This window comes from Microbacterium sp. NPDC057658 (genome assembly GCF_042799975.1).
Taxonomy (GTDB): domain Bacteria; phylum Actinomycetota; class Actinomycetes; order Actinomycetales; family Microbacteriaceae; genus Microbacterium.
Map to the genome: position 1 here is coordinate 424,740 of NZ_JBHVHT010000001.1, position 52,839 is coordinate 477,578.

Annotated in this window: 62 protein-coding genes (2 of these 62 running past the window's edge); 29 read left to right on the plus strand and 33 right to left on the minus strand. The window is 71.0% G+C overall.

What is annotated here, in order from left to right; all coding sequences use genetic code 11:
* Positions 1 to 205, plus strand: the final stretch of a protein-coding gene (locus ACFU8V_RS01970; RefSeq protein ID WP_378868608.1) for a hypothetical protein. 569 nt of this gene lie to the left of the window's left edge; 205 of the gene's 774 nt are visible here — the last part of the coding sequence; its start codon lies off the left edge, out of view; its stop codon occupies positions 203 to 205.
* On the opposite strand, the gene ACFU8V_RS01975 is transcribed toward ACFU8V_RS01970, so the two are convergent.
* The 5 genes from ACFU8V_RS01975 to ACFU8V_RS01995 form a co-directional block, all read right to left on the minus strand.
* Complete coding sequence (locus tag ACFU8V_RS01975) at positions 193 to 462, minus strand: hypothetical protein (protein ID WP_378868611.1); 270 nt, start codon at positions 460 to 462, stop codon at positions 193 to 195. The two genes, ACFU8V_RS01970 and ACFU8V_RS01975, sit on opposite strands and share 13 nt — an antisense overlap.
* Before the next feature lie 121 nt (positions 463 to 583).
* Entirely contained in the window at positions 584 to 1,948 is a 1,365-nt protein-coding gene (locus ACFU8V_RS01980) for a dihydrolipoamide acetyltransferase family protein (protein WP_025102745.1), read from the minus strand.
* A gap of 28 nt (positions 1,949 to 1,976) precedes the next feature.
* Entirely contained in the window at positions 1,977 to 2,942 is a 966-nt protein-coding gene (locus ACFU8V_RS01985; RefSeq protein WP_029989147.1) for an alpha-ketoacid dehydrogenase subunit beta, read from the minus strand.
* A gap of 11 nt (positions 2,943 to 2,953) precedes the next feature.
* Positions 2,954 to 4,081, minus strand: coding sequence for a thiamine pyrophosphate-dependent dehydrogenase E1 component subunit alpha (locus ACFU8V_RS01990; protein ID WP_025102747.1), 1,128 nt, complete (start codon positions 4,079 to 4,081; stop codon positions 2,954 to 2,956).
* A 105-nt stretch (positions 4,082 to 4,186) separates the two neighbouring features.
* Positions 4,187 to 5,254, minus strand: a complete 1,068-nt coding sequence (locus ACFU8V_RS01995) for a histidinol-phosphate transaminase (RefSeq protein ID WP_062765724.1) — start codon at positions 5,252 to 5,254, stop codon at positions 4,187 to 4,189.
* 67 nt (positions 5,255 to 5,321) lie between these two features.
* On the opposite strand from ACFU8V_RS01995, the gene ACFU8V_RS02000 reads away from it, so the two are divergent.
* From ACFU8V_RS02000 to ACFU8V_RS02010, 3 genes are read left to right on the plus strand one after another with little or no spacing between them, the layout of a single operon-like run.
* Positions 5,322 to 5,528, plus strand: a complete 207-nt coding sequence (locus ACFU8V_RS02000; RefSeq protein WP_029989149.1) for a ribbon-helix-helix protein, CopG family — start codon at positions 5,322 to 5,324, stop codon at positions 5,526 to 5,528.
* 3 nt (positions 5,529 to 5,531) lie between these two features.
* On the plus strand, positions 5,532 to 5,915 hold the full coding sequence (locus ACFU8V_RS02005; RefSeq protein ID WP_025102750.1) for a type II toxin-antitoxin system death-on-curing family toxin: 384 nt from the start codon (positions 5,532 to 5,534) through the stop codon (positions 5,913 to 5,915).
* Positions 5,916 to 5,949: 34 nt separating this feature from the next.
* Complete coding sequence (locus ACFU8V_RS02010; protein ID WP_025102751.1) at positions 5,950 to 6,354, plus strand: phage holin family protein; 405 nt, start codon at positions 5,950 to 5,952, stop codon at positions 6,352 to 6,354.
* A 25-nt stretch (positions 6,355 to 6,379) separates the two neighbouring features.
* Here the strand turns inward: ACFU8V_RS02010 and ACFU8V_RS02015 are convergent, their stop codons facing one another.
* Together ACFU8V_RS02015 and ACFU8V_RS02020 are read right to left on the minus strand one after the other, a co-directional pair.
* On the minus strand, positions 6,380 to 7,675 hold the full coding sequence (locus ACFU8V_RS02015) for a hypothetical protein (RefSeq protein ID WP_025102752.1): 1,296 nt from the start codon (positions 7,673 to 7,675) through the stop codon (positions 6,380 to 6,382).
* Positions 7,672 to 7,926, minus strand: a complete 255-nt coding sequence (locus ACFU8V_RS02020; protein ID WP_025102753.1) for a hypothetical protein — start codon at positions 7,924 to 7,926, stop codon at positions 7,672 to 7,674. The genes ACFU8V_RS02015 and ACFU8V_RS02020 overlap by 4 nt, the downstream gene beginning before the upstream one ends.
* Positions 7,927 to 8,090: 164 nt before the next feature.
* Here ACFU8V_RS02020 and ACFU8V_RS02025 point away from each other — a divergent pair, with 164 nt between their 5' ends.
* Positions 8,091 to 8,630 (plus strand): low molecular weight protein-tyrosine-phosphatase, encoded by a 540-nt coding sequence (locus ACFU8V_RS02025; protein WP_025102754.1) that lies wholly within the window; start codon positions 8,091 to 8,093, stop codon positions 8,628 to 8,630.
* Positions 8,627 to 10,009, plus strand: a complete 1,383-nt coding sequence (gene purB / locus ACFU8V_RS02030; RefSeq protein WP_051582177.1) for an adenylosuccinate lyase — start codon at positions 8,627 to 8,629, stop codon at positions 10,007 to 10,009. The genes ACFU8V_RS02025 and purB overlap by 4 nt, the downstream gene beginning before the upstream one ends.
* Before the next feature lie 4 nt (positions 10,010 to 10,013).
* Here the strand turns inward: purB and ACFU8V_RS02035 are convergent, their stop codons facing one another.
* The 3 genes from ACFU8V_RS02035 to ACFU8V_RS02045 are packed head-to-tail and all read right to left on the minus strand — an operon-like array spanning position 10,014 to position 12,503.
* Positions 10,014 to 11,447 (minus strand): MFS transporter, encoded by a 1,434-nt coding sequence (locus tag ACFU8V_RS02035; RefSeq protein WP_025102756.1) that lies wholly within the window; start codon positions 11,445 to 11,447, stop codon positions 10,014 to 10,016.
* A 49-nt stretch (positions 11,448 to 11,496) separates the two neighbouring features.
* Positions 11,497 to 11,856: a hypothetical protein gene (locus tag ACFU8V_RS02040; protein WP_025102757.1), complete on the minus strand. Its 360-nt coding sequence runs from the start codon at positions 11,854 to 11,856 to the stop codon at positions 11,497 to 11,499.
* A complete protein-coding gene (locus tag ACFU8V_RS02045; protein ID WP_025102758.1) occupies positions 11,853 to 12,503 on the minus strand; it encodes a hypothetical protein in 651 nt (216 codons plus the stop codon). The genes ACFU8V_RS02040 and ACFU8V_RS02045 overlap by 4 nt, the downstream gene beginning before the upstream one ends.
* Positions 12,504 to 12,793: 290 nt before the next feature.
* Here ACFU8V_RS02045 and ACFU8V_RS02050 point away from each other — a divergent pair, with 290 nt between their 5' ends.
* Positions 12,794 to 13,720: a hypothetical protein gene (locus tag ACFU8V_RS02050; RefSeq protein ID WP_025102759.1), complete on the plus strand. Its 927-nt coding sequence runs from the start codon at positions 12,794 to 12,796 to the stop codon at positions 13,718 to 13,720.
* On the opposite strand, the gene ACFU8V_RS02055 is transcribed toward ACFU8V_RS02050, so the two are convergent.
* The gene (locus ACFU8V_RS02055) at positions 13,708 to 14,547 is read right to left on the minus strand and encodes a sulfurtransferase (RefSeq protein ID WP_062765736.1); all 840 of its coding nucleotides are present in this window, start codon (positions 14,545 to 14,547) and stop codon (positions 13,708 to 13,710) included. The genes ACFU8V_RS02050 and ACFU8V_RS02055 overlap by 13 nt on opposite strands.
* A gap of 106 nt (positions 14,548 to 14,653) precedes the next feature.
* On the opposite strand from ACFU8V_RS02055, the gene ribA reads away from it, so the two are divergent.
* The 3 genes from ribA (at position 14,654) to ACFU8V_RS02070 (ending at position 16,205) form a co-directional block, all read left to right on the plus strand.
* The gene (gene ribA, locus ACFU8V_RS02060) at positions 14,654 to 15,304 is read left to right on the plus strand and encodes a GTP cyclohydrolase II (RefSeq protein ID WP_062765739.1); all 651 of its coding nucleotides are present in this window, start codon (positions 14,654 to 14,656) and stop codon (positions 15,302 to 15,304) included.
* Positions 15,305 to 15,321: 17 nt separating this feature from the next.
* A complete protein-coding gene (locus tag ACFU8V_RS02065) occupies positions 15,322 to 15,792 on the plus strand; it encodes a MarR family winged helix-turn-helix transcriptional regulator (RefSeq protein ID WP_126894421.1) in 471 nt (156 codons plus the stop codon).
* Positions 15,793 to 15,854: 62 nt separating this feature from the next.
* Positions 15,855 to 16,205 carry a helix-turn-helix domain-containing protein gene (locus ACFU8V_RS02070; RefSeq protein ID WP_303709276.1) on the plus strand — a complete coding sequence of 117 codons (351 nt, stop codon included), beginning with the start codon at positions 15,855 to 15,857 and terminating at the stop codon, positions 16,203 to 16,205.
* 70 nt (positions 16,206 to 16,275) lie between these two features.
* Here the strand turns inward: ACFU8V_RS02070 and ACFU8V_RS02075 are convergent, their stop codons facing one another.
* Positions 16,276 to 16,878 carry a ClpP family protease gene (locus ACFU8V_RS02075; protein ID WP_025102764.1) on the minus strand — a complete coding sequence of 201 codons (603 nt, stop codon included), beginning with the start codon at positions 16,876 to 16,878 and terminating at the stop codon, positions 16,276 to 16,278.
* Positions 16,875 to 17,489, minus strand: coding sequence for a ClpP family protease (locus tag ACFU8V_RS02080; protein WP_378868624.1), 615 nt, complete (start codon positions 17,487 to 17,489; stop codon positions 16,875 to 16,877). Before ACFU8V_RS02080 ends, ACFU8V_RS02075 begins: the two co-directional genes overlap by 4 nt.
* A gap of 136 nt (positions 17,490 to 17,625) precedes the next feature.
* Between ACFU8V_RS02080 and ACFU8V_RS02085 the strand changes: the two genes are divergently transcribed.
* Entirely contained in the window at positions 17,626 to 18,096 is a 471-nt protein-coding gene (locus ACFU8V_RS02085) for an acyl-CoA thioesterase (protein ID WP_081811533.1), read from the plus strand.
* A 94-nt stretch (positions 18,097 to 18,190) separates the two neighbouring features.
* Here ACFU8V_RS02085 and ACFU8V_RS02090 read toward each other — a convergent pair whose 3' ends face one another.
* Positions 18,191 to 19,597, minus strand: a complete 1,407-nt coding sequence (locus tag ACFU8V_RS02090) for a hypothetical protein (RefSeq protein WP_378868629.1) — start codon at positions 19,595 to 19,597, stop codon at positions 18,191 to 18,193.
* Positions 19,598 to 19,747: 150 nt separating this feature from the next.
* Positions 19,748 to 20,986: a trans-sulfuration enzyme family protein gene (locus ACFU8V_RS02095; protein WP_378868632.1), complete on the minus strand. Its 1,239-nt coding sequence runs from the start codon at positions 20,984 to 20,986 to the stop codon at positions 19,748 to 19,750.
* Between the two features lie 112 nt (positions 20,987 to 21,098).
* Here ACFU8V_RS02095 and ACFU8V_RS02100 point away from each other — a divergent pair, with 112 nt between their 5' ends.
* Both ACFU8V_RS02100 and ACFU8V_RS02105 read left to right on the plus strand, forming a co-directional pair.
* Complete coding sequence (locus tag ACFU8V_RS02100; protein WP_025102769.1) at positions 21,099 to 21,566, plus strand: Lrp/AsnC family transcriptional regulator; 468 nt, start codon at positions 21,099 to 21,101, stop codon at positions 21,564 to 21,566.
* 42 nt (positions 21,567 to 21,608) lie between these two features.
* Positions 21,609 to 23,318: an AMP-binding protein gene (locus ACFU8V_RS02105; RefSeq protein WP_378868635.1), complete on the plus strand. Its 1,710-nt coding sequence runs from the start codon at positions 21,609 to 21,611 to the stop codon at positions 23,316 to 23,318.
* A 3-nt stretch (positions 23,319 to 23,321) separates the two neighbouring features.
* Here ACFU8V_RS02105 and ACFU8V_RS02110 read toward each other — a convergent pair whose 3' ends face one another.
* Positions 23,322 to 23,723, minus strand: a complete 402-nt coding sequence (locus ACFU8V_RS02110) for a hypothetical protein (RefSeq protein ID WP_144881698.1) — start codon at positions 23,721 to 23,723, stop codon at positions 23,322 to 23,324.
* A gap of 113 nt (positions 23,724 to 23,836) precedes the next feature.
* On the minus strand, positions 23,837 to 25,309 hold the full coding sequence (locus tag ACFU8V_RS02115) for an MATE family efflux transporter (RefSeq protein WP_378868639.1): 1,473 nt from the start codon (positions 25,307 to 25,309) through the stop codon (positions 23,837 to 23,839).
* Between the two features lie 170 nt (positions 25,310 to 25,479).
* Between ACFU8V_RS02115 and cycA the strand changes: the two genes are divergently transcribed.
* Positions 25,480 to 26,949, plus strand: coding sequence for a D-serine/D-alanine/glycine transporter (gene cycA, locus ACFU8V_RS02120; protein WP_051582169.1), 1,470 nt, complete (start codon positions 25,480 to 25,482; stop codon positions 26,947 to 26,949).
* 3 nt (positions 26,950 to 26,952) lie between these two features.
* Here cycA and ACFU8V_RS02125 read toward each other — a convergent pair whose 3' ends face one another.
* The 3 genes from ACFU8V_RS02125 to ACFU8V_RS02135 form a co-directional block, all read right to left on the minus strand.
* Complete coding sequence (locus ACFU8V_RS02125; protein ID WP_378868643.1) at positions 26,953 to 27,405, minus strand: DUF2871 domain-containing protein; 453 nt, start codon at positions 27,403 to 27,405, stop codon at positions 26,953 to 26,955.
* A 78-nt stretch (positions 27,406 to 27,483) separates the two neighbouring features.
* On the minus strand, positions 27,484 to 28,107 hold the full coding sequence (locus tag ACFU8V_RS02130) for a response regulator (RefSeq protein WP_378868646.1): 624 nt from the start codon (positions 28,105 to 28,107) through the stop codon (positions 27,484 to 27,486).
* Positions 28,104 to 29,345, minus strand: a complete 1,242-nt coding sequence (locus ACFU8V_RS02135) for a sensor histidine kinase (protein WP_036292299.1) — start codon at positions 29,343 to 29,345, stop codon at positions 28,104 to 28,106. The genes ACFU8V_RS02130 and ACFU8V_RS02135 overlap by 4 nt, the downstream gene beginning before the upstream one ends.
* A 133-nt stretch (positions 29,346 to 29,478) precedes the next feature.
* Here ACFU8V_RS02135 and ACFU8V_RS02140 point away from each other — a divergent pair, with 133 nt between their 5' ends.
* The 5 genes from ACFU8V_RS02140 to ACFU8V_RS02160 all read left to right on the plus strand — a co-directional run bounded on the left by ACFU8V_RS02140 (position 29,479) and on the right by ACFU8V_RS02160 (position 34,056).
* On the plus strand, positions 29,479 to 30,132 hold the full coding sequence (locus ACFU8V_RS02140; protein ID WP_085605220.1) for a YigZ family protein: 654 nt from the start codon (positions 29,479 to 29,481) through the stop codon (positions 30,130 to 30,132).
* 65 nt (positions 30,133 to 30,197) lie between these two features.
* Complete coding sequence (locus ACFU8V_RS02145) at positions 30,198 to 31,115, plus strand: DnaJ domain-containing protein (RefSeq protein WP_025102778.1); 918 nt, start codon at positions 30,198 to 30,200, stop codon at positions 31,113 to 31,115.
* A 69-nt stretch (positions 31,116 to 31,184) separates the two neighbouring features.
* Positions 31,185 to 31,604: a Fur family transcriptional regulator gene (locus ACFU8V_RS02150; RefSeq protein WP_025102779.1), complete on the plus strand. Its 420-nt coding sequence runs from the start codon at positions 31,185 to 31,187 to the stop codon at positions 31,602 to 31,604.
* 64 nt (positions 31,605 to 31,668) lie between these two features.
* Positions 31,669 to 33,138, plus strand: coding sequence for a catalase (locus ACFU8V_RS02155; RefSeq protein ID WP_025102780.1), 1,470 nt, complete (start codon positions 31,669 to 31,671; stop codon positions 33,136 to 33,138).
* 117 nt (positions 33,139 to 33,255) lie between these two features.
* Positions 33,256 to 34,056 (plus strand): alpha/beta fold hydrolase, encoded by an 801-nt coding sequence (locus ACFU8V_RS02160; protein WP_378868653.1) that lies wholly within the window; start codon positions 33,256 to 33,258, stop codon positions 34,054 to 34,056.
* An 88-nt stretch (positions 34,057 to 34,144) separates the two neighbouring features.
* On the opposite strand, the gene msrA is transcribed toward ACFU8V_RS02160, so the two are convergent.
* The 10 genes from msrA to ACFU8V_RS02210 form a co-directional block, all read right to left on the minus strand.
* Positions 34,145 to 34,687 carry a peptide-methionine (S)-S-oxide reductase MsrA gene (gene msrA, locus ACFU8V_RS02165; RefSeq protein ID WP_025102782.1) on the minus strand — a complete coding sequence of 181 codons (543 nt, stop codon included), beginning with the start codon at positions 34,685 to 34,687 and terminating at the stop codon, positions 34,145 to 34,147.
* Positions 34,684 to 35,151, minus strand: coding sequence for a peptide-methionine (R)-S-oxide reductase MsrB (gene msrB, locus ACFU8V_RS02170; protein WP_126894629.1), 468 nt, complete (start codon positions 35,149 to 35,151; stop codon positions 34,684 to 34,686). Before msrB ends, msrA begins: the two co-directional genes overlap by 4 nt.
* A 107-nt stretch (positions 35,152 to 35,258) precedes the next feature.
* The gene (locus ACFU8V_RS02175; RefSeq protein ID WP_161973081.1) at positions 35,259 to 36,176 is read right to left on the minus strand and encodes a DUF4862 family protein; all 918 of its coding nucleotides are present in this window, start codon (positions 36,174 to 36,176) and stop codon (positions 35,259 to 35,261) included.
* Positions 36,173 to 36,859, minus strand: coding sequence for an N-acetylmannosamine-6-phosphate 2-epimerase (locus tag ACFU8V_RS02180; RefSeq protein ID WP_378868658.1), 687 nt, complete (start codon positions 36,857 to 36,859; stop codon positions 36,173 to 36,175). The genes ACFU8V_RS02175 and ACFU8V_RS02180 overlap by 4 nt, the downstream gene beginning before the upstream one ends.
* Positions 36,856 to 37,788 (minus strand): ROK family protein, encoded by a 933-nt coding sequence (locus ACFU8V_RS02185; RefSeq protein WP_378868661.1) that lies wholly within the window; start codon positions 37,786 to 37,788, stop codon positions 36,856 to 36,858. Before ACFU8V_RS02185 ends, ACFU8V_RS02180 begins: the two co-directional genes overlap by 4 nt.
* Entirely contained in the window at positions 37,788 to 38,732 is a 945-nt protein-coding gene (locus tag ACFU8V_RS02190) for a dihydrodipicolinate synthase family protein (RefSeq protein ID WP_025102787.1), read from the minus strand. The genes ACFU8V_RS02185 and ACFU8V_RS02190 overlap by 1 nt, the downstream gene beginning before the upstream one ends.
* 15 nt (positions 38,733 to 38,747) lie before the next feature.
* Complete coding sequence (locus ACFU8V_RS02195; RefSeq protein WP_062637826.1) at positions 38,748 to 39,548, minus strand: ABC transporter ATP-binding protein; 801 nt, start codon at positions 39,546 to 39,548, stop codon at positions 38,748 to 38,750.
* Positions 39,545 to 41,596 (minus strand): dipeptide/oligopeptide/nickel ABC transporter permease/ATP-binding protein, encoded by a 2,052-nt coding sequence (locus ACFU8V_RS02200; RefSeq protein WP_378868665.1) that lies wholly within the window; start codon positions 41,594 to 41,596, stop codon positions 39,545 to 39,547. Before ACFU8V_RS02200 ends, ACFU8V_RS02195 begins: the two co-directional genes overlap by 4 nt.
* 1 nt (position 41,597) lies before the next feature.
* Positions 41,598 to 42,554, minus strand: coding sequence for an ABC transporter permease (locus tag ACFU8V_RS02205; RefSeq protein ID WP_062765778.1), 957 nt, complete (start codon positions 42,552 to 42,554; stop codon positions 41,598 to 41,600).
* 76 nt (positions 42,555 to 42,630) lie between these two features.
* Positions 42,631 to 44,226 carry an ABC transporter substrate-binding protein gene (locus ACFU8V_RS02210; protein WP_062765784.1) on the minus strand — a complete coding sequence of 532 codons (1,596 nt, stop codon included), beginning with the start codon at positions 44,224 to 44,226 and terminating at the stop codon, positions 42,631 to 42,633.
* A 128-nt stretch (positions 44,227 to 44,354) separates the two neighbouring features.
* Between ACFU8V_RS02210 and ACFU8V_RS02215 the strand changes: the two genes are divergently transcribed.
* The 5 genes from ACFU8V_RS02215 to ACFU8V_RS02235 all read left to right on the plus strand — a co-directional run bounded on the left by ACFU8V_RS02215 (position 44,355) and on the right by ACFU8V_RS02235 (position 48,722).
* A complete protein-coding gene (locus ACFU8V_RS02215) occupies positions 44,355 to 45,077 on the plus strand; it encodes a FadR/GntR family transcriptional regulator (RefSeq protein ID WP_060923475.1) in 723 nt (240 codons plus the stop codon).
* 48 nt (positions 45,078 to 45,125) lie between these two features.
* Complete coding sequence (locus ACFU8V_RS02220; RefSeq protein WP_062765786.1) at positions 45,126 to 46,043, plus strand: DUF808 domain-containing protein; 918 nt, start codon at positions 45,126 to 45,128, stop codon at positions 46,041 to 46,043.
* Positions 46,044 to 46,045: 2 nt separating this feature from the next.
* A complete protein-coding gene (locus ACFU8V_RS02225) occupies positions 46,046 to 46,573 on the plus strand; it encodes a GNAT family N-acetyltransferase (RefSeq protein WP_126894527.1) in 528 nt (175 codons plus the stop codon).
* 2 nt (positions 46,574 to 46,575) lie between these two features.
* A complete protein-coding gene (gene pnuC / locus ACFU8V_RS02230; protein ID WP_249521173.1) occupies positions 46,576 to 47,283 on the plus strand; it encodes a nicotinamide riboside transporter PnuC in 708 nt (235 codons plus the stop codon).
* Positions 47,284 to 47,357: 74 nt separating this feature from the next.
* A complete protein-coding gene (locus ACFU8V_RS02235) occupies positions 47,358 to 48,722 on the plus strand; it encodes an LLM class flavin-dependent oxidoreductase (protein ID WP_378868672.1) in 1,365 nt (454 codons plus the stop codon).
* A 70-nt stretch (positions 48,723 to 48,792) separates the two neighbouring features.
* Here the strand turns inward: ACFU8V_RS02235 and ACFU8V_RS02240 are convergent, their stop codons facing one another.
* Positions 48,793 to 48,969, minus strand: coding sequence for a hypothetical protein (locus ACFU8V_RS02240; RefSeq protein ID WP_172400073.1), 177 nt, complete (start codon positions 48,967 to 48,969; stop codon positions 48,793 to 48,795).
* 9 nt (positions 48,970 to 48,978) lie between these two features.
* Positions 48,979 to 49,344: a DUF4406 domain-containing protein gene (locus tag ACFU8V_RS02245; protein ID WP_378868675.1), complete on the minus strand. Its 366-nt coding sequence runs from the start codon at positions 49,342 to 49,344 to the stop codon at positions 48,979 to 48,981.
* 54 nt (positions 49,345 to 49,398) lie between these two features.
* Here ACFU8V_RS02245 and ACFU8V_RS02250 point away from each other — a divergent pair, with 54 nt between their 5' ends.
* Positions 49,399 to 50,148, plus strand: coding sequence for a DeoR/GlpR family DNA-binding transcription regulator (locus tag ACFU8V_RS02250; protein WP_378868677.1), 750 nt, complete (start codon positions 49,399 to 49,401; stop codon positions 50,146 to 50,148).
* Here ACFU8V_RS02250 and ACFU8V_RS02255 read toward each other — a convergent pair.
* On the minus strand, positions 50,081 to 50,857 hold the full coding sequence (locus ACFU8V_RS02255) for a MerR family transcriptional regulator (protein ID WP_378868680.1): 777 nt from the start codon (positions 50,855 to 50,857) through the stop codon (positions 50,081 to 50,083). The genes ACFU8V_RS02250 and ACFU8V_RS02255 overlap by 68 nt on opposite strands.
* Positions 50,858 to 50,942: 85 nt before the next feature.
* Here ACFU8V_RS02255 and ACFU8V_RS02260 point away from each other — a divergent pair, with 85 nt between their 5' ends.
* From ACFU8V_RS02260 to ACFU8V_RS02275, 4 genes are all read left to right on the plus strand, one after another.
* Positions 50,943 to 51,401 (plus strand): DUF6194 family protein, encoded by a 459-nt coding sequence (locus ACFU8V_RS02260; protein WP_378868683.1) that lies wholly within the window; start codon positions 50,943 to 50,945, stop codon positions 51,399 to 51,401.
* Between the two features lie 4 nt (positions 51,402 to 51,405).
* Positions 51,406 to 51,939, plus strand: a complete 534-nt coding sequence (locus tag ACFU8V_RS02265; RefSeq protein ID WP_249521169.1) for a putative immunity protein — start codon at positions 51,406 to 51,408, stop codon at positions 51,937 to 51,939.
* Positions 51,940 to 52,057: 118 nt separating this feature from the next.
* Entirely contained in the window at positions 52,058 to 52,735 is a 678-nt protein-coding gene (locus tag ACFU8V_RS02270; RefSeq protein ID WP_025102802.1) for a response regulator transcription factor, read from the plus strand.
* On the plus strand, positions 52,728 to 52,839 hold the start of the coding sequence (locus tag ACFU8V_RS02275) for a sensor histidine kinase (RefSeq protein ID WP_378868687.1). It continues 1,214 nt past the right edge of the window; only the first 112 of its 1,326 coding nucleotides appear in the window; its start codon is at positions 52,728 to 52,730; the stop codon falls past the right edge of the window. The genes ACFU8V_RS02270 and ACFU8V_RS02275 overlap by 8 nt, the downstream gene beginning before the upstream one ends.

The window sequence follows — 52,839 nt, forward strand, 5'->3', positions numbered from 1 at the left end:
GTCCATCGCCGAAGCCGACCCGCTCATCCAGGCTGGCAAGTACATCGAGTCGGTCGCCTACGAGATTCGAGACGTCAAGCGAGCAATGGGCGGAAGGCAGACGAACGTCACAGTTCAGCCCCGCATCTCCACGCACCGCGGCACCGGACAGCAGCACCGCCGCCGCCGTGTCGAGCGGTTGAGCGAGAAAACTCAGCGGAAGTAGAGCTGAGCGTCGAGCGAAGATTCCAGCTTCCATATGGTGCGAAGGTCGGGCCACGACTGACCGAGCAGGATCTTGCGAATGGTGCCCTCGTCGAGATCTGCGGCACGAGAGACCTCTCGCACCGCGCGGTCACCGATGGCTGCCTTCAGGTTCAACGCAAACCGGCGTGCGGCCTCGCCGGCCGGATCAGTCGAGGGATCGTCGGGCCACTCTGGAGAGAGCATGGCGGGTGTCGATCTAGGTGACTTACGTGCCATCTCACAGCCTCCCAACCCGCGATCCCAGTGTTCACCGGGATCAAGTACGTCCTTCTGGATCACATTCGTTTGAGTGGTTCAACTTCGATTGAAGAAAACGCACTTTCAGGGACGTCTCATATCAGTCCACCAGGAGCGCGGGCTCCTCGAGGATGGAGGCGACGTCGGCGATGAAGCGGCTCATGCCGTCGCCGTCGATCACGCGGTGGTCGAACGAGCCGGCGACCGTGGTCACCCAGCGCGGGCGCACCTCGCCGTCGACGACCCAGGGCTTCTGGCTGATCGTGCCCATGGCGACGATGCCGGCCTCGCCCGGGTTGATGATCGGAGTGCCCGCGTCCATCCCGAACACGCCGATGTTCGTGATGGTGATCGTGCCGTTCTGCTGGTCCGCCGGCGGCGTCTTGCCCTCGCGTGCCGTGAGCGTGAGCCGGTTCAAGGCGCGGGCGAGGTCCTTCATGCTGAGGTCCTGCGCGTCCTTGATGTTCGGCACGAGCAGACCCCGGGGCGTGGCGGCGGCGATGCCGAGGTTCACATAGTGACGCACGGCGATCTCGGCCCCGGCCTCCGTGTCGATCCAGGCCGCGTTAACCATCGGCGTCCGGCGGACCGCCCAGATCACCGCGCGGGCCATGATGAGCAGCGGCGAGACCTTGATGTCGGCGTAGTCGGGCGAGGCCTTGAGGCGCTTGACGAGCTCCATCGTGCGGGTGGCGTCGATCTCCTTCCACACCGTCACGTGCGGGGCGGAGTACGCGCTCTGCACCATCGCCGACGACGTCGCCTTGCGCACGCCCTTGACGGGGATGGACTCGGTGCGGTCGTCGCCGGCCGCCGACGGGCGCACCGGCGCGAGGCCGCGCGCCAGGCCGGACGGGGCCTGCGGTGCCGGGACGGTCTCCTCGCGCACGCTCCCCCACTCCGGGGTCTCGATGTTGCGGAAAACGCTGGCCTGGGAGGCGTGCTTCATCACGTCGTCGCGGGTGACCTCGCCGTCGGCACCCGTGGGCGTCACGCTCGTGAGGTCGACGCCGAGGTCGCGGGCGAGCTTGCGGATCGGCGGCTTCGCGATCACGCCGACCGACGACCGGACGGGGCGCTCGGCCGGGCGCTTCCGCCGCGAGGTCGCACCGCTTCCGGAGCCGTAGCCGACGAGGACCGACCCGCCGCCCTCCTCGGGTGCGGGCGCCTCCGCCGTGGCGACGGTCCCGGGTGCGACCGAACCGGTCCCCGAGCCGGCCGCGGGGTCGGTCACGAAGGTGATGATCGGGGTGCCGACCTCGACCGTCGCCCCCTCGTCGACGAGCAGCTCACCGACCACGCCCGCGTGCGGGGAGGGCAGCTCGACCAGGGACTTCGCGGTCTCGATCTCGCAGATGACGTCGTTGATGGCCACCCGGTCACCCGGGGCCACCTTCCACGCGACGATCTCGGCCTCGGTCAGCCCTTCGCCGACGTCCGGAAGGGGGAAGTTCTGCGTGCTCATGACGGGTCCTTTCGGCGGATGCCGGGTGTCAGTAGGCCAGGGAGCGGTCGACGGCTTCGAGGATGCGGTCGGCATCCGGCAGGTAGGCGCCCTCGAGCTTCGCGGGCGGGAACGGGGTGTCGTACCCCGATACCCGCAACACGGGAGCCTCGAGGGCGTAGAACGCGCGCTCCATCACGGTCGCGGCGATCTCGCTGCCGAGGCTCGTGAATCCCGGAGCCTCCTGCGCGTAGACCATGCGACCGGTCTTGCGCACCGACCCGAGGATCGGCTCGTAGTCCACCGGCGACAGCGAGCGCACGTCGACGACCTCGCAGCTCGTGCCCTCGGCCTCGGCGAGCGCGGCGGCCTGGAGCAGCGTAGTGACCATGGCGCCGTGTCCGACGAGCGTCACGTCGGTCCCGGTCCGCACCACCCGCGAGGAGTGCAGCGGGACGGCGGGGGCGTCGAGCTCGACCTCGCCCTTCGGCCAGTACCGGCTCTTCGGCTCCAGGAAGATCACCGGATCGTCCGACGCGATGGCCTCCTGGATCATCCAGTAGGCATCGTTCGCGGTCGACGGCGACACCACCCGCAGACCGGGGGTGTGCGTGAAGTAGGCCTCCGGGCTCTCCTGGTGGTGCTCGACCGCCCCGATGTGCCCGCCGTACGGGATGCGGATCACGACGGGCAGCCGCAGCGACCCCTCGTGCCGGTTGGTGAGCTTGGCGAGCTGGGTGGTGATCTGGTCGAACGCGGGGAAGACGAAGCCGTCGAACTGGATCTCGACGACAGGACGGAACCCGGCCATCGCGAGGCCGATCGCGGTGCCCACCAGGGCCGACTCCGCGAGCGGAGTGTCCAGCACGCGCTGCTCCCCGAAGTCGCGCTGCAGGTGCTCGGTGATGCGGAACACGCCGCCGAGCTTGCCGATGTCCTCGCCCATGAGGAGGACCTTGGGGTCGTCCTCCATCGCCTTGCGCATTCCGGCGTTCAGCGCCTTGCCCAGCGGCATGGTCTCCCGGGTCACTGGCCCTCTCCTTCGAACGACGCCTCGTAGCGGGCGCGCCACGCTTTCTGCTCCTCGATCAGCGGATGCGGCTCGCTGTACACGTGGTCGAACATGAGGTCGGCGCGGGGCGGGCCGAGCTGCACGGTGCGGGCGCGGAGGTCTTCCGCGGCATCGGCGGCCTCGGCGTCGACCTCGGCGAAGAAGCTCTCCTCGGCGCCGCGGTTCTCCAGGAAGGCGCGCATACGGACGATCGGGTCACGCCCGGCCCACGCGAGCTCCTCGTCGTCGCCGCGATACTTCGTGGGATCGTCGCTGGTCGTGTGCGCGCCGAGCCGGTACGTCACGGCCTCGATGGCACGGGGTCCGCCGCCGGCGCGCGCCTCGTCGAGGGCCACGCGGGACACCGCGTAGCTGGCGAGTACGTCGTTGCCGTCCACGCGGACGCTCGGGATGCCGTACCCGGCGCTGCGCTGCACGAGCGGCACCCGGGACTGCGTGGTGACGGGGACCGAGATGGCCCAGTGGTTGTTCTGCAGGAAGAAGAGCGTCGGGGCCTGGTAGCTGGCCGCGAACACCATGGCCTCGTGCACGTCGCCCTGGCTGGAGGCGCCGTCGCCGTAGTAGACGACGACCGCCTCGTCGCGCTCGGGGTCGCCGGTGCCGGTGCGGCCGTCGAACGTGAGGCCCATCGCATAGCCGGCGGCGTGCAGCACCTGGGAGCCGAGCACGAGCGTGTAGAGCCGGGTGTTGCCGTTCTTCGGGTCGGTCGGATCCCAGCCGCCGTGGGAGACGCCGCGCATGAGCTTGATGATGTCCAACGGATCCACGCCGCGGATCCGGGTGACCGCGTGCTCGCGGTACGAGGGGAAGATCGTGTCCTGCGCGCGGGCGGCCCGACCGGAGCCGACCTGCGCCGCCTCCTGTCCGCGGCTCGGCGGCCACAGGGCGAGCTGGCCCTGGCGCTGCAGGTTGGTGGCCTGGGTGTCGATCGCGCGGATGCCCACCATGTCGCGGTAGAACTGCGCGAGCTCGTCGTCGGGGATGGCCTCGATGAGCGGCAGGTACTGCTCCGCAGCCGGCGTCGGGGCGACCTTTCCGGTCTCGTCCAGAACGCGCACGAGGGGGGTCTCAGAGGTGCTCACGGCCCCCACGCTACCCGCGTCGGCATGCCGGGTCACGCATACCTAGGACGCCCTCGTATCTCCCCGGAACCCCGAGATTCCGCGGTTCGCAGGGCGGTGCCGCGCTCAGCGGAGGGTCGCCGCGACCTCGAGCACGCGGGCGACGGCCGCCTCCTCGCCGACGGAGATCCGGATGCCGTCGCCGGAGAACGGACGCACGATCAGGTCGGCGTCGATGAACGCCGCTGCGACCTCGTCGGTGCGCGCGCCGGTCGGCAGCCAGACGAAGTTGCCCTGGGCGTCCGGCACCTCCCAGCCCTGCGCGCGGAGCCCCTCGACGAGACGAGCGCGGCGTTCGACGATCACGGCGACGCGCTCCAGGAGCTCGGCTTCGGCGTCGAGGCTCGCGATGGCGGCGTTCTCGGCCGCGGACGTGACAGACAGCGGGATGCCGGTCGTCCGTGCCGCGTCGAGCACCTTCTCGTGGCCGACCGCATAGCCGACCCGGAGCCCGGCCAGACCGTAGGCCTTGGAGAACGTGCGGAGGACGACCACGTTCGGGTGCGCCTCGAAGACGCGCTCGGCCAGGCCGTCGACGGCATCGGGGGCGGTGACGAACTCGGCGTAGGCCTCGTCGAGGATGATGAGCACGTCGGACGGCACGCGGTCCACGAACGCCGCGAACTCGGCAGACGTGACGATGGGACCGGTCGGGTTGTTCGGCGTGCAGACGATGATCGCGCGTGTGCGGTCGGTCACGGCGTCGGCCATCGCGTCGAGGTCGTGGCGGGAGTCGGCCGTCAGCGGCACCTGCACCCCGGTCGCGCCCGCGACCAGCGGCAGGCTCGGGTACGCCTCGAACGACCGCCAGGCGTAGACGACCTCGTCGCCGACCGAGGCAGTGGCGAGGACGAGCTGATGCAGGATCGCGACACTGCCGGAGGCGACATGGACCTGCTCGGGCTCGACCCCGTAGCGGGCCCCGAGCCGCGCACGCAGGCGGCCGGCGGTGGCATCGGGATACCGGTTCATCGGCGTCGTGTGCTGCAGCGCGTCGAGGACCGAGGGCAGCGGATCGAACGGGTTCTCGTTGCTGGAGAGCTTGAAGGCCTCGGGACCGGCCTGCTTGCCCTGTCGATACGGCGCGAGGGAGGCGATGGCGGGACGGATGCGGGGCAGGGTCGGCTCGGTCACGCGTCGAGTCTAGGACGTGCGGCCCGCCACCCTTTCGAGGCCGAGGGTGCGGTGATACCATTCTGGTATGGCTATGACGGTGCGACTCCCTGAGGAACTCGATGCCCGGCTCGAAGACATCGCACGAGCCCGGCACGTCTCCAAGCACGCCGTGATCATCGAGGCGGCCACCCGGTTCGCGAACAGCGAGTCCAAGACGGATCGAGTTCTGGCGCTCGCGGACGAGGTGACCGAACGCTACGGCGACGCCATCACGCGCCTCGAAGACGCCTGATCGATGGCCACCGAGTACGTCGAGCCCGAGCAGGCCCTCGCGCTGATCGCGAAGCTCGGCCTGCATGTGCGCGACGAGGGGCTGCTCTTCTCCGCCCTGGCGCGACCCGCCGCCGGCATGTTCGGCGTCGATGCGTATCCGACGTTCGCGGAGAAGGCGGCGGCCCTGATGAGCTCCGTCGCCCAGAATCACGCACTGTTCGACGGGAACAAGCGCACAGCGCTCTATCTCACCTTCATCTTCATCCGGCTGAACGGCTACGACATCACCTTCACGAACGACGAAGCCTTCGAGTTCGTCATCGATGTCGCGCAGAGCCGGATGGATCTCGGGGAGATCGCCCAGGTTCTCGCCGCCCACATCCGTCCCGTGGACGACCGCGGCTGACACCGCGGGCCCCGCGTGGGAGACTGAACGCATCATGCGCTTCATCATCCGGGTCGTCGTCAACGCGTTCGCCATCTGGGTCGTCACGCTCATCCCCGTGCTCCAGGTCACGGTGCGCGCCTTCCCGCCGGGCGAGACGCTGCAGCTCGTCCTGACGCTCCTCGCGGTCGGCGCCCTCTTCGCGCTGGTGAACACCATCATCGGCACGATCGTGAAGATCGTCGCCTTCCCGCTGTACATCCTCACGTTCGGCCTCATCGGCTTCCTCATCAACGGCTTCCTGCTCTGGCTGACCGCGTGGATCACCAGCAGCTTCGGGTGGGGCCTGTCGGTCGAGTCGTTCTGGTGGGGAGTGCTCGCCGCGCTGATCATCTCGATCATCAACGGCATCTTCGGCTTCATCCTGCGTCCGCAGAACAAGCGCTCCCGCCGCGACTGACCCGTCTGCGGAGGGCGCGTACGGCTCACGGATCGGGGAGCACCCGCTCCGCGCGGTACTCGGTGCGTTCGACGGTGACGGCGCGGTCGAGGTCGGCCCAGTAGGCGTCGAGAGCCACCGCCCGCGGGTCGGCGGAGGCGTCGACCATCGCCGCGGTATCGATGTAGTTCTCCAGGGAGTGGGTCTCGAGCGCGAGGTCCTGGCGACCGGCATCCGTGTCGCCCACCCGGCTCGCGGTGAAGCTGTCGGCGGACCCCGTGCCCTCCCTCGCCCCTCCTGCGGCGAGCGCGGACACCGCGTCGTCGGTGTGCCGGAGCTGCACGAGCGTCTGGTCGGCGGGCAGCGTCGGCTCGACCGGGCTCCCGGCGGTGATCTGGGTCGTCACCGTGAACGCGCTCTCCATCGACAGGTGCGCCGCGATCATGCCACCCTGCGAGTGGGCGACGACGTCCACCCGATCCCCGGGTCTCGCGCCCGCCGCGGCCAGCGCGTCGAGGGTCGCCTGATACGACGCGGACCGGCCCCCGGTGTAGAGCTCGATGTTCGACTTCATGTCCCAGGCCTCGACACCCCCGCCCTCCCGGAGGGACATCGAGCGGCTGCCCGAGACGTAGGCGACGTAGCGCGGAGACTCGCCCGGAACCGTGTACTTCTCGATCGCCACCTGCGCCCCGGAAGCGGAGGGCAGGCGCCCGAAGGCGCTGGCCAGTCCGTTCGGAGCCCCGGCCGGGCGGGAACGCGAGGTGACCGATACCCGCACCGGATCCGCCGTCGCGCCGAGTGCCATCCCCGGTCGCACCCGCCCCAGCCCCGACGTCACGCCGACGACAGCGCCGCCCAGGAACACCGGTGGAAGCAGTCCCCCGGCGTCGAACTGGTCGCCCAAGCCACGGAAGCGTCGGTCGTCCGCCATCCGCTCCCGCGCGTCGGCCAGCGCGGCCAGACGCTCGTCGCCGGCGAGGAGCAGCCGCAGGCGCCCCTCCACCGCAGCGGCCGCAACCGTATCCGTCCGCGCCAGCGCCTCCGCCTGCGCCCGCAGCTCGACCACCTCGTAGACCTCGGCCATGAGGTCGAGATCGGCGGCCGTCTCCTGGACACGCGCCGCGAGCGCCTCCAGCGCCGTCACTGCGGACCGCAGGGACCACGCCGCCGAGGCGAGCGCGGTCCATGCGGCGGAGCCGAGCAGCGCCTCGGCACGCCCCACCGCGTCCTGCACCTCCGCGCACACCGGCTCGGCGGCCCGCACGCGCACCGCGAGCTCGCGGAGCTGCGCCGTGTCCACCGCGATCGCGCCGCCGTGGTCGATGTCGAGCCCGCTCATGCACCCTCGACCTCCCCGCGGCACGCCTGCAGCGTCCGGCGCACCGTCGCCGTGTCGTCCGACAGCCGCCAGAGGGCCCATCGCAGCGCCTCGACGCCGTCGGACTCCCAGGCGCACGCGTCACGCAGCGCCGTCAGCGTGGAAGCGAGATCGTCGAGCCCCGCGATGGCGGCGTCCAGCTCGGACAGCACTCCGGCCCGCAGCGCAGGATCGACGTCGGCAGAGGGCGCGGTGAGGACGAAGGACGACATGGACCCAGCCTTCCGCCGGACCGCGTCCGTTACGGCCAGGGCCCCGTCAGACGGCCACGACCAGTGGAGAGCCCGTTCTCCCCCAGCACCGTGCAGGAGGCTCGAGCCACCCCGCGATCCGATGCCCGCTGTGCAGGAACGGCATCGACCGGCAGAATGGATCCGTGACAGCCCGAGATCCCTTCCGCGTGATCTTCGTCTGCACCGGCAACATCTGCCGCTCCCCCATGGCGGAGGTCGTGTTCCGGGACCTCGCGGAGCGGCAGGGTCTCGGCTCCCAGATCGTCTCGCGCAGCGCGGGCACCGGGGACTGGCACCTCGGAGAGCGCGCCGACCACCGCACCATCGACGCCCTCGCCCGCCGTGGCTATGACGGCTCGCTGCACCGCGCCCGCCAGTTCACCGCCGCCTCCTTCGCCGAGAACGACCTCGTGGTGGCCCTGGACCGCACGCACGAGCGCATCCTCCGCGAATGGGCCGGGGACGAAGACGAGGACGGCAAGGTGACCCTCCTCCTCGCCTTCGATCCCGATGCCTCGACGCACGACGTCCCCGACCCGTACTACGCCGGCCCGGAGATGTTCGATTCGGTGCTCGGTATGATCGAGACGGCGACTCGCGGCTTGTTCCGCCAGCTCGAACCCGCCCTGCGCCTGCCCCGCACGCCCCGAACCTTCGGGGCCTCATCAGGAGGACTCCCCTGACTTTCCAGCCTTCACTCCCGCCGCAGCCCCTCAGCCCCCTCGACGGCCGCTATCGCGGTGCCGTCACCGGGCTCGCCGACTTCCTCTCCGAGGCCGGACTCAACCGCGCCAGGGTCGAGGTGGAGGTGGAATGGCTGATCGCCCTCACCGACCGTTCGCTGTTCGAGACGACCCCGCTGTCGGACGACGACAAGGAGCGCCTGCGCGCCCTGTACCGCGACTTCGGGCAGGCCGAGATCGACTGGCTCGCCGAGAAGGAGGCCGTCACGCAGCACGATGTGAAGGCCATCGAGTACCTCGTCCGCGACCGGCTCTCCACGCTCGGCCTCGACCGCATCGCCGAGCTGACGCACTTCGCCTGCACGAGCGAGGACATCAACTCCGCGTCCTACGCCCTCACCGTCAAGCGCGCGGTCGAGGAGGTCTGGCTCCCGGCCCTCGACACCGTGATCGCGAAGCTGCGCGAGCTCGCGGTCGAGCACGCCGACGCCGCCATGCTGTCCCGCACGCACGGGCAGCCCGCCACCCCCTCGACGATGGGCAAGGAGCTCGCGGTCTTCGCCTGGCGTCTCGAGCGCGTGCGCAGCCAGATCGCCGGCTCCGAGTACCTCGCGAAGTTCTCCGGGGCGACCGGCACCTGGTCCGCTCACCTCGCAGCCGACCCGGACGCCGACTGGCCGACCATCGCCCGCGAGTACATCGAGGGACTGGGCCTGGGCTTCAACCCGCTCACGACGCAGATCGAGTCGCACGACTGGCAGGTCGAGCTCTACGACCGCGTGCGTCACGCCGGCGGGATCCTGCACAACCTCGCGACGGACATCTGGACCTACATCTCGCTCGGCTACTTCGCGCAGATCCCGGTCGCCGGCGCCACCGGCTCCTCGACCATGCCGCACAAGATCAACCCGATCCGCTTCGAGAACGCCGAGGCCAACCTCGAGATCTCGGGAGCCCTGCTCGCGTCGCTGGGCCAGACGCTGGTCACGAGCCGGCTGCAGCGCGACCTCACCGACTCCACGACTCAGCGCAACATCGGCGTCGCGTTCGGGCACTCGCTGCTCGCTCTCGACAACCTGCGCCGCGGCCTGAACGCGATCTCGCTCTCGCGTGATGTGCTGCTCGCCGACCTCGACGTGAACTGGGAGGTGCTCGCCGAGGCGATCCAGACGGTGATCCGCGCCGAGGTCGTCGCCGGCCGGTCGAGCATCCAGGACCCGTATGCGCTGCTCAAGGAGCTCACCCGTGGGCACCGCGTCGGCGCCGCCGACCTCGCGTCGTTCGTGGAGGGTCTGGAGATCGGGGACGCGGCCAAGCAGCGGCTCCTCGCGCTGACCCCCGCGACCTACACCGGCATCGCGGAGCGCCTCGCCCGCTGAGGAGCTAGGAGCCCGACTCCCCGGAGTGCTCCTCGACCCTGTCCTTCGGCATGAACGACGCCGCCAGGAGGGTGAGAACCGCGGTCACGGCGACCGCGACGAACACCCACACCGACGCGCGGACGATCGTGTCGGGGTCATCGGGTCCCGCACCCTGCGCGATGACCGCGTTCGAGATCGCCCCGAACACCGCCACGCCCACGGCGCTTCCCGCTGACCGTGCGAACGCGTTCATCCCGGTCACCGCGCCCCGCTCCCCCCAGCCGACCGAGGCCTGTGCGGCGATGAGGGTCGGGGCCGCGCTCCACCCGAGCCCGAAGCCGAGGAGGAACGCGATGCCGGCGACGATGAACGGGTTCGGCCAGGAGGCGACGGCGGCGAGCGCGACGGCTGCGACGGTCGTGATGCTCATGCCGATGAGCGTGGTGCGACGGAAGCCGATGCGCAGGTACAGCCGTCCGGCGTTCGCGGCGGCGAGCGGCCAGCCGAGGGTCAGAGCGGCCACCGCCAGACCCGACAGCAGCGGAGCGATGCCGATGGACCCCTCGAGGTAGGCCGGGGCGAAGCTGGTCACGCCGAGCATGAGCGCCCCGATGCCGAGCGAGACCACCGTGGTCGTGAGGATGAGCCGACGGGTCACGAGGCGCAGATCGACGATCGGCTCCGCCACCCGGCGCTCGACGAACCCGAAGGCCCCGAGCGCGACCGCCCCGATCCCGAAGCAGAGGGCACTCGGCACGGACAGCCACGCCCAGGCGTTCCCGCCCTCCAGCATGCCGAGGATGAGCGCGGTCAACCCGATCGTGAGCAGCACCGCGCCCCCGTAGTCGATGCTGTGCCGCTGGGTCTGCTTCTGCTCCTTGTACGTGCGCAGCAGCATCCATCCGGCGATCAGGCACAGGGGCACGTTGATCCAGAAGATCCATCGCCAGGCGTCGAGCTGGGCGAAGATGCCGCCGAGTGCGGGGCCCACCACCGAGGAGATGGCCCAGACGCTGGCGACGTATCCCTGCACCTTCGCGCGCTCGGCGACCGTGTAGATGTCGCCGACGATGGTCATCGACATCGGCGCGACGGCACCGGCACCGATGCCCTGGATGATGCGGAAGACGATCAGCGCCGGCATGCTCCAGGCGAACCCGCAGAGGACGGATCCGAGCAGGAAGAGGGCGATGCCGAGCAGGATGATCGGCTTGCGACCCACGGTGTCCGCGAAGCGGGAGTAGATGGGCACGCTCACGGCCTGCGCCAGGAGGTACACCGAGAACAGCCAGGGGAACTGCTGGTAGCTGCCGAGGTCGCGCACGATGCTCGGCACCGCGGTGGCGAGGATCGTCGCGTCGATCGCGATGAGGCCGGTGGCGAGCATGAGCGCGCCGAGGATGGGTCCCCGCTCCGACCGGAGTCCGATGGAGGCGCGGTCGACGGAGGCAGTCACTCCAGAGACAAGCGGAACGACCTCACCGATATTCCGCCCGATCTCCGCGTCACGAGGAGGCGGGGCGTCCCGGCTCGTCGGTGGGGCCGTCGCTCGCGCCCTCGTCCTCCGCGTCGTACAGCACGGGGCGGTCGACGGTCTTCGTGACGTCGGCGGGATCGACCGCGAGCATGAGCATCGCGAGGATCAGGAGGGTCGCGATGAAGGCGCCGCCGCCCACGACGAGGCTCAGCGCCACCGGGGTGAGACCCTCATAGGTGCCGTTCGCGATGGCGGTGTTCACGCGGAGGGTGAAGGCGCCGGTGGAGACGAGGGTGACCACCATGGCGAACACGCCGCAGCCCAGGGCGATGCCGAGCAGGTGGAGGGGCCGGAGGATGTCCCGTCGGGTGGGCTTGTCGTCGCTCATCGCTCTCCTCCGTGCTCCACAGGAGCCGCATCGTTCTCGGGGGCGGCAGCGACGTCATCGGCGTCCGCGCGCTTCGGGGTGAGGCCGGCGATGCCGAGGAAGACGGCGACGATGGCCGCATACCCGCCGAACATCCCCACGCCGAGGATGATGCCGGACAGCTCGAACGTGCCCGCCTTCTCGATCGTGTACTCCTGGACGAAGCCCGACGGGATCAGCAGCAGGACGACCGCGAGGAGCACGCCCAGCGCCCCGACCGTGATCGCGTCGGTGGCGAGCGCTCCCCCGACGCGGCGGGCGCGGAAGCCGGCGAGCAGCTCGAGGCCGCCGCTGAGCACGCCCCAGGTGATGAGCACGATGAAGAACATGTCGTCCGTGCGCCAGGCCGGCACGCCCCCGGCCATTCCGGCGATCGCGCTCACGACCGCCAGGAGGATCGCCGACCAGCGCGACCCCGACGGGAGGACGAGCCAGGCCGCGAGGATGTGCACCAGGGCGGTGACCAGCGCGAAGCCGCTGAAGACGGCGAGACCGACCGCGGCGGAGTGATCCGAGGAGAAGGTGATCATCAGGGCGGCGACGGCCGCGAACAGCGCGCGCAGCAATTGCACGTGGCGCATGGTGAACGCGCGAGCAGGGGCAGACATAACGGCCAGATCCTCCGGGGTTTCCCCACCAGTCTACGCGGGGCCGCGAGCCGCACGCGCCGGGGGATGCTCGTGAAGCCCGGCGGATCTCCCCAGATCGATTGCCGGGCTTCACGACATACGCAGCAAGGGGGGCATCACTGCGTCGGGCCGCTGCCGCAGGGTCGGGCACCCTCCCCGCGACATCACAGCCCCGTGACCCACTTGCCCACCTGGTCCCCTGAGGTGTGCGCGTGCGGTCGTATGCTCACTCTAGAGGTGTGTTCTTCACATACCGGGTGGGGGCTGTGATGGGTTTTGGGGACGACGAGAAGAGGGCCGCGACGCCGGACGCGTTCGCGGCGGCGCTGCGGGATGCGATCAACGCGAGACCGGTGACGCTGTCGTGGTTGCAGCGACAGCTCCGCGACCGGGGCAACCGCGTCTCGATGGCCACGCTGAGCTACTGGCGGTCGGGAGCCCGCCGCCCGGAAGGACCGCAGTCGCTCGCCGCCCTCGCCGACATCGAGGACCTGCTGTGCCTCGAGTCCGGTGCGTTGAGCAGGCTCCTGCGTCCGCACCGCACCGGGCCCCTGGGGCCGCAGGGGTTCCCGCTGGAGCAGGTCGACATGGAGCGGGCGGTCCGCGAGGTCTACGCGGCCCTCGGCGCCACGTACCCGGACCCGTCGCGGGAGCTCACCGTCCACTCCGTCACGGAGGTGGACGCCGACGGCGAGGTGTCCTCCTGCCTCACCCGCAGCATCGTGCAGTCGACGAGCGGCGTGATCACCGCCATCCCCGTCCTCGACCTCACCCCCGGCGTCCCCGGGCCTCCACCGCTCCTCACGGCCGTGGCCGGCGGACGGATCGCCGCGCGCTACTCCCACCCGAACGGCGAGGCGCACGGCGCGCTGATCGAGCTCGATGTCCCGCTCGAGGCTCCGGACACCGCGGTCGTCGAGTGGTCGGTGCAGTACGAGCCCGGTCGCCCCTCGGATCGGGAGACCGGGCATGCTCTGTCCCGCCAGGCTCGCGAGCTCCTGGTGTGGACGCGCTTCCACCCCGATGCCGTGCCGGACTGGTGCGACGAGCTCGTCGAGACCGCCGGAGGCACCGTCGTCACCGCGCTCCCGCGACCTCGCGGCACGTCGGTGCACCAGGTCCGCCGGGCGTTCGGTCCCGGCGCCCTCGGTCTGCGCTGGGGGTACGGCCCTCGCGGCGGCGATCAGCCCGGCTGATCACCCGTCGCGACCGGTCGTCCCGGCGTGTTCGACCACTGGCTCCAGGAGCCGGGGAAGACCTTCGCCGGGATGCCGACCTCCTGCAGCACGAGAGCCGTATGCGCCGCCGTGATGCCGGAGCCGCAGTAGGCCGCGACCGGCGTCTCGGCCGTGACGCCGACCTCCGCGAGCGTCGCCAGGACCGTGTCGCGGTCACGGATGCGCCCGCTCTCGTCGAGGTGTCGCGTGGTGGGGAGGTTCCGGGCACCGGGGATGTGTCCGGCGATCGGGTCGAGGGGCTCGGTCTCGCCCCGGTAGCGCTCCGGGGCGCGCACGTCGAGCAGGACCCCGGTCTCCGGGAACGCCGCCGCCTCGTCGATCGAGAGGGCGTCCTGGCCGGGATCCGCGAGGACGACGTCACCGGTCTCCGGCACGACGTCGTCGGTCGCCAGGTCGTATCCGGCCGCGGTCCAGGCCCGCAGCCCGCCGTCGAGCACCCGGACCTCGACGCCGGCCTGCCGCAGCAGCCACCACGCCCGAGCCGCCGCGAGTCCCTTGGTGTCGTCGTAGGCCACGACCGTGTCGCCCTGCCGCACGCCCCAGCGCCGTGCCGCCGCCTGCAGGGTCTCCGTCGAGGGGAGCGGATGCCGGCCCTCGGTGGGCGCTCCGGGCGTGGAGAGCTCCTGATCCAACGACGCGAACACGGCGCCGGGGATGTGGCCAGAGCGGTAGTCGCCCGGGCCCGCCTCGGGACGGTCCAGGCGCCAGCGCACGTCGACGACCCGGATCGGGGCGCCGTTCTCGAGGAGGTCGTGGAGTTCTGCCGCGGAGACGAAGTGACTCATGGTGCGAGGCTACCGAGTCCGCGGCGCCACGCGTCGATCGCCGTCACGGACCGACACGGTCCTCGCGGCCCGGGAATAGCCACGCGCCCACGGCGTTTCCCCTCACATGATTGAAACTTCAACGGTCGCCGCGGAGCGCACCCGCGTGCGGGTGCCCCTGCGCTTCGCGGACGGCTTCGCGACGACGGCCGACGTCGTGACCTTCGATGGACTCGTGGACGGGCGCGAGCACCTGCTGCTCGGACTCGGTGACTGGCAGGCGGCGCTCGCCCGCTCTGCCGCCGGCGGCGAAGCTCCCCTCGTCCGCCCGCACAGCGAGTGCCTCACGGGAGACGTGTTCGGCTCCGAGCGCTGCGACTGCGGGCCGCAGCTGCGGGAGGCCGTCGAGCGGATCGCCGCCGAGGGCGGCTTCCTCCTCTACCTCCGGCAGGAAGGCCGCGGCATCGGGCTCTACGCCAAGCTCGACGCGTACGCGCTGCAGGACGCCGGCCTCGACACCTATGAGGCGAACGTGGCCCTCGGACGCGGCGAGGATGAGCGGGACTACACCGTCGCGGCGCAGATGCTGCGTGCGCTGGGCGTGGACCGCATCCGCCTGCTGAGCAACAATCCCGACAAGGCCGCGCAGCTCGACGGGCTCGGCGTCCGCGTCACCGAGCGGGTGCGCACCGAGGTGCACCTGTCCGAGGCGAACTCGCGCTACCTCCAGGCGAAGCGCGACCACACGGCGCACACGATCGACCTGACCGCGGCGTGACCTCCGAGGAGCACGACATGAGCGAGACGCGGCACCCGCGGCGGCTCGACGACGACGAGCTCGCGACGTGGCTCCCGATCATCCGGTTCGTCCAGCTGCTGCCCCAGGTCCTCGACCGGGCGCTGAAGGACGAGGTGGGCCTGAACCACGCCCGCTACGCGATCCTGGTGACCCTCGCCGGGCAGGGCGACGAGGCCGTCACCATGACCGAGCTCGCGCGCATCGCCGGACTCAGCCGGTCGCGTCTGAGCCACGCCCTGGACTCCCTGGAGGAGCGCGGGTGGGTGGAGCGGACGTCGTGCTCCACGGACAAGCGCACGCTCTCCGCGACGCTGACCCCGGCGGGGCGGGAGATGCTCCGGGCGGCCGCGCCCGTCCACGTGGCCCAGATCCGCGAGCTCATCCTCGACCCGCTGTCCGCGGAGGATCGGCAGCGGCTGCAGGACATCCTGGGCGCGCTGCTTCCCGGCGTCACGGCGGCGCTGTGAGAGGCGTTCTGCTCTGAGCAGAACGTCTCGATCGCCGCACAGACGGCGGCTTATCGTGAGGCATGGCCGACATCGTCCCGTTCCCCCGCGCCCCGCATCCCGTCCGTTCGCCGTCGAACGGCCCCGAACCTCTATGGCGCGACCTGCTCGGGGATCAGCTCCGGCGGCGGCGCCATGACCGCGGCGAGACGCTCAGCGAGACCGCGGAGAAGGCCGGGGTCTCGCCGCAGTACCTCTCCGAGGTCGAGCGCGGCCGGAAGGAACCGTCCAGCGAGATGATCGCCGCGATCGCCGGGGCCCTGGACGCCACTCTCGTGGAGCTCACGAGCGCGGTCGCCGAGGAGCTTCGTCAGGCCACCCCCGCCGCGGCTGCGGTGTCGGCCTCCCGCGGCGCCTTCGCCCTGGCCGCCTGACCCGTTCCACCTGCACGACCGGAGTCCGGGTGCACGACGGATCCTGGAGATCCGTCGTGCACCCGTCACTTCATCGTGCCTCCGGATCACGGGGACCGAGCACAGTGTCGATGAGGCCGTAGTCGAGGGCGGCGGCGGCGGTGAAGACCCGGTCCCGGTCGGTGTCGGCGCGGAGCTCCGCGAGAGAGCGGCCGGTGTGCCGACCCAGGATCGTCTCCATGTCCGCGCGCACCCGCACGACCTCGTCGGCCGCGAGGATGAGGTCCGGGATGGCTCCGCGCGACTGACCGGCCGGCTGGTGCAGCACGATGCGCGCGTGGGCGAGGGCCGCCCGCTCCCCCGGCGCTCCCGCCGCGACGAGCAGGGCCGCAGGACCGATGGCCTGCCCGACGCACGTCGTCGCGATCCGCGGACGGATGTGCTGCATGGTGTCGTAGATCGCCAGCGCGGCACCGGGATCCCCGCCCTCGCTGTTGATGTAGAACTGGACGCCGGTCTCCGGGCTGTCCGCGTCGAGGTGCAGGAGCTGCGCGATGAGGGCGTTCGCCACCCCCGCGTCGATGCCGGTGCCGAGGTAGATGACCCGCTCGGCGAGCAGATGCGAGTACACGTCCATGACCCGCTCGCCCCGCGGATGCTGGGCGATGACGTTCGGGATCGTGTAGCTGCTCATGCGTCCGCCCCCAGTCCCACCCGCGCACGACGACGCGGCAGGATCTCCGCCGTCGACTGCACGATCTCGTCGATGAATCCGTAATCCTGAGCCTCGCCGGCGGTGTACCAGCGGTCGTGGAGGGAGTCCTCGAAGATCCGCGCGAGGGGCTGACCGGTGTCGTCCGCGATGAGGCCGAGGACGGTGTCGCGCATGTGCCGGAGGTCGTCGGCCTGCGCCTCGATCTCCACCGCCGAGCCGCCGATCCCCGCCGATCCTTGGTGCATGAGGATCCGCGCATGCGGGAGAGCGCGCCGCTTGCCCTTCGTCCCCGCGGAGAGCAGGAACTGCCCGGCGCTGCAGGCGAGACCGAGGGCGAGGGTGGAGACGTCGTTCGGGATGAGGTGCATGAGGTCGCGGATCGCCAGCATCGATGGCACGGACCCGCCGGGCGAGTGGATCCAGAGGGCGATGTCGGCCGCCGGATCCTCGGCGGAGAGACCGAGGAGCTGCGTCATCAGGAGGGTGCCGTTGTCGTCGTCGAGGGCGCCGTCGAGGACGAGCACCCGCTCGTGGAACAGGGCGCGCCGGGCCTCGGGGCCGAACTGCGGGAGAGGTTTGTCTTCGCTCATGACCCCAGCCTCCGGCTCCCCCGGCGCCGGCGGGAGCGAATCCGCCCGGAGCAGATCCGCTGTGAGCGGCGGCGGGTGCACCCGCCGGAAAACGCGACGTAACACCGCCGACGCACGACCCGCCTAGCCTCGGGGCATGGCGAAACAGAAAGCACCCGCATGGCAGTCCGAGGACGGCCTGAACTTTCGTACCCGCAAGTGGGTGCGCCCGGAAGACCTCAACGCGAACGGCACGCTGTTCGGCGGAAGCCTGCTGAAGTGGATCGACGAGGAGGCCGCGATCTACGCGATCGTGCAGCTCGGCAACTACCGCGTCGTCACCCGGCACATCTCCGCCATCACGTTCGAGGCGTCGGCGGTGCAGGGCGACCTCATCGAGATCGGACTGCAGGCCACCCGTTTCGGCACCACGTCGCTCACCATGCGGGCCGTCGCGCGCAACATGATCACGCGCAAGCGCATCCTCACCATCGACGAGATCGTGTTCGTCAGCATCGGCGAGGACGGCCTGCCCACCCCGCACGGCTACGACGAGATCACCTACGATCGCGACCGCATGCCCACCGAGCGCATCGCCACCGGCACGATCCCCCTCCCGAAGCGCTGACCCGCTCTCGCCGACCCACCCCCTTGCGGTCGACCCACCCCCGAAAGTGCGTCACTTAGGGGGGTGGGTCGCACGGAAGGGGGTGGGTCGACGGTCAGCGGTGGGTGACGCGGTGGCCGATCCAGAAGCCGATCGCGATCAGGCCGACCAGGCCGATACCGAGGATCCACGGGAGCAGGGACGGTGCGGCGCCGGCCGTGGCCGTCGCGAGGGTGCCGGAGCCGTCGGCGATGCGTCCGTTGCCCGCCGCAAGATCGGCGGCACCCGCGTCGAGCTTCGCGCTTCCGGCCGCGAGGGTGCCGGACCCCTCGGCGACCGCGTCGGCGCCGGTACGGAGTTCGGTCATCCCGGACCGGAGGTCACCGGCACCCGACTGCAGCGCGCCGACGCCCGTAGCCAGAGTCCCGGCACCCGCGTCGAGCCGCGCCGCGCCGGCGCTGAGCTCCGCGGTGCCGGAGTACAGCGACGATGCTCCGGTCGAGAGGGTCTGGAGCCCAGACGAGAGATCCGCCGCGCCCGCCGCGAGCCGGGAGGTGCCGTCCTGCAGCGTCTGCGCTCCGGCGACGAGGGCGGGAGCGCCCTTCGGGGAGACCAGCGCCACGGTTCCCGGCCAGCCCTTCGAGGTGTCGCCGTTGATGAGCGCACCGACGCCGGCCGTGACACGAGCGGAGCCGTCGGCGGCGCCGATGAGTCCCTGTGCGAGGCCCGGAGCAGCCGCGGCGGGGGCGGCCAGCGCGCCGACCTGCTTCTCGACGCCGGCGGCGAGCGCCGCGAGCTGCTGGAGCTGCACGTCATCAGGGTGTGCAGCGAGGAGACCCTGCAGACCCGCGGCGAGCGTCCGCGCATTGCCGGGAGCGCTCGTGGCGACGCCCGTCAGCAGGGCCTTCGTCTCCGGATGGGCGAGTTTCTGCACATCGGCACTCACTCCGGCGCGCAGGGTGGTGCTGAGGGTCGTCGCCCCCTCGAGCACACCGTTCGCGTACCGGTGCGCGCCGTCGACACCGGCGGCGAGAGTGGTCGCGCCGTCGACGAGCTGCCGGGCCCCGGCGTCCGCCGCCGCCATCTTCGCCGCGAGCTCCTGCGATCCGGCGAGCGCCGTCTGGGCTCCGCCGCTCACCCGTCCCGCACCGTCGAGGGCCGTGGCGGCTCCCGCGGCGAGGGTGCCCGCACCCTCCGCGAGCGTGGTGGCGCCCGCGGCGGCGGTCGTCGCGCCGTCACTGAGTTTCGCCGATCCCTGCTGCGCCGTCGCGGTGCCTGTCGCGAGATCCTGCGTGCCCGCGGCCAGCTCGTCGGCCCCCGCGGCGAGGTCGGCGGCTCCGGCGGCGAGGTCCGCGGATCCCCCCTGCGCGGTGGTGGTGCCGTCCGCGAGTTCCGAGGCGCCCGCGGACACCTTGCTCATCGTGGCGAAGAACAACAGCACCATCGCCGCCAGCAGAAGGCTGAGGACGATCACGGCGATGCGCATGCCGAGGCCGTGCGCGTGGGTCTTTTCACTCGTCATTGAGGACTCCCGGGGTCAGTGGCGTCGTTGCCACCCGCGACTGTAGGGCCGCACTCTCCACCACCCCCCGGTTTTGCCGCTAGGAACCAAGTCCCACCTCAGGCGATACTCAGTTTCTTGTCGTCCTCACACAATCGCCGATCCGGCCCCTTATGTGCGAGCCACCCCCATATGTGACGCACTTTCGGGGGTGGGTCGCACGGAAAGGGGTGGGTCGGCGAGAGTGGCGAAGGCGTTCGCGAGGTCGGCGAGGAGATCGTCGACGTCCTCGAGGCCGATGGACAGACGCAGGACGTCGGCGGCGGGACGCGCCTCCGCGGGGACCGGGCGGTGCGTGAGCGCGGCGGGGTGCTGGATGAGGGAGTCCACGCCCCCGAGCGACACGGCGTGCGTGAAGAGGCGGGTCGCTCCGGCCACCGCTGCGGCCGCTGCATAGCCGCCGCGCAGCCGCAACGCGATCATCGCCCCCGGCCCGCGGAGCTGCCGTTCCAGGATGCCGCGCGGATCCCCGTCGAGCCCGGGATAGAAGACCTCGGCGACCTCGGGCCGATCGACCAGCCACTGCACGATGCGACGAGCGCTCTCCTGCTGGTGCCGCACGCGGACCGGCAGGGTCGTGAGACCGCGGTGCAGCAGGTACGCGCCGAGCGGGTGCAGGAGCCCCCCGGTCACCGCACGCACGCGACGCAGCGCCTCCCCGGTCGTCTCGTCACAGGCGACGACGCCGGCGATGACATCACCGTGGCCGCCGAGGTATTTGGTGGCGCTGTGCAGCGACATCGCCGCGCCGTGATCGATCGGGTTCTGCAGCACGGGGGTCGCGAACGTGTTGTCGACCACGACCGGCACGCTCCCCGCCTGCCGCACGACCTCGGCGATGTCCGCGACCTCGAGGGTCGGGTTCGCCGGCGTCTCCACGACGACGAGTCCGGTGTCGGCGCGCAGCGCGGCGGCGACCTCGTCGGGACGGCAGTACGTCGTCTCCACGCCGAGCAGACCGGACCCGAGCAGGTGGTCGGTCCCTCCGTAGAGCGGACGCACCCCGACGACGTGCCGCGCTCCCGTGGCACCCGTGTGCGCGAGGATCACGGCGGTCATGGCCGCCATCCCGGAGCCGAAGGCGACGGCGGCCTCGGCGTGCTCCAGCTCGGCGAGCGCATCCTCGAAGCGCGCGACCGTCGGATTCCAGAGGCGGGCGTAGACCATGCTGCCGTCCTGCGGCGGGCGGCCCCCGGTGGCCATCGCCTCGTACGAGTCACCGCCGCGCTCGACGTCGGGCAGCGGATTGGTCGTGGAGAGGTCGATCGGCAGGGCGTGGACCCCGAGCGCCTCGAGGTCGGCACGGCCGCTGTGGACGGCCACGGTGTCGGGATGCAGCGGTGCGGTCATCCCTCCACGCTGGCCGAATCGCGGGCTTCTCGCTGGTCTTCGACAGAACAACTCATCGAATCCGGGATCCTCGCTATTCTGTGCAACATCCGGCCGCACCGAGGAGGGCACGTTGGCGAAAGCGCAACTCGACGAGATCGACCTGGAGCTGCTCGCCGCCCTGAGCCGCGATGCGGCCGTCACCAACAAGGCTCTGGCCCACCGCCTCGGACTCGCGGAATCCACCTGCGCCCACCGGATCCGCGGCCTGCGTGAGCGCGGAGTCATCCGCGACACGCGCGTCCGCCTCGACGGCTCCGCTCTCGGCTACCCCCTGCAGGCGATCATCAAGGTGCGCCTCGCGCATCACACTGGGCCCAAGGTCACGGCGCTCTTCGACGCGCTCGTCGCGATCCCCCGCGTGCTCCAGGTGTTCCACGTCGCCGGGGTGGACGACTTCCTCGTGCACGTCGCCGTCCAGGACGCGACCGCTCTGCGCGACATCGTGCTCGAGCACATCACCGTCCACCCCGTCGTCCGCGGCACCGAGACCCAGCTCGTGTTCGAGCTCCGCGACGGCACGGGTTTCCTCCCCCGCTGAACGAGGGGGCAGGATGGAGGGACGCCGTTGCAAAGGAGCACCATGAGCCGTCGTGCCACCCCCGCCACCGAAGCGATCCGCGGGATGAGGGACCTCCTCTTCACGCACGCCACGGACTACGACGCCGCGCGCCGCGAGTTCGCCTGGCCCGACCTGACCGCCTTCAACTTCGCGCTCGAGTGGTTCGACGTCGTCGCCGGGGAGAACCCCGGCCGTCCGGCCGTGCAGATCGTCGAGGCCGACCTCAGCCTCCGCTCCTGGACGTACGGCGAGCTCTCCGCCCGGTCCGACCAGGTCGCCGCCTGGTTGCGCGGCCTCGGCATCGGCCGCGGCGACCACGTGATCGTCATGCTCAACAACACGATCGAGCTGTGGGAGGTGATGCTCGCGATCACGAAGCTGGGCGCGGTGTCGATCCCGACCTCGACGCTGCTGTCGGCCTCCGACCTCGCGTACCGGATCGAGCACGGCCGCGCCGGCGCCGTCGTCACCCTCGGCAGCCTGGCCGACCGCCTCGAGGGGATCGACCCCGCGGTGCTGCGCATCGGGGTCGGCGCGTCGCTGCCTGCGGACTGGAAGCGGTTCGCGGACGCCGCCGCCACCACCGAGGAGTTCGTTCCGGACGGCCCGACGCCCGCCGGCGACACGGCCCTGCTGTACTTCACGTCCGGCACGACGAACCGCCCGAAGCTCGTGCAGCACACCCACGTCTCCTACCCCGTCGGCCACCTCTCCACGATGTGGTGGCTCGGCGTGCGCCCGGACGACGTGCACCTCAACATCTCCTCCCCCGGGTGGGCCAAGCACGCCTGGTCGAGCTTCTACTCGCCGTTCCTGGCCGAGGCGACGGTGTTCGTCTACAACTACGACCGCTTCGACGCGAACACGCTCATGGAGGTCATGGACACCCACCACGTCTCGACGTTCTGCGCCCCGCCCACGGTCTGGCGCATGCTCATCCAGGCCGACCTCTCCCGGCTCGCGCACCCTCCGCGCGAGCTCGTGGGCGCCGGCGAACCGCTGAACCCCGAGGTCATCGACCGGGTGCGCGAGGCGTGGGGCGGCACGATCCGCGACGGCTTCGGGCAGACGGAGATGACCGCCTGCATCGGCAACTCCCCGGGGCAGACGGTCAAGGTGGGATCGATGGGCCGTCCGCTGCCCGGGTACCCGGTCGTGCTGCTCGATCCGTCGACGGGCGAGGTCGTGGAGGACGAGGGCGAGATCGCGCTCGACCTCGCGAAGCCGCCGCTCGGCCTCATGGCGGGGTACTACGACGATCCGGAGAAGACCGCGGAGTCGCGGGCCGGGGGCTTCCATCACACCGGAGACATCGCCGTGCGCGACGCCGACGGCTACCTGACCTACATCGGACGCTCCGACGACGTGTTCAAGGCCTCCGACTACAAGATCTCGCCGTTCGAGCTCGAGTCCGTGCTGCTGGAGCACGACCTCGTCGTCGAAGCGGCCGTCATCCCCAGCCCCGACCCCACGCGCCTGGCGGTCCCGAAGGCGTACGTGTGCCTGACGCCGGACGCGGGCGCGGACGAGGCCGCCGCCGCGCGCGCCGTGTTCGGCTACGCGCACGAACGGCTGTCCTCGCACCTGTGGGTGCAGATCATCGAGTTCGTGCCCGAGCTGCCGAAGACGATCTCCGGGAAGATCCGCCGCGTCGAGCTGCGGGCACGCGAGAGCGCCCGCGTGGCCGCGGGCGACGAGGCGCGGCAGCACCGCGACCGCGACTACCGCTGAGCGCTAGGAGACGACGGCGACCGGCGCCGTGGGCGTCGCGGTCGAGCCGGTCTTGAGCGTGGCCGTCGTCGTGGTCGCCGGCGCCGGCTTCACGCGCGCGGCCCGGCGTCGCGACTCGAAGCCGCCGGCCGTGAGCATCGCGCGCACGATCCCGCCGATCACGAGCATGCCCACGAGCGACGCGCCCGCCGCGATCAGCGGAAGCCACTGATTCGCGAAGCTCGCGGTGAAGCTCATCAGCGCGCACACGATCCACAGTCCGACCGCGCCGCCCGCGAGCCCCCCGGCTCCGCGGATGATCGCGATCGCTGCCACGATCGCGCAGACCGCGGCGAGCGCCGCACCCACGTATCCGATCGGTACCAGAATGGCGGCCAGGTCTCTGGCCACTCCCAATGTCGTCATGACGACCCCCCGTCCGGCGGAACCCCTCCGCACCTTCGACATTAGAAGTGTCTCTCCGGAAGGCCATCCGTCTCAAGTCCGATCCGGGTCATCCTTCCGGTGGATATCGCGGATCAGCGCCGGACCGGCCACCGCAGCCGGCGCGGGCGCACGACGCGGACGGGGCGGGTGACGACCGCGTCGACCACCATCGAGCCGTCGGTGGGGCCGACGATCGCGATCGCGGAGGTCTCGGTGGCCTCGGCCGGGGCCACGGGCTGCCTCGCGAGCGCGCGATGCGCCTTGACGTAGGCCGGCACGAGGAGCACGATCGCGCCCACCCAGGCGAGCGGGTTGCTGAGGGCCACGCCGTCGAACCCGATCATCGCCCCGAGGACGACCGCGGCGACGACGCGCATCACGAGCTCGATCACGCCGGTGACCGTCGGCACCAGCGTGTGGCCGAGCCCCTGGAGCGCGCCGCGGAGCACGAAGAGCATGCCGAGCGCCCAGTAGCCGCAGCCGTTGATGATGAGCATGCGGTGCGCCATGGCGACGACGTCGTCCGACCCGTCGCCGACGAACAGCCGGACCATCGGCGCGCCGAACGCGATGAGCAGCCCGCCGAGGACGATCGCCGCGGCGACCGCCATCCAGGTGGCCTCGACCACACCGCGCCGGATGCGGTCGGGGCGGCGTCCACCGTGGTTCTGCGCCGCGTACATCGACACGGCGAGCCCGAGCGAGGAGAGCAGGGCGACCGCCAGGCTGTCCACGCGGGACGCCGTCGTGTAGGCCGCGACCGCGTCGGCGCCGAGCGTGTTGAGCGCGACCTGCACCGTGAGGGTCCCGATCGCGATGATCGAGGCCTGGAAGCCCATGGGGAGGCCGAGGCGCAGGTGGTCGGCGATGTCCGTGCGGGAGATGCGCCAGTCCGAACGACGCAGGTGCAGCATGGGCAGCCGCCGGCGCACGAACTCCAGGCAGAGGATCACCGAGACGGCCTGTGCGACCACGGTGGCGAGCGCGGCACCCGCGACGCCCCACTCCAGCGGACCGACCATGAGCACGACGAGGCCGACGTTGAGTGCACAGGAGACCGTGAGGAACACCAGCGGGGTCTTCGAGTCGCCGATGGCGCGGATGATGGCGGAGAGGTAGTTGAAGAACATCGTCGCGCCCGCGCCGAGGAAGCTGATCTGCGTGAACACCGTCGCCTCGGCCATGAGCTCGGGCGGCGTCTGCAGCAGCGCGAGGATCGGCCCGGCGATGAGCGGCGCGACCACCGTGAGGACCACGCTCGTGATGCCGCTGAGGAGCACGCCCGTGGCGACCGAGCGGCGCACGGCGGCGTCGTCGCGCGCACCGAAGGCCTGGGCGATGGGGATCGCGAAGCCGCTCGTGAGACCCCAGGCGAAGCCGAGGAGGAGGAAGAGCAGGCTGCCCGTCGCGCCGACGGCGGCGAGGGACTGGACGCCGAGATGGCGTCCGACGACGATCGCGTCGGCGAACTGGTAGAGCTGCTGCACGACGTTGCCGAGCAGCAGCGGGATCGAGAAGGCGAGGATGACGCGCCACGGACGGCCCGTGGTGAGGGTGGTGGCCATGAAGGAAGGGGCTCGCAGGGAAAGAGGGGATGGATCGGGGGTGCGCCCAGTTTATCGAATCGTTTCGGGCGAACGGAACACCCCGGGCCGGATTGCCGTCGCCGGGGGGTCGATTTCGGACGAGCGGGCCCCGGTGGTTACTCTGCATCAGTCGAGGACGACCGGAGGAGATGAGCGTGACGAAGGAAGACACGGGGGCCATCCGCCAGGGGCAGACCGCAGCCGGAGGCGAGGAGCACCTGCGGCGCGCGCTCAGCAACCGGCACATCCAGCTCCTCGCGATCGGCGGGGCGATCGGCACCGGCCTGTTCATGGGCAGCGGCAAGACGATCTCCGTCGCCGGCCCCTCGGTGATCTTCGTCTACATGATCATCGGGTTCATGCTGTTCTTCGTCATGCGGGCGATGGGCGAGCTGCTGCTGTCGAACCTCAAGTACAAGTCGTTCAGCGACTTCGCGAGCGACCTGCTCGGCCCGTGGGCGGGCTTCTTCACCGGCTGGACGTACTGGTTCTGCTGGGTGGTCACGGGCGTGGCCGACGTGATCGCGATCGCGGGGTACACCGATGCGCTCATCCCCGGCATCCCGCTGTGGATCCCCGGCCTCCTCGTGGTCGTGATCCTCCTGGCGCTCAACCTGCCCACCGTCGCGGCGTTCGGCGAGATGGAGTTCTGGTTCGCGCTCATCAAGATCGTCGCGATCGTCGCCCTCATCGTGACCGGTCTCGTCATGATCCTCACCGGCTTCTCGCACGACGCCGGCACCGCGAGCTTCGCCAACCTGTGGGAGCACGGCGGCATGTTCCCGCACGGCTTCCTCGGCTTCGTCGCCGGCTTCCAGATCGCGGTGTTCGCGTTCGTCGGGATTGAGCTCGTCGGCACGGCCGCCGCGGAGACGAAGGACCCGAAGCGCAACCTTCCGAAGGCCATCAACGCCATCCCGATCCGGGTCCTGCTGTTCTACGTGGGCGCGCTCATCATCCTCATGTCCGTCACGCCGTGGACCGAGTACGTCGCCGGCGAGAGCCCCTTCATCGCGATGTTCGCCCTCGCCGGACTGGGCATCGCCGCCACCGTCGTCAACCTCGTGGTGCTGACCTCCGCGATGTCCAGCGCGAACTCCGGCATCTACTCCACGTCGCGCATGGTCTTCGGCCTGGCACAGGACGGCGACGCCCCCCGGTTCTTCGGCCGGCTCTCGAAGCGCCGCGTGCCGCAGAACGCGCTGTTCCTGTCCTGCATCCTGCTGCTGTCCGGCGTCGTGCTGCTCTACGCGGGCAAGGACATCGGCACGGCGTTCGAGATGGTCACCACGGTGTCGGCCGTGTGCTTCATGTTCGTGTGGACGATCTTCCTCTGCAGCTACCTCGTGTACCGGCGCCGGCGTCCGGAGAAGGCGGCGACCTCGGCGTTCAAGATGCCGGGCGGCGTGTTCATGGTGTTCGTGGTGCTCGCGTTCTTCCTTTTCATCCTCTGGGCGCTGACCACCCAGCCCGACACCCTGATCGCCCTGCTCGTGACGCCGATCTGGTTCGCGATCCTCATCGTCGCCTGGCTGTTCGTGCGGAAGTCGCCGCACCACCTGGAGCGCCACGCCGCGCACATCGCGTACCTGCGCGACGACACGATCCCGGCCGACTGAGCGTCAGGCGACCGACTCGAGGGTCGCGGGCTGTGCGGCCGCGACCTTCGGGGCGAAGACGCGGGGGCGGAGCGCGAGGAACAGCAGCACCATGCCGGCGGCGAGCAGCATGTGCCCCACGCCCGCGATGCCGGCGATCATCTTCGTCGACTCCTCGCCGAGCACCGTGAGGCAGCCGTGCCAGAGGAGCATCGCCGAGGTCAGCACGAGCCCGGCGGTGTAGGTCCAGAAGAACCAGCCGAACAGGCGGCTCTCGGAGAGCGCAAAAGCCTTCTCCAGGAGCATCACCACGAGGAAGACGACGAAGCCCAGCACGAGCAGATGCGTGTGCACGAGTCCGAGCTGCGTCGGCGCCCCCTCCGGGAAGCCGTTGATCTTGGTGAACTCACGGTAGAAGAGTCCGGAGGCGACGCCCACCAGCATGGAGGCGAACGCGGCGGTGAAGAGCCTGCGCATGGGAGTCCTTTCTGTCTGCCTCCAGCCTCGCCGTGGGGCCGTCGCCGCGGATCCATCGAACGGTTGAGACCGCGGGCGTCAGAGCAGACCGGACTCCCTGGCGATCGCGACCGCCTTCGTGCGGCTGTCGGCCCCGAGCTTCTCGAAGACGTGCACGAGGTGGGTCTTCACCGTCGCTTCCGTGACGAACAGCGCCTTCGCGATCTCCCGGTTCGAGGCCCCGGTGTCGAGCAGCCGCAGCACGTCGAGCTCGCGCCCCGTGAGCTGCACCCGCGGGGCGCGGAGGGCGCGGCCGACGCGCGCCGTGAGCTCCGGCGTCAGCGCCTGCCCGCCCGACGCGGCCTGTCGCACGGCCCGGATGATGTCCTCCGGGTCGATGTCCTTGAGCAGGTACCCCGCCGCCCCCGCCTCGATCGCGCCGAGGATCTGGGCGTCGCGGTCGAACGTCGTGAGGATGAGCACCGCCGGGGCCGGGTCGAGCGCCCGGAGCGCCGCCGTCGTCTGCACGCCGTCCATGCCCGCCCCCAGCCGCAGATCGCAGAGGACGACGTCGGGACGGAGGTGCCGGGCGAGGACGACCGCCTCCTCCCCCGACGCGGCCTCGCCCACGACCTCGGCGTCGTCGCGGCGGTCGAACAACGAGCGCACGCCGGCGCGCACGATGGGGTGGTCGTCGACGAGCAGGATCCGTACAGGGGTCACGACCGGCCTCCGAGGGGCAGGTGGGCCGACAGCGCGGTGCCGTCGCCGGGGGCGCTCTCCACGTCGAGACCGCCGCCGAGCTCGCGCAGTCGGGCGCGCATCGACCGCAGGCCGTAGCCGCCGCCGGGCCCCGCCGAGTCCAGCCGCGACGGGTCGAAGCCGCGACCGTCGTCGACCACGTCCAGCCGCACCGCGTCGCCGGCGTCCGCGAGGGTCACCACCACCCGAGTGGCCCCGGCGTGGCTGCGCACGTTGGCGAGCGCGGACTGCGCCGTCCGCAGCAGGGCGACCTCGGCATCGAGGCCGAGTGCGGGCAGATCGTCGGCATGGAAGGTGGCCGCGATCCCGGTCTCGGCGGTCAGGCGCTCGAGCATCCGGGCAAGGGCGTCGCTCAGCGCGGAGCCGTCCAGCTCGGCGGGCATGAGGTCGTCGACGATGCGTCGGGCGTCGGCGAGCCCTTCCGCGGCGAGCGCCCCGATCTGCCCGAGCGCCCGCTCCCGGCCGTCCTCGTGCTCGGCCGCCGACCGCGCCAGCAGGACGATGGAGGACAGGCTCTGGGCGACCGTGTCGTGGATGTCGCGCGACACCCTGGTGCGCTCGGCGGCGGCGCCGGACTCCCGCTGGGTCCGGGCGAGCTCGTCCTGGAGGGCCGCCATCTCCTGCTGCGTCGCGACGAGGGACGCGATGAGTCGCCGCCGCTCCCGCCCGTCGCGGACGAGCTCCAGGTAGCCGCGGGAGATCCCGAGGGCGAAGATGCCGCCCACCAGCGGCCCGATCACGTTCGCGTAGGTGGTCGTCCCGGTGTGCAGCAGCGGCGCGACGATCACGACGGCGAGGATGAGGACGCTGAGCAGCACAGCCCATCGCAGTCGCAGCAGGAAGCCGGCGAGCAGCCACAGCGAGAACGCCAGCCAGACGAACTCCGGCGACAGCGCCACCGCCCCCAGCCAGATGGCCGTGAGCCCCAGCAGCCAGCCGGCGGCGAGCGCCCGGTCGTCCGTGCGGGAGGAGAGCAGGAGTCCGCCGCCGTACCAGCCGAGGAAGGCGAGGGCGGTCGCGAGCAGCCACGGCACCGGGACCCCGTCGGCGAGGGAGCGGACGACGCCGACGACGGTGAGCACGACCGTGATGACGGCCTGGCCGATGCGGAGCGACGTGACCAGGCGCCCCCAGGAGCGCGTGCGTGCTCCCGACCGCCCACCGGGGTGGTCGGTCGCGGCGGTGTCTCCGGTCGGCATGCTGACATTCTCGTCCGCCGGGCCGGTGTGCGCCTCCATCGTTCGGTCGACCCCGTTCGAATCGCCCGATTGGCGGCATCCGGCCCGGATTTGGGACCAATCAGGCGATTCGAACGGAGGTATCGTGGGGCCGATGTCGACACCGCACCCGTTCCCGGCGACGATCGCGGCAGCCGTCGACCACGAGCTCGTCATCCGCAAGTCGCGCTTCCTCACGCACGTCGCACCGGTGTCGACGGTGGCCGAGGCCGAAGCCGTCATCGCGACGATCCGGAAGCGCGCCTGGGACGCGAACCACAACTGCACCGCGATGGTGACCGGTCTGCACGGGGATCAGGCGCGCTCCTCGGACGACGGCGAGCCCTCCGGAACGGCCGGCGTCCCGATGCTCGAGGTCCTCCGGCGCCGCGGCCTCACGGACGTCGTCGCGGTGGTCACCCGCTACTTCGGCGGGGTGAAGCTCGGGGCGGGCGGCCTCATCCGCGCCTACTCCACCGCGGTGTCCGAGACGCTCGACCATGCCGCACTCGTCCGTCGCGCGGCGCTCACCCAGGCGACCGTCGAGGTCCCGCACGCCGAGGCCGGCCGCTACGACAACCTGCTCCGCGACTGGGCGACGTCGCACGGGGCCACGCTCGGCACGCCGACCTACGGGGCCTCCGCCCAGCTCGAGCTGTGGGTGCCCGCCGCCGCGCTTCCGCGCCTGACCGCCGACCTCGCCGCCGCGTCCGGCGGCGCCGTGGCCCCGGTGGCCGGGATCGAGCGGATCGTCGACGTCGCGGACTGAGGCCTCCCGGCGGCCGCACACCGTCCGACGGATATCCTGGACGCCGCGGTCGCGGAAGGAGAGCGATGTTCGACAGTCCGCTCTCGGCCTCGCCGTACGAGATCCTCGGCGTGGATCCGGCCGTCGACGACGCCGAGCTCCGGCGGGCGTATCGGCTGCGACTGCGGCAGACCCACCCCGACACCGGCGGCGACGCGGCCGTGTTCATCCAGGTCCAGCGCGCGTGGGAGCTCATCGGCACCGCGGAGGACCGCGCCGCGTACGACCGCCGCGCGGGCCTGACCGACGACGGCGGCGAATGGAGCGGCTGGCGTCCCCCGACGGTGCGCACCGACACCCGGCCGCGCGCCCGCTCCTACGGACACCCCGGGGGCTGGCGCCGCGAACGCTACCTCTCCCTGATCCGCGAGTGGGCGGGTCACGGGGTCGAGGTCCCCGACCCGTACGCCCCGGCCCTCGTGCGCGCCGCCCCACGGGAGCTCCGGCGGCTGCTCGCCGACGCGCTCGCGGAGGAGGCCACGGCCCGCACGGTCTCCGACCTCGGCATGGGCTTCACGGTCTGGCACGACGTCGCCGCAGGACAGACCCCCGAGGACAAGCTCGACCACGTGGTGCTCAGCCCGTCCGGCCTCTACGGCGTCATGTCCGAGGACTTCGGCGGGGTCGTGGGGTTCCGCCGCGGGGAGATCACCGGCCCGAGCCTCGGCACGCGGGCCCCGGTCACGGCGGCTCTCGCCCGGATGCGCGCGGTGGCGAAGGCCGCGAAGGTGAAGTTCGGCGGGGCGATCGTGGTGCTCCCCGACGACGACCTCGCCCAGGCGGTCACCCCGCTCGGCAGCAACCGCGGGGTCCCGGTCGTGGTGGTGCGGCGCAGCGCGCTGGCGATGGTCCTGCGGCAGGGCGTCCCCGGGGCGCGGGCCATCGGCGGCAACGAGCTGTTCGATGTCCGCACCCGTCTGCAGCAGACGGTCCGCTTCGTCTGACGGCGGCGACGCGCCCGGCATCGCGGCATGCTCTTTTGAATCACTCAAAACACGTGTAGAGTCGAGGGCATGGAGACGGAACTCGACTCGGCGTTGCGCGACGCCGGGCTGCGTGCGACTGCGGGCCGCGTCGCCGTTCTCGAGGCTCTCGGCTCCATGGCCCACACGGATGCGGAGCGGGTCTACCGCGCCGTGTCCGACGTGCTTCCGACCACGTCGATCCAGTCGGTGCACAACATCCTCGCGGACCTGACGACGGCGGGCCTCATCCGCCGGATCGAACCGGCAGGCTCCGCGGCGCTGTACGAGCGGCGCATCGACGACAACCACCACCATGTCGTCTGCACCTCCTGCGGTGCGGTCGGCGATGTGGACTGCGTCGTCGGCGAGGCGCCGTGTCTCACCCCGTCCTCGACGGGGGGCTTCACCGTGCAGACAGCTGAAGTCACCTTCTGGGGCCTCTGCCCCAGCTGCCAGAACGCCGCGTAGGCGCATCCACCGATCCCCTCCCCGAGGGTCCGTTCGGCATGTCCGCGCGGAGAAGGAGAAGACCATGACCAACCCCACCGACGCGGGCCGTCCGGCCACGACGACGCAGGCCGGAGCGCCGATCGCGAGCGACACCCACTCGCTGACCGTGGGCCCCGACGGCCCCACCGCGCTGCACGACCACTACCTGGTCGAGAAGCTCGCCTCCTTCAACCGCGAGCGGGTGCCGGAGCGCAACCCGCACGCCAAGGGCGGCGGCGCGTTCGGCGAGTTCGTCGTCACCGAGGACGTCTCGAAGTACACCCGTGCGGCCGTGTTCCAGCCGGGCGCCACCTCGGAGACCCTCCTCCGCTTCTCCTCCGTCGCCGGTGAGCAGGGCTCGCCCGACACCTGGCGCGACGTGCGCGGGTTCTCGCTGCGCTTCTACACGACCGAGGGCAACCTCGACATCGTCGGCAACAACACCCCGACGTTCTTCCTCCGCGACGCCATCAAGTTCCCCGACTTCATCCACTCGCAGAAGCGCCTCGGCGACTCCGGCCTGCGCGACGCGGACATGCAGTGGGACTTCTGGACCCTCTCGCCCGAGAGCGCCCACCAGGTCACCTACCTCATGGGCGAGCGCGGCCTGCCCCGCAGCTGGCGTCACATGAACGGCTACGGCTCCCACACCTACTCGTGGATCAACGCCGAGGGCGAGGTGTTCTGGGTCAAGTACCACTTCATCTCCCACCAGGGCGTCGAGGCGATGAGCCCGGAGGAGGCCGAGCAGCTGGCCGGTTCCGACGCGGACCACTACCGTCGCGACCTGTTCCAGTCGATCGCCGAGGGCGACTTCCCGAAGTGGGACCTGTACGTGCAGATCATGCCGTACGACGAGGCCAAGGACTACCGCTTCAACCCCTTCGACCTCACCAAGACGATCTCGAAGAAGGACTACCCGCGCATCAAGGTCGGCACGCTGACCCTGAACCGCAACCCGGAGAACTTCTTCGCGCAGATCGAGCAGGCCGGCTTCGCGCCGGGGAACCAGGTGCCCGGTACCGGCATCTCCCCCGACAAGATGCTCATGGGCCGGATGTTCGCCTACCCGGACGCCCAGCGTCACCGCATCGGCGCGAACTACAACCAGCTGCCGGTCAACCAGCCGCACGCCGCCGAGACCCGCAACTACCAGCACGAGGGCTCGATGCGGTATCAGTACAACGACGCCGCGCACCGCACCTACCAGCCGAACTCCTTCGGGACCCCCGGTGGCCCCGCGGCCGACCCGGCGAAGGGCATCGAGGTGAACTGGTCGGCGGACGGCGAGCTCACCCGCTCCGCCGCGACGCTGCACGCCGAGGACGACGACTTCGGTCAGGCCGGCACGCTGTACCGCGAGGTCTTCGACGGCCCGCAGCGCGCCCGCTTCCTGGAGGTCCTGACCGGTCAGGGCCGCTCGATCACGGTCGACGCCATCCGCGAGCGCTTCTTCCAGTACTGGACGAACGTGGACGCCGAGCTCGGCGCCGCTCTGCGCGACCGCGTCTGACCCGAGACCCCGGGTTCTCCTCGAAACCCCCTCCCCGCGACACCGCGGGGAGGGGGTTTCGGCGTGTAACCGGGGTCTCGGCGCCAGGGAAGGGAGGAGTGGGGGGAGGATGGTGGGGTGGCTGTTCCCCTCTCCGACCTCACCGAGATGCCCGACCCGCAGCACGTCTACGCGGCGGACGGCACACGACTGGCGACGTACACATGGGGAGAGCTCGACGCCCCCATCGTGGTGACCGTGCACGGCTTCGCCTCGGGCGCGCGCGACAACTGGGTGCTCACCGGCTGGGTGCGCGAGCTGACCAGGGCCGGGTACCGCGTGCTCGCACTCGACCAGCGGGGCCACGGGCAGAGCGACAAGCCGCACGAGTCCGACGCCTACGCCATCCGCAACCTCGTGACCGACGTCGAGACCGTCATGGACACGTACCTCGTCGACGACGCGTTCTACCTCGGCTACTCGCTCGGCGCCCGGGTGGGGTGGGAGGTGGCCCGCGAGCTCCCGCATCGGATCGGCCGGGCGGTCCTGGGCGGGGTCCCCGACGGCATCCCCCTCGCGCGTCTGGACCTCGACCAGGTGCGCGCGTACATCGCGGACGGCACCCCGGTGGAGGAACGCACGACGCAGAACTACATCGCGCTGACCGAGCGGGTGCCCGGGAACGATCTGCGCGCGCTCGTCGCCCTGGCGGAGGGACTTCGGGGCTCCGGCACGATCGATCCCGATCCCGCGGACGCCCCGGTCGTGCCGCTGCTGTTCGCGACGGGATCGAAGGACGCGATCATCGAGGGCTCCCGGGCGCTGGCGGCCGCGGCTCCCGATGCCCGTTTCGTCGAGCTCCCGAACCGCCACCACTTCAACGCCCCCGGCTCCCGCGACTTCAAGGAGGCCGCGCTCGGTTTCTTCGCCGAGTCCTGACCCCGCCGAGACCCCGTCTACGCGCCGAGACCCCCTCCTGCACTCGCGTGCAGGAGGGGGTCTCGGCGGGAAAGCGGGGTCTCGGGGATCAGGCGGTGGCGTCCTCGCGCTTCGGGAGGACCCAGCCGGCGCGGGGGAAGTGGCACGTGTAGCCGTTCGGGTACTTGATCAGGTAATCCTGGTGCTCGGGCTCGGCCTCCCAGAACGGACCGGCGGGCTCGATCGTCGTGACGGCCTTACCCGGCCACAGCCCGGAGGCGTCGACGTCGGCGATCGTGTCGCGCGCGACCTGCTCCTGCTCGGGGGTGAGCGGGAAGATCGCCGACCGGTAGCTCGACCCGATGTCGTTGCCCTGACGGTTCAGGGTCGACGGGTCGTGGATCTGGAAGAAGAACGCCAGGATGTCGCGATAGGTCGTCGCGCTCGGGTCGAAGACGATCTCCACGGCCTCCGCGTGACCGGGGTGGTTGCGGTAGGTCGCGTGGTCGTTCTCCCCGCCGGTGTAGCCCACGCGGGTGTCGATCACCCCGGGCTGGCGGCGGATGAGGTCTTCCATGCCCCAGAAGCAGCCGCCCGCGAGGACGGCCGTCTCGGTCCCGGGGGTGCGGGTGATGGTTCCGGTGTCGGTCATGACTGCTCCTCAGAGATGTGGGTGGTGAAGAGGGGGCTGTAGCGACCGTACCCCTCCTTCTCGAGATCCTCCGCCGGGATGAAGCGGAGGGCCGCCGAGTTCATGCAGTAGCGCAGGCCGCCCTCGGCGCGGGGTCCGTCGTCGAAGACGTGACCCAGGTGGCTGTCGGCGCCGGACGACCGCGCCTCGGTGCGGGTCATCCACAGCGTGCGGTCGGTCTTCGTGGTCACGGCGTCGGCGTCGATCGGGCGCGTGAAGCTCGGCCAGCCGGTGCCGCTGTCGTACTTGTCCCGGGAGGAGAACAGCGGCTGCCCGGAGACGACGTCGACGTAGATGCCGTCGTCGTGATTGTTCCAGTAGGCGTTGCGGAAGGGCGGCTCGGTGGCGTCCTGCTGCGTGACCTCGTACTGCAGGTTCGTGAGACCGCTGACGGCCTCGGGGGTCCTGCCGTAGTCGTTCGACATGAGTGGCTCCTTGTCCGACGCCGCTGGCTGCGGCGTCACTGAGGAGAACCAGGGACGAGCCCGTTTTGGTCCCGCGGGGCTGGGAGCGGGCTGAGAGTTTCTCGCGCTCAGCCCGCGTCTCGGACGACGGCGAGGTTCCGTTCCGCGGTGCGGACGATCTCCGCGACCGTGCGATCCTCCGGCCGTCGCGCGACCTTGAGGCCGAGCCAGGGCACGTCGCCCGCGATGCGGAGCCCCGCGCGGACGTGTGCCGCGTCGAGCAGCGAGGCGGACGCGGGATGGGTCTCCGCGATGGGCAGGTGCGCGTCCACCCAGGCGGGGCCGTACGGGCTCTCGACCGGCGCGGCCCCGGAGAACGCGAGCCCGGTCAGCAGCCCCGAGGCCGCGGCGTCGGCGATCTGCGCGGTCACCGCGTCCGCGTCTCGCAGCTCGATCGCCGACCGCCCCCAGTTGAGCCAGAGGCCGACCGGGGCGTCGGCGGACCGGATGGCCGCGATCTCGGCAGCGAGCGGGAGGAACCCCTTCTCCGGCGTCTGACCGGGAACGGCGGCGTCGCAGTGCTCGATGACGAGCCGGGCTCCGCTCCAGTCGAACGCCGCGACCTCCTCCAGCGACCGGGCGAGCGCGTCCCCGTCTCCCCTCCCGCGGGGCGCGGTGTGCAGCATCACCACCGCGACCGATGGGGCGCTCTCGGCGGTGAGCCGCGCGACGTCGTCCGCCACGCGCCGCAGATCCGCCACCGCCGCGGCTCTCCCCTCCTCCTGCGGCGAGGCGAGTCCGTACGACGGGTCCTCCGCGAGCCGCCGCATCACGAACGGCACCGGGGTGACCGCGAGGGGCACGCCCGGCACATGGCCGAGGAACCAGGACGGGTCGTGCGGATGGACCGCCCCCATCCACGGCACCTCGAGCCCGGCCACCCCGGGGAGCGCGCAGAGCTGCGGCAGCAGCGCGGCCTCCAGCGCCGGATCCCACCGGGCGTGCGCGGGCGACAGCGGATAGGCGCTGAGGAGCACGGGGGTCACGGACGGGCCTCGGCGAGACTCCGCGCGAACCACGACGTGATGGTGGCCGGATGGGTGATGGCCGTGCCGACGCAGACCGCGTAGGCTCCCGCGGCGATCGCGGCGGCGGCGTGCGCCGGGGTGTGGATGCGCCCTTCCGCGACGATCGGGCGGGTGCAGCGTGCCGCGATGAGGCCGATGAGCTCGAGGTCGGGGCCGTCGCCCTTCGGCCGCTCCCCGGTGTAGCCGGACAGGGTCGTGCCGAGGATGTCGGCGCCCGCGGCTTCGGCGGCGATCGCGTCGTCGAGGGAACCGCAGTCGGCCATGATGAGCGCGTCGGAGTGCGCGCGCAGCCCGACGATGGTCTCCGCAAGGGTCCGGCCGTCGGGCCGCGAGCGTCGGGTGCCGTCGATCGCCACGATGTCGGCGCCCGCGTCGGCGACGGCCACGGCATGCTCCAGCGTCGGCGTGATGAAGACGTCGGCATCGCCGTCCTTCCACAGTCCGATGATCGGCACCGGGAGGTCCGCGACCGCCCGGATGTCGTCGATCCCCTGCACGCGGATCCCGGCGGCACCGCCGACGAGGGCGGCGTCGGCGACCTGCGCCATGGTCCGCGGGTCGCGCATCGCCTCCCCGGGGTAGGCCTGACAGGAGACGATCAGGCCGCCGCGCAGGCGTTCGAGGATGGGGGTCGGTGTCATGGTCGCCTCCAGGCGGATGCCGCGGCTCCTCGCAGCGGCGCGTCGTCGCCGAGGGTTCCCGGCAGGATGGGGGTGTCGTGCAGGGCGTCGATGGCGTCCGCGTGGAAGGCCGCCCGCAGGGAGTCCCACCACAGCTCGCCGATGCGCGGCACGCCGCCGGTGACGACGATCCGCTCCGGGTCGAGGAGGGTCGCGGCTCCGGCGAGCGCGCGGCCGACGGCGGCGGCGGAGTCCTGGATGGCGCGGGCGGCGAGCGGGTCCCCCGCGCCGGCCGCGACGGCGACCCCGCGCGCATCGCGCAGCGCCGGGTCGCCGCCGAGCGAGAGGTAGTGCCGGTGCAGGCCGACGCCGGAGCCGAGGGCTTCGAGGTGTCCGTTCCGCCCGCAGGGACAGCGGAGGTGCGCGGCACCCGGGATCGGGAGATGCGCGAGCTCGCCCGCCACGTGATGGGCACCGCGCACCGGACGGCCGTCGAGGATGACGCCCGCGCCGACCCCGGTGCCGACGGCGACCACGAGGGCGCTCGCGGCTCCGGCGGCGGCTCCGTGCCGGTGCTCCCCCGCGGCGTGCGCGTCGACGTCGTTCTGCACGGCGACCGGGGCGTCGGCGGGGAGGCGGTCTGCGAGGGCTTCCCGGATCAGGGCGGCCAGCGGGGTGCCCGGCCAGTCGGCGAAGGTGTCGGTGGCCGACACGATCGTCCCCGTCCGCGCGTCGACCACGCCCGCGGTGCCGATGCCGACGCCGGCGAGCGCTGTCCCGTCGTCGAGCAGTTCCTCCGCGAGCGCGGCGACGGTCGCCACGACGGCGGCGGGTCCCGCGCTCGCGGGAGTCGGCGCCGCGGCGGTGCGCAGCAGCGCGTCCGCCCGATCGGCGAGCGCCGCGGCCGTCTTGGTGCCGCCGATGTCGACGGCGAGGACGACCTCGCGCATCAGACGGCGACCGGAAGCAGACCGAGCTCGTCGAGGATCGTGCGGATGCCGGCGACGGCCTCCGGGGAGAGCGACTCCACCGTGTCGGCCATCGCCGCGTGGTCGATGATGCCGCGCGCGTGCATCGCCGCCTTGAACGCGCCGACGCCGGTGGCGTCGCCGGACAGCCCCTGCGGCTGGAACACGATGTCGAAGAGCCGGTTGATGCGCTCCTGCTCGGCCCGGGCGGTCGCCCAGTCACCGCGCTGCGCGGCCTCCCAGAGGCGCACGTAGCCCGCGGCCTCCACGTTCGCCAGGCCCGGGACGACCCCGGCGGCACCGACGAGGGCCATCGCGTCGACCACGACCTCGTGCCCGGTGAGCAGCTGCAGCGGGCGACCGGCGGCCTCGTTCGCCGCGATCAGTCGGCGGAATCCGACGTCGTCGCCGGAGGAATCCTTCACCCCCTGGATGACGCCCTCCCGGCCGAGCTGCACGAGCAGGTCGATGCCGAGCTTGGAGTGCACCCGCACCGGCACGTCGTAGGCCCAGAGCGGCACGTCGATCGCGGCGGCGATCGTCCGGAAGTGCGCGGCGACCTCGGCCGGGGAGTTCAGCGTGTACAGCGGCGCGGTGGTCACGATCGCCTGCGCGCCCGCGGCGACGAGCCGGCGGGCGGTCTCGATGATGCGCGGGGCCGTGAGCTCGATCGCGCCGGCGATGACGGGCACGCGTCCGGCGTTCGCGGCGACGATGGTCTGCAGCAACTCGACGCGCTGGTCGTCCGTGAAGTACGCCGTCTCCCCGGTGGAGCCGAGCGCGAACAGTCCGGAGACGCCCTCCCCGATCAGGCGCTCGACCAGGCGGGTGAGCGACGCGTGGTCGATCGTCCCGTCGGGGAGCAGCGGGGTGGCGACCGGCGGGACGACGCCGGAGAACGACAGGGCGGGAGCGGGGGAAGGCATAGGTGTTCCGTCTTTTCAGTGGTGGGGTTCGAGCAGCGAGGGCGCGGCGCCCAGCAGCGTGCGGGTGTAGGGGTCGGCGGGGTCGTCGAAGACCCGGGCGGCGTCGCCGTGCTCGACGACGCGGCCCTTGTTCATCACCGCGATCTCGTCGGAGAGGTAGCGGACCGTCTGGATGTCGTGGGAGATGAAGACCATGCCGAGCCCGAGCTGCTGCTTCAGGTCGGTCAGCAGGTTCAGGATCTGCGCGCGCACGGAGACGTCGAGGGCCGAGGTCGGCTCGTCCGCCACGATGACCTGGGGGTCGAGGACGAGGGCCCTGGCGATCGCGACCCGCTGCCGCTGGCCGCCGGAGAGCTGGCTGGGCAGCGCCTCCAGCGCCGACGACGGCAGCCCCACGAGCCCGATGAGGTCGCGCACCTTGCGCTCCCGGCTCGCCGGGGAACCGAGGCGATGCACCTGCAGCGGATCCAGCAGCGCGTCCCGCACCGTCATGCGGGCGTTCAGAGCCGTCGCCGGGTCCTGGAACACCACGGAGAGGATGCGCCCCAGGCGCTTGCGCACCGCGGGGGTGAAGGAGCGCACGGTCTCCCCGTCGAAGACGACCTGACCGCTCGTGGGCTTCTCGAGGCCGATCAGCACCTTCGCGGAGGTGGACTTGCCCGAGCCGGACTCGCCCACGATGCCCAGCGTCTGTCCGCGGCGGACCGTGAGCGAGACCCCGGCGAGCGCGTCGACGTAGTGCGGGCGGAACAACGACGAGCTGCGGGCCCGGTAGCGGACGCGCACGTCCTGCAGCTGGATGACGGGTTCGCTCATCGTCCTGCTCCGATCGGTTCGACGGGCGCATCGTCGGGATGCGCGGAGTAGTAGTGCTCGGTCCCGTCGATGTGCCGCCGCACGGGTTCCACTCCGGCGTACCGGGCGGGGTCCGTCGAGCGCGGCGCGAAGCGGTCGCCCTGCGGGAAGTCCCGCGGGGAGGGGACGACACCGGACACCTGGTGCAGGCGGTCGGAGCCGACCTCGATCGAGAGCACCGCCCCGAGCAGGCCCTGGGTGTACTCGTGGACGGGCTGCGTGAGCACCTCGCGGGTGGTGCCCTGCTCCACGACCTGGCCCGCGTACATCACCGTGATCCGGTGCGAGAGCTCGGCGACGAGGGCGAGGTCGTGCGAGACGAACACCAGCGCGAAGCCGAGCTCGCGCTGCAGCCGCATGAGCAGCTCCACGACCTGGGCCTGCACCGTCACGTCGAGGGCCGTGGTGGGCTCGTCGGCGATCACCAGCCGCGGGTCGCGAGTCAGGGCCATCGCGATGAGCACGCGCTGCCGCTGGCCGCCCGAGAGCTCATGCGGGTACGAGGCGAGCGTGCGCTTCGGATCGAGACCGACGAGCTCCAGCAGCTCCTCGGCCGTGCGGGTGCCGCCGCGGGAGGTGAGCTGCTTCATCTGCGCGCGGATCAACATCGCGGGGTTCAGCGAGCTCAGGGCGTCCTGGTAGATCATCGCGATGTCGTGGCCGCGCAGCGCGTTGCGCTCCTTCGGCGTCATCCGCAGCAGATCCTTCCCGTCGAACAGGATGCGCCCGCGGATGTCGGCCTTCGGATCGAGCAGCCCCATGATCGCCAGCGAGGTGATGGACTTGCCGCACCCCGACTCCCCCACGAGCGACATGGTCTCGCCGGGGCGCACGGTGAAGCTGACGTGGTCGACCACGTCGACGTCGCCGTGGCGCGGGAAGGAGATGCACAGGTCCTGCACCTCGAGCAGCGGCGCGGCGTCTCCCGTGTAGACCAGGCGATCGGTACGGGAGAGTTCGCGGACGCGCAGCTCGGCGAGGCGCTCCGCCAGCGGCATCGTCTCCGCGGTGGGCACGAGCACGTCGGGCACACCGCTGGGCACCGAGAGGTTGACCGCGGTATCGACCGTCGGGATGACGTGGGTGTCGTCCGGGGCGGCGGCCTCCTCCAGGTCGTGCGTCGACTCCTCCGTGTTCGCGGCGTCGGCGGTGATCTTCCTGGCGCGCGGCGAGACCATGGCGTCGGTCATCCCCTCGGAGAGGATGTTGAGGCACAGCACCGTGATCATGATGAGGATGCCGGGGAAGAAGGTCGCCCACCACGCTCCGCTCATGAGCAGGTTGCGGCCCGCGGCGATGACGTTGCCCCACGACGGCTCGGGGTCGGGCACGCCGGCCTGCAGGAACGACAGCGAGGCCTCGAACACGATCGCGTCGGCGACGAGCACGGTCGCGAAGACGAGAACAGGCGCCATCGCATTGCGCGCCACGTGTCGCACGATGATGCGCGGGGTGCCCGCTCCCATCACGCGCACGGCCGAGACGTAGTCCTCCCCGTACTGGTCGAGGATGTTCGCACGGACGATGCGGGTGAGCTGCGGCACGTAGAGGAACGCGATGGTCAGCACCAGCACGGGCAGCGACTTGCCGAACACCGCCACGAACACCGCGGCGAGCGCGATGCCGGGGAACGACATGATCACGTCCATGACGCGCATGAGGGTCTCGGAGATCCACTTCGGCGCGGTCGCGGCGATCGTGCCCAGCACGCAGGCGACGGCGAGGGCGACGAGGGTGGCCCCGAGCCCGATCACGAGGGAGTAGCGGGCCCCGTAGACCAGTCGGGAGAAGATGTCGCGACCCTGCCGGTCGGTGCCGAACCAATGCTCCGCACTCGGCGGCTGCACCGGGGAGCCGGAGGCGAGCGGGTCGTACGGCGAGATCAGCGGAGCGAGGATCGCGGCGAGCGCGATGATCGCGAGCACGGCGAGGCAGATGACCGAGCCGAGGGAGAGGCGGCCCCAGCGGAGGCCGGGGACGGAGAGCCGTTCCGTGAGTCTGCGTCGCATGTCACACCGCCCGGATTCGAGGATTGATGAGCACGTACAGGAGGTCGACGATGATGTTGATCACGACGAACGCGAGCGCGACCGCGAGCGTCACGCCCTGCACGAGGTTGGGTTCGTTGTTGGTGACCCCGTTGAGGATGAGGGTGCCCATCCCGGGGATCGCGAAGATGATCTCGATCACCACGGCGCCGCCGAGCAGGTACCCGATGCGGAGACCCAGCACGGTCACGGGGGTGATCAGCGCGTTGCGCAGCACGTTGCGGCCGACGACGATCACCCGCGGAATGCCGGCACCGAGGGCGGTGCGCACGTAGTCGCGGTCGAGCTCCTCGACCATCGAGGTGCGCACGACCCGGGAGAGCTGCCCGATCACGGGCACCGCGAGCGCGATCGCGGGAAGAGTCATCCGGGCGAGCCACCCGGACGGGTCGTCGGCGAAGGTCGGCAGCGGGCCCGAGGCCGGCAGCACGCCGAGCGCCAGGGTGAACACCTGGATGAGGAGGATCGCGAGCCAGAAGGAGGGCGTGGACAGCGCGGCGACGCCGAAGACGCGGATGACCTGGTCGGGCCAGCGGTCGCGGTAGACCGCGGCGAGGACGCCGATCACGAACGCCACGACCACCGCGATCACGAGCCCGAGGAAGGTCAGGGCCAGCGTCACCGGGAAGGCCCGGGCGACCTCGTCGACCACCGGCAGGCTGCGGGCGGAGTAGGTGCCCAGGTCGCCCTGGACGAGGCCGAACAGGAAGTTCACGTAGCGGACGAACAGCGGGAGGTTCAGTCCGTGGTCTTCGCGGTACGCCTCCAGCGCTTCGGGGGACGCGGTCTCGCCGAGCGCGGTGCGTGCCGGGTCGACGGGCGAGAAGGACATCACGAAGAAGACCAGGAACGTGATGCCGAGGATCATCAGCGGCAACTGCAGCAGTCGCCGGCCGACGAGGCGGAGCGTGTGGGACACGTGCCGCTCCTTCCGGGGGTGGGGTGGCGGGGGCGCGCCCTTCGGGCGAGCGCGCCCCCGCACTGTCGGGCAGGTGCTACTTCGCGGCCACGCCGACGTCGAGGAACGACAGTCCGGTCGTGGGGACCGGCTGGAAGCCGACCAGCTCCTGCGAGCTCCAGGCGGTGGGCAGCTTGCGGTGGAACAGCGGGTACAGCACGGCCTGGTCGGAGATCAGGTCGTACGCCTGGTTCCAGGACTCCTGCTGCTCCTCGCCCTCCTGGGTGACGGCGGTGTCGAGCAGCGTGCGCAGCTCGGCGTACTCCGGGGAGTCGGCCCAGGCGGTGCGCGTCTGGGTCCAGACGTTCTCGCCGTACCACCAGTTCATGAGCAGGTCGGGGTCGACGCCGAACACCGACGGGTCACCGGGGGCGATGGCGACGGTGTAGTCGCCGGAGTCGACCTTCTCGTACATCGACGCCGACTGGCTGATGTCGAGGGTGGTGTCGATGCCGATCGCGTCGAGGGACTCCTTGATGAGCGGGGCCACCTCCTTCACCCATCCGGTGTCGGTCATGCGCAGCGTGATCGCGAGGTCGGAGACCCCGGCCTCCGCCAGCAGCTCCTCCGCCTTCTCCGGGTCGTACGAATAGACCGTGGAGGCCTCGTGGTAGTTCGGGTAGTCCTCGGGAAGGAACGACGTGGCCGGGGTGGCGTTGCCGAGCATGCCGGTCTCGATGATCTTGTCCATGTCGAGCGCGTAGTGCAGGGCCTGGCGGACGCGGACGTCGTCGAACGGCTCGGCCTTCGTGTTGAACATCATGAAGAGGAGGCCGAACGACTGCACGCTCTCGACCTCGGCCGAGGCGGCCAGCCCGTCGGCGTCGATGTAGGGCACGTCCTCGATCGCCTGCACCGTGCCGGTCGACATCGCGGTGACGCGGGCGGAGGCGTCGGCGAGGAGGTTCCAGTTCATGCCCGCGGCGAGCGCGGGACGCGGGCCGTTGTAGTCGTCGTACCGCTCGAAGACGATCTTGTCCTCGGGAACGGCGGAGACGAGCGCGTACGGACCGGAGCCGATCGGGTTCGCGCCGAACTCCTCGGGATCGGCCTCGACCACGGCCTTCGGCACGATCTTGACGACGCCGAGACGGTCGTCGATGAGGGAGAACGGGTAGTCGGTGGTGATCCGGACGGTGTCCTCGTCGACGGCCGTGACCGTGTCGATGAACTCGACGAACGAGCGGAACAGGGAGTTGTTCGCGGGGTCGAGGACGCGCTCGTAGCTGAAGACCACGTCGTCGGCGGTGACCGGGTCTCCGTTCTGGAACGTCGCGCCTTCGCGGAGGTCGATGTCGTAGGTCGTCTCGTCGACCTGCGTCGGGAAGTCGGCGGCGAGGGCGGGGGCGGGCTCCTGCGTGACGGGGTCGAGGTCGATGAGTCCCTCGAAGACGTGCCAGTTCGCCGAGACCGTCACGGCGCCGGAGGCGACCATCGGGTCGAAGCTGCCGTTCAGGGTGTACGAGATCCCGGCCTCGATGATGGCGTCCGGGTCGATGTCGCTCGCGGCGGGACTCTCGGCGGTGCTGGCGGCGCCGCCGCCGCAGCCGGCGAGGGCGAGGGACGCGGCGACCGTGCCGGCGACCGCCATCGCGAGACGACCCGCGCGGCGGCGAGTGCTGTGTCGGTTCATGTGTGCTCCAGGTGGTGGGGGGCGACGTCTTGAGGACATCTGACGTCTGATGTACTCTAAACACACGTTCGACCGGATCACAAGAGTGAGAGGATCGGAGCGTTTCCGGCAGGCAGGAGAGGGACCCTATGAAGTCCACCACGGGGAGGGCGTCGCGGATGCGGCGAGCCACGACGGCGGATCAGATCAAGCAGCTCATCCTCACGCGCGGACTCACCCCCGGCGACCCGCTGCCGACCGAGGCCGAGCTCTGCGAGGAGCTCGACGTGTCGCGCTCCTCGGTCCGTGAGGCGATCCGCACGCTCTCCACCCTCGACATCGTCGACGTCCGGCACGGACACGGCACCTACGTGGGTCCGATGTCGCTGGACCCGATGGTCGAGGCGCTCGTCTTCCGGGGCGTGCTGTCCCCCGAGGGGTCGCTGCAGGCCCTGCGCGAGGTCGTCGAGGTGCGCCTCGCGCTCGACCTCTCCATGGCCGAGCGCGTGGTCGAGGCCGCTCAGGCGCAGGCGGACCCGGAGCTCGACGAGCTCGTCGCCGAGATGGTCGACAAGGCCGGCCGCGGCGAGTACTTCCTCGACGAGGACAGGGCGTTCCACACCCGCCTCTTCGGCGCCATCGACAACCGCCTGGTCGGCCAGCTCGTCGGCGCGTTCTGGGACGTGCACACCGCCGTGCTCCCGCAGCTCGGCATCGCGCAGCCCGACGACATCCACAAGACCGCCAAGGCGCACGGTGACATGCTGGACGCCGCGCGCTCCGGCGACGTCGAGCGCTACCGCCAGGCCGTCATCGAGCACTACCAGCCGCTGCAGCGGGTGCTGGCGACCGCGGAGGACGTGCGGGCCTGAGCCCGGGAGTCGGTAGTCTGACTTTCCCACCACGGAAAGAGGACCCGCATGTCCGTTGGACTGCTCGCCGTCGTCGACGACATCCTGAGCGCCGCGATGAAGGCGTCGGCGAAGGCCGCCGGAGTCGTCATCGACGACGCCGCCGTGACCCCGCAGTACGTGCAGGGCCTCACCCCGGCCCGCGAGCTCCCCGTGGTCGGCAAGATCGCCCTCGGGTCGCTGGTGAACAAGTTCGTCATCATCATCCCGATCGCGCTGCTACTCACGGCCTTCGCGCCGTGGGTGCTGCCCTACCTGCTGATCCTCGGCGGCTCGTACCTGTGCTTCGAGGGCGCGGAGAAGGTGCTGGAGTGGTTCGGCGTGCAGCACGGCCACGCCGACGAGGGCGCCCGCGACGAGAGGAAGCTCGTGCTCGGCGCCGTCCGCACCGACCTCATCCTCTCGACCGAGATCATGCTCATCTCCCTCGCCAGTCTCGACAAGGGACTCGGCATCTGGTCCACCCTGGCGATCCTCGCGGTGATCGCGCTGGTCATGACAGTGGCGGTGTACGGGGCCGTGGCGCTCCTGGTGAAGATCGACGACATCGGCCTGAAGATGGCGAAGAACCCCGCACAGCGCGTGCGGCACACCGGCACCCGGATCGTCCGGTCCATGCCCGCGGTCTTCCGCTTCATCAGCGTGCTCGGCACCGTCGCGATGCTGTGGGTCGGCGGGCACCTCGTCCTCATCAACCTCGGCGAGGTCGGGCTGCACGCTCCGGCCGATGTTCTCCACGCGGTCGAGCACGCGCTGGAGCCCCTCGGCGGCTTCGTGGTGTGGGTGGTCGACACGATCATCTCCGCGATCGCCGGTCTCGTCTGGGGCCTCGTGATCGTCGGCGTCGTCCTCGGCATCGCGAAGCTGTTCGGCAGGAAGCCGAGCTTCCACGAGGGCGAGGCCTCTCCCGCCGACATCCGCGTCTGACGATGACCGCCGTGCACCTCAGGCCCGCCGAGAGCGCCGACCTCGACACGATCACCGAGATCCACAACCACGCCGTCCTGCACACGACCGCGATCTGGAACGAGGAAGCCGTGGATCGCGCCGACCGGGAGGCGTGGCTCGCCGACCGGACCGCGCGCGGCTGTCCCGTCATCGTCGCCGCCGACGAGAGCGGCGTCGTGGGCTATGCGTCCTACGCCCAGTGGCGCCCGCACAGCGGCTACCGCCTCACCGTGGAGCACTCCGTCTACGTGCGCGGCGATCAGCGCGGACGCGGCATCGGCACGCTCCTCATGATCGAGCTCATCGCCCGGGCCCGGGCAGCCGGGATGCACGTGATGATCGGCGGTGTGGAGAGTGGCAACACCGCCTCCCTCGCCCTCCACGAACGCCTCGGATTCCGGGAGGTGGGCCGCATGCCCCAGGTCGGCGCGAAGTTCGGCCGCTGGCTCGACCTCAGCATGCTGCAGCTCGTGCTCGACGAGCGCCCCACCCCCGACGCGGTGCTCTAGCGATGGGCTTCCTGCAGTGGCTCGTCGACGCCTTCTCCTCGTCCTGGGTGCTTCCGGGTGGGCAGACGCTCCTGGTGCGTGAGGTCGTCGGGAACGCGTTCGGACTCGCGAGCGCCCTCGGCGGCATGCGGCGCAAGGTCTGGGCGTGGCCGATCGGCATCGTCGGCAACCTCCTGCTGCTCACGGTGTTCCTCGGCTCCGCACTGAGCCCCGACCCGTCGCTCCCGCATCTCCTCGGTCAGGCCGGGCGGCAGATCATGTTCATCGCCGTCGCGATCTATGGATGGATCCGCTGGCGGAATGCCGACGGCGGTCGCATAGTGCCGCGGTGGGCGCCGACCGGGGCCCGCATCGGTCTGGTCGTGGTCCTCGTCGTCGGAACCGTGGCGCTCACCCCCCTGTTCCGCGCCCTGGGTTCGTGGGAACCTGTCTGGGCCGACGCCTGGACCTTCGTCGGGTCGCTGCTGGCGACGTACGGCATGGCGAAGGGCTGGACCGAGTTCTGGCTCATCTGGATCGCCGTGGACGTGGTGGGGGTGCCGCTGCTGTTCAGCTCCGGCTACTACGCGACCGGCCTCATGTACGTGTTCTACGGCGTCTTCACGGCGGTCGGGTTCGTGATCTGGTGGCGAGCGCAGCGACAGGCCGCACGCCCGATCGAGATCCTCCCTCCCGACCCGAGCCCCCGTCGTCCGGACGACGAGGGCTGAGCCACACCACGGATTGTTTCCGTGCGTGTCGATCCCGCTCGCCCCGGCCCCGTCCGGTCCCGTTTCATGGGGGCATGACCCGGCAGATCCGCTTCAACGCGTTCGACATGAACTGCGTCGCCCACCAGTCGTCCGGCCTCTGGCGGCATCCGGAAGACCGCTCGCGGCAGTACAACACCCTGTCGTACTGGACCGACCTGGCGAAGCTGCTGGAGAGCGCGACCTTCGATGGCATCTTCATCGCCGACGTCCTGGGCACCTACGACGTCTACGGCGGCACGAACGAGGCCGCCATCCGCAACGGCGCCCAGGTGCCGGTGAACGACCCGATCCTCCTGGTCAGCGCGATGGCCGCGGTGACCGAGCATCTGGGGTTCGGCGTCACGGCCGGCACCGCGTTCGAGCACCCCTACCCATTCGCTCGACGACTCAGCACGCTCGACCACCTCACGCAGGGCCGCGTCGGCTGGAACGTCGTGACCGGCTATCTGCCCAGCGCCGCGCGGAACATGGGCCAGGAGGACCAGCTCGCCCACGACGACCGCTACGACCACGCGGACGAGTACGTCGAGGTGCTCTACAAGCTCTGGGAGGGGTCGTGGGAGGACGACGCGGTGGTGGAGGACCGCGAGCGCGGCATCTTCACCGACCCGTCGAAGGTGCACCCGATCCGGCACGAGGGCAAGCACTTCTCCGTACCCGGCATCCACATCTCGGAGCCGTCGCCGCAGCGCACCCCGGTGATCTACCAGGCCGGCGCCAGCCCGCGCGGGGTGCGGTTCGCGGCGGAGAACGCCGAGGCCATCTTCGTCGCGGCGCCCTCGAAGGAGGTGCTTGCCGGGACGGTGAAGCGCATCCGCGACGCCCTCGAGGCCGCGGGGCGCGACCGCTACGACGCCCGCATCTACACGCTGCTCACGGTGATCACCGCGGCGACGAGCGAGGAGGCGGCCGCGAAGCACGCCGAGTACCTCTCCTACGCGAGCCCGGAGGGCGCGCTCACCTTCATGTCGGGGTGGATGGGCGTCGACCTGTCGCAATACGCCGAGGATGAGCCGGTCGGGAACGTCGAGTCGAACGCGATCCAGTCCGTGCTGCAGCACCTCAAGGAGGAGGCCGACCTCGGTCGCGAGTGGACGGTGGGCGACTTCGGCCGCCACAACGCGATCGGCGGGCTCGGCCCGACGATCGTCGGCTCCGGGGTCGAGATCGCCGACGAGCTGCAGTCCTGGGTCGAGCAGACCGACATCGACGGCTTCAACCTCGCGTACGCGGTCACTCCCGGCACCTGGCAGGACGTCATCGAGCACGTCATCCCGGTGCTGCGGGAGCGCGGCGCCTACCCCGAGGAGTATGTGCCCGGCACGCTCCGCCACAAGCTGCACGGCCGCGGCGACCGGGTCCAGCCCACGCACCGCGCCGCCCGGTACCGCCTCTGACCCCGTTCAAGTCGCCCACTTTGCTGCAAAACCGGCCGTTTTGCCGCAAAGTGAGCGATTCGAAGGCAGGTCAGTCGGCGTCGCGAGTGAAGAGGCTCCGCAGCACGAGGAAGACCACCACGGCCACGACAGCGACGATGGCGAGCTTCGCGATGAACCAGAGCACCGAGAACAGCGCGCTGACGATCCACCACGCGATCACGACGGCGAGGATGACGCCGAGGACGGTCCAGAGGTTCTTGGTCATGCCTCCAGCCTACGGAGTCGACGCTGCGGGAATCTCCGCGAGCGATCGGTAGACGGGCAGCCCGAGCTCGTGGGCGATCTCGACGTCCTTGTCCGCGCCCGACGATTCCCCCGGCAGCCGGAGCACCGCGTCGCAGTGCAGGAGCAGTCGGCGGGCGGTCTCGTACATGACGTCGCCCTCGCCGGAGTCGGCGGGCTCGAGGGTGCGGAGGACCGGGAGCGCGACCCACTCCCCGATCATCGGCACGTGGCCGAGGCGGAAGATCGGACCGGACGCCTCCTCCAGGCACGCGAGATTGCGAGCGATCAGGGCGGCGTCGCCGTTCGTGCCGGAACGGTAAGGACCGGCGATCAGGATCAGGAGTGGCTTCATCATGGAGATGACTGTAGTCTGAATCGTGCATAAACGTGCAACTTCGTGAGGAAACGTATGCTCGCTGCTCAGCGCAAGGACCACCTGCTCGCCGTGCTCGCCCGCGAGGGACGGGTCGTGGCGAAGGCTGCGGCCGATGAACTCGGAGTCTCGGAGGACGCCATCCGCCGCGACCTCCGCGAGCTCGCCGAGGAGGGCAGGCTCCAGCGCGTGTACGGCGGGGCGCTGCCCATCGCCGCGGCCGATCGCCCGGTGCGGGAGCGCCACGATCTGGCGACCGAGAGCAAGGAGCGGGTCGCCCGCCAGGCGGTCACGACCATCCTCCCCGGATCGACGATCGTGCTGGATGCCGGCACCACCACGCTCGCGATGGCGCGACTGCTTCCCTCCGGCACCGACATCACGGTCATCACCCCGAGTCCTGCCGTCGCGCTGGCCGTCGCCGAGCACTCGGATGCGCGCGTGATCATGATCGGCGGCGAGCTCACCCGGCACTCCCTCGTCGCCAGCGGAGGACTCGCGATGGAGGCGATCCAGCACCTCGCTGCCGACGTGTTCTTCGTCGGCGTCACGGGCGTCGACCCCCGACACGGTCTCACGACGGGCGAGCTCGATGATGCGGTCACCAAGCGGGCGATCGCCTCCCGATGCGCCGCGACCGTCGTGCTGGCCAGCGACGAGAAGATCGGCGCCGCTTCGCGCTACCCGGTGTTGCCGTTCGACGCGGTCGCCGCGGTCATCACCGACCCGCTCGACGAGAATCCGCTGATCCAGGATGTGCTGGCGCAGATCCCGGCGCGGGCGTGAGCGACGAACCCGCCTCCTCCGCGAGGCGTTCCGTCAGCAGGGCGTGCAGGTGACCTGCCGCCGCGAGAAGCGCGACGCTGCGGCGCGTGAGGTCGGCCAGCCGCTCCGCGAGGATGCGGTGAACTTCTTCGGTGTCACCATGCGCGCGCACCTCGTCGATGATCCGGGAGACCGCGGGGATGCCGTAGCCGCCCGAACGCAGAGCGGCGGCGATCCGGGCCTCGGTGATCGCGAGGGAGTCATAGGAGCGCACCGATCCCGCACGACGACGGGGGCGCACGAGCCCTTCTCGCTCCCAGTGCCGCAGCGCGGAGGACCGGACGCCGAGCGCCTGGGCGAGTTCGCCGATGGCCATCGCATCGTCCTCGACGAACGGGTCGTCGGCCTCCGCCACCGCGTCCTCGAGTCCGCGCAGGGCCGCGCGCACCCGTGAGCGTTCGAGGGCGAGATCCGCGTGCAGAGTGTCGATCTCCTCCGCCGCCTGCTCGACCGATCCGCCGATGAGAGCGGGCATCAGTCGACGCGCGGGCACCGGACCGAGCGCCGTCGCCAACGCGCGATAGGCGCGCAGCGCCAGGGCATGCGACGTCCGATACCGCCGGTACCCGTTCGCACCGCGCTCGGCGGCGGGGAGGACACCGAGGCGCTCGAGGTCGCGCACCTGCTGCGTCGAGTAGTCGACCAGCCGTCCGAGCGCCACAGTGGTCATCACCTGCTCTTGAGGGTTCTGCACGCGGTTCCTCGTCTTTCCGGCCCTTGCGTCCACATAAGCACATCAGCCTCAGCATTGAAGGATGGATATGCAGGAGATCATCGAAGAGGTCCGCTCGTTCGACGGTGTGCTCGTCGTGGCCCCGGAGGCGGGCAGCGACTTCCCCGAGCTGTCATGGGGAGACGCGTACTTCTACCACGCCCCCGACGGCCGGATGCCCGAGCGCACGCAGCCGTACGGAACGATCATCACGAAGGACTATCCCGACGACACGTCCTCCGCTCTGGATGCTCCCGGGCGCTTCCGGGTGAACATCCACGTCGGACGCGAGCGCGCGGAGTCGATCCTCGCGGCGGCGTCTCTCACGCTCGGCGACACCGACCCGACGGCGGTCGACGTCTTCCGCCCTCACCCCCTGTACGGCGACGCCGGCTGGGTGTGCGTGATCGATCCCGCAGAGGCGACGGCGGGTACCGTGCTCGCCCTTCTCCGGGAGGCGCACGAGGCCGCGCGCGCTCGCACCGGACGACGGGCGAGGTGACCCCATGTCCGCTCCGCAGGGCATGACCGAGACCGACCGCCGGATCGTCGCGGTGTGGGCGGCCGACTGCGCCGCGCGCGTGCTGCCGCTGTTCGAGAGCGAGGCCCCGGACGATGACCGTGCGCGCGATGCCATCGCCAGGACGCGCGCCTTCGCGCGGGGCGAGCTCACGGCTGCGGGCGAGATCCGTCGCCGCTTCGTCGCGGGCAGGGCCTCCCGCAGTGCCGTGACCCCTGCCGGCACCGCGGCCGCCCGCGCCGCGGCGCAGGCCGCCGGGGTCGCGCACATGGGAGCGCATGCTCTCGGGGCAGCCGCCTACGCCGCGCGAGCTGTCGAGCTGGCACGCCCGGATGATCCCGACGCCCGTGCCGCCGAAGTGCGCTGGCAACTCGCGCAGCTCTCCCCCGAAGCCGCTGCAGCCCTGCGCACCCTCCCGCCCCTGGGCACCGACCCCGCCGGCCCCCTCGGCCCCGGACTCCTCTCCTCCGGCCCCCTCGGCGTAGTGATCCGCGAGATCCAGACGCACCTCTCGTCGTAAGTCCCGCTTCGAATCGCGCAACTTGCTGCATCTGAGCCCGGAATGGAACCAGGTGCGCGATTCGAAGCGGCCCGACCGCTTCAGCCCCGATTCAGCGACGACGCGCCACACTGGGGGGATGCGGATCCTGGTGGTGGACGACGAGGTGCGTCTGGCCGAGGGCGTGCGCCGCGGACTCGAGGCGGAGGGCTTCGCGGTCGACGTCGCCCACAACGGCATCGACGGCCTCTGGCGGGCCCGCGAGACGCGGTACGACGCCATCGTGCTCGACCTGATGATGCCCGGCATGAGCGGGTGGAAGGTGTGCGAGGCCCTGCGCGCCGAGGAGAACTGGACTCCCGTGCTGATGCTCACCGCCAAGGACGGCGAGTGGGATCAGGTGGAGGCGCTGGAGAGCGGCGCCGACGACTACGTCACCAAGCCCTTCTCGTTCGCGATCCTCGTGGCGCGGCTCCGGGCTCTCGTGCGCCGCGGTGCCGTGGCGCGACCGACGATCCTGGAGGCCGGCGACCTGCGGCTGGACCCCGCCGGACACCACGTGTGGCGTGGCGAGACCCCGATCTCCCTCACGGCCCGCGAGTTCGCGGTGCTCGAGCATCTGATGCGCCACCGCGGGCAGGTGCTGTCGAAGCGCGACCTCCTGGCCGGCGTCTGGGACGACGACTTCGACGGCGACCCGAACATCGTCGAGGTGTACATCGGCCACCTCCGCCGCAAGGTCGACAAGCCGTTCGGGCGCGAGGCGATCGAGACCATCCGCGGCGCGGGCTATCGGCTGGCGGCGAACGGTGGCTAGGCGGCTCTGGCGGTCGGTCCGCGGCCGGACGACCCTGGGCGCCACCCTCGTCGTCGCAGTCGCGCTGCTCCTCGGAGCCTTCTCCTTCTACGGGGTGCTGAGCG

Excerpts from the sequence above, each read along its gene's own strand:
- ACFU8V_RS01975 (WP_378868611.1), bottom strand. The coding sequence starts at position 462 with ATGGCACGTAAGTCACCTAGATCGACACCCGCCATGCTCTCTCCAGAG.
- ACFU8V_RS01980 (WP_025102745.1), bottom strand. The coding sequence starts at position 1,948 with ATGAGCACGCAGAACTTCCCCCTTCCGGACGTCGGCGAAGGGCTGACC.
- ACFU8V_RS01985 (WP_029989147.1), bottom strand. The coding sequence starts at position 2,942 with ATGCCGCTGGGCAAGGCGCTGAACGCCGGAATGCGCAAGGCGATGGAG.
- ACFU8V_RS02000 (WP_029989149.1), top strand. The coding sequence starts at position 5,322 with ATGGCTATGACGGTGCGACTCCCTGAGGAACTCGATGCCCGGCTCGAA.
- ACFU8V_RS02005 (WP_025102750.1), top strand. The coding sequence starts at position 5,532 with ATGGCCACCGAGTACGTCGAGCCCGAGCAGGCCCTCGCGCTGATCGCG.
- ACFU8V_RS02010 (WP_025102751.1), top strand. The coding sequence starts at position 5,950 with ATGCGCTTCATCATCCGGGTCGTCGTCAACGCGTTCGCCATCTGGGTC.
- ACFU8V_RS02015 (WP_025102752.1), bottom strand. The coding sequence starts at position 7,675 with ATGAGCGGGCTCGACATCGACCACGGCGGCGCGATCGCGGTGGACACG.
- ACFU8V_RS02020 (WP_025102753.1), bottom strand. The coding sequence starts at position 7,926 with ATGTCGTCCTTCGTCCTCACCGCGCCCTCTGCCGACGTCGATCCTGCG.
- ACFU8V_RS02040 (WP_025102757.1), bottom strand. The coding sequence starts at position 11,856 with ATGAGCGACGACAAGCCCACCCGACGGGACATCCTCCGGCCCCTCCAC.
- ACFU8V_RS02045 (WP_025102758.1), bottom strand. The coding sequence starts at position 12,503 with ATGTCTGCCCCTGCTCGCGCGTTCACCATGCGCCACGTGCAATTGCTG.
- ACFU8V_RS02050 (WP_025102759.1), top strand. The coding sequence starts at position 12,794 with ATGGGTTTTGGGGACGACGAGAAGAGGGCCGCGACGCCGGACGCGTTC.
- ACFU8V_RS02055 (WP_062765736.1), bottom strand. The coding sequence starts at position 14,547 with ATGAGTCACTTCGTCTCCGCGGCAGAACTCCACGACCTCCTCGAGAAC.
- ribA (WP_062765739.1), top strand. The coding sequence starts at position 14,654 with ATGATTGAAACTTCAACGGTCGCCGCGGAGCGCACCCGCGTGCGGGTG.
- ACFU8V_RS02065 (WP_126894421.1), top strand. The coding sequence starts at position 15,322 with ATGAGCGAGACGCGGCACCCGCGGCGGCTCGACGACGACGAGCTCGCG.
- ACFU8V_RS02070 (WP_303709276.1), top strand. The coding sequence starts at position 15,855 with ATGGCCGACATCGTCCCGTTCCCCCGCGCCCCGCATCCCGTCCGTTCG.
- ACFU8V_RS02075 (WP_025102764.1), bottom strand. The coding sequence starts at position 16,878 with ATGAGCAGCTACACGATCCCGAACGTCATCGCCCAGCATCCGCGGGGC.
- ACFU8V_RS02080 (WP_378868624.1), bottom strand. The coding sequence starts at position 17,489 with ATGAGCGAAGACAAACCTCTCCCGCAGTTCGGCCCCGAGGCCCGGCGC.
- ACFU8V_RS02085 (WP_081811533.1), top strand. The coding sequence starts at position 17,626 with ATGGCGAAACAGAAAGCACCCGCATGGCAGTCCGAGGACGGCCTGAAC.
- ACFU8V_RS02090 (WP_378868629.1), bottom strand. The coding sequence starts at position 19,597 with ATGACGAGTGAAAAGACCCACGCGCACGGCCTCGGCATGCGCATCGCC.
- ACFU8V_RS02095 (WP_378868632.1), bottom strand. The coding sequence starts at position 20,986 with ATGACCGCACCGCTGCATCCCGACACCGTGGCCGTCCACAGCGGCCGT.
- ACFU8V_RS02105 (WP_378868635.1), top strand. The coding sequence starts at position 21,609 with ATGAGCCGTCGTGCCACCCCCGCCACCGAAGCGATCCGCGGGATGAGG.
- ACFU8V_RS02110 (WP_144881698.1), bottom strand. The coding sequence starts at position 23,723 with ATGACGACATTGGGAGTGGCCAGAGACCTGGCCGCCATTCTGGTACCG.
- ACFU8V_RS02115 (WP_378868639.1), bottom strand. The coding sequence starts at position 25,309 with ATGGCCACCACCCTCACCACGGGCCGTCCGTGGCGCGTCATCCTCGCC.
- cycA (WP_051582169.1), top strand. The coding sequence starts at position 25,480 with ATGAGCGTGACGAAGGAAGACACGGGGGCCATCCGCCAGGGGCAGACC.
- ACFU8V_RS02125 (WP_378868643.1), bottom strand. The coding sequence starts at position 27,405 with ATGCGCAGGCTCTTCACCGCCGCGTTCGCCTCCATGCTGGTGGGCGTC.
- ACFU8V_RS02135 (WP_036292299.1), bottom strand. The coding sequence starts at position 29,345 with ATGCCGACCGGAGACACCGCCGCGACCGACCACCCCGGTGGGCGGTCG.
- ACFU8V_RS02140 (WP_085605220.1), top strand. The coding sequence starts at position 29,479 with ATGTCGACACCGCACCCGTTCCCGGCGACGATCGCGGCAGCCGTCGAC.
- ACFU8V_RS02145 (WP_025102778.1), top strand. The coding sequence starts at position 30,198 with ATGTTCGACAGTCCGCTCTCGGCCTCGCCGTACGAGATCCTCGGCGTG.
- ACFU8V_RS02150 (WP_025102779.1), top strand. The coding sequence starts at position 31,185 with ATGGAGACGGAACTCGACTCGGCGTTGCGCGACGCCGGGCTGCGTGCG.
- ACFU8V_RS02155 (WP_025102780.1), top strand. The coding sequence starts at position 31,669 with ATGACCAACCCCACCGACGCGGGCCGTCCGGCCACGACGACGCAGGCC.
- msrA (WP_025102782.1), bottom strand. The coding sequence starts at position 34,687 with ATGACCGACACCGGAACCATCACCCGCACCCCCGGGACCGAGACGGCC.
- msrB (WP_126894629.1), bottom strand. The coding sequence starts at position 35,151 with ATGTCGAACGACTACGGCAGGACCCCCGAGGCCGTCAGCGGTCTCACG.
- ACFU8V_RS02180 (WP_378868658.1), bottom strand. The coding sequence starts at position 36,859 with ATGACACCGACCCCCATCCTCGAACGCCTGCGCGGCGGCCTGATCGTC.
- ACFU8V_RS02185 (WP_378868661.1), bottom strand. The coding sequence starts at position 37,788 with ATGCGCGAGGTCGTCCTCGCCGTCGACATCGGCGGCACCAAGACGGCC.
- ACFU8V_RS02190 (WP_025102787.1), bottom strand. The coding sequence starts at position 38,732 with ATGCCTTCCCCCGCTCCCGCCCTGTCGTTCTCCGGCGTCGTCCCGCCG.
- ACFU8V_RS02195 (WP_062637826.1), bottom strand. The coding sequence starts at position 39,548 with ATGAGCGAACCCGTCATCCAGCTGCAGGACGTGCGCGTCCGCTACCGG.
- ACFU8V_RS02200 (WP_378868665.1), bottom strand. The coding sequence starts at position 41,596 with ATGCGACGCAGACTCACGGAACGGCTCTCCGTCCCCGGCCTCCGCTGG.
- ACFU8V_RS02210 (WP_062765784.1), bottom strand. The coding sequence starts at position 44,226 with ATGAACCGACACAGCACTCGCCGCCGCGCGGGTCGTCTCGCGATGGCG.
- ACFU8V_RS02215 (WP_060923475.1), top strand. The coding sequence starts at position 44,355 with ATGAAGTCCACCACGGGGAGGGCGTCGCGGATGCGGCGAGCCACGACG.
- ACFU8V_RS02220 (WP_062765786.1), top strand. The coding sequence starts at position 45,126 with ATGTCCGTTGGACTGCTCGCCGTCGTCGACGACATCCTGAGCGCCGCG.
- ACFU8V_RS02225 (WP_126894527.1), top strand. The coding sequence starts at position 46,046 with ATGACCGCCGTGCACCTCAGGCCCGCCGAGAGCGCCGACCTCGACACG.
- pnuC (WP_249521173.1), top strand. The coding sequence starts at position 46,576 with ATGGGCTTCCTGCAGTGGCTCGTCGACGCCTTCTCCTCGTCCTGGGTG.
- ACFU8V_RS02235 (WP_378868672.1), top strand. The coding sequence starts at position 47,358 with ATGACCCGGCAGATCCGCTTCAACGCGTTCGACATGAACTGCGTCGCC.
- ACFU8V_RS02240 (WP_172400073.1), bottom strand. The coding sequence starts at position 48,969 with ATGACCAAGAACCTCTGGACCGTCCTCGGCGTCATCCTCGCCGTCGTG.
- ACFU8V_RS02245 (WP_378868675.1), bottom strand. The coding sequence starts at position 49,344 with ATGATGAAGCCACTCCTGATCCTGATCGCCGGTCCTTACCGTTCCGGC.
- ACFU8V_RS02250 (WP_378868677.1), top strand. The coding sequence starts at position 49,399 with ATGCTCGCTGCTCAGCGCAAGGACCACCTGCTCGCCGTGCTCGCCCGC.
- ACFU8V_RS02255 (WP_378868680.1), bottom strand. The coding sequence starts at position 50,857 with ATGACCACTGTGGCGCTCGGACGGCTGGTCGACTACTCGACGCAGCAG.
- ACFU8V_RS02260 (WP_378868683.1), top strand. The coding sequence starts at position 50,943 with ATGGATATGCAGGAGATCATCGAAGAGGTCCGCTCGTTCGACGGTGTG.
- ACFU8V_RS02265 (WP_249521169.1), top strand. The coding sequence starts at position 51,406 with ATGTCCGCTCCGCAGGGCATGACCGAGACCGACCGCCGGATCGTCGCG.
- ACFU8V_RS02270 (WP_025102802.1), top strand. The coding sequence starts at position 52,058 with ATGCGGATCCTGGTGGTGGACGACGAGGTGCGTCTGGCCGAGGGCGTG.